Annotated in this window: 52 protein-coding genes and 3 tRNA genes (1 of these 55 running past the window's edge); 17 read left to right on the top strand and 38 right to left on the bottom strand. The window is 53.9% G+C overall.

Annotated elements, in window-relative coordinates:
* Positions 1–412, top strand: partial view of a LysM-like peptidoglycan-binding domain-containing protein gene (locus ACPUC8_RS11400; RefSeq protein WP_156138058.1) — the 3' portion only. The gene continues 245 nt to the left of window position 1, outside the view; the window shows 412 of its 657 coding nt (coding positions 246–657); the start codon falls outside the window, past its left edge; it ends in the stop codon at positions 410–412.
* Between the two features lie 63 nt (positions 413–475).
* Here ACPUC8_RS11400 and rplI read toward each other — a convergent pair whose 3' ends face one another.
* Genes rplI through rpsF form a run of 4 tightly spaced genes read right to left on the bottom strand, consistent with a single transcriptional unit; the run spans position 476 to position 1916 of the window.
* Positions 476–925 carry a 50S ribosomal protein L9 gene (rplI, locus tag ACPUC8_RS11395; protein ID WP_039331442.1) on the bottom strand — a complete coding sequence of 150 codons (450 nt, stop codon included), beginning with the start codon at positions 923–925 and terminating at the stop codon, positions 476–478.
* A gap of 39 nt (positions 926–964) precedes the next feature.
* The gene (rpsR, locus tag ACPUC8_RS11390; protein WP_002210155.1) at positions 965–1192 is read right to left on the bottom strand and encodes a 30S ribosomal protein S18; all 228 of its coding nucleotides are present in this window, start codon (positions 1190–1192) and stop codon (positions 965–967) included.
* A 4-nt stretch (positions 1193–1196) separates the two neighbouring features.
* Entirely contained in the window at positions 1197–1514 is a 318-nt protein-coding gene (priB, locus tag ACPUC8_RS11385) for a primosomal replication protein N (protein WP_071885715.1), read from the bottom strand.
* Between the two features lie 6 nt (positions 1515–1520).
* Complete coding sequence (rpsF, locus tag ACPUC8_RS11380; RefSeq protein WP_034829324.1) at positions 1521–1916, bottom strand: 30S ribosomal protein S6; 396 nt, start codon at positions 1914–1916, stop codon at positions 1521–1523.
* Positions 1917–2300: 384 nt separating this feature from the next.
* On the opposite strand from rpsF, the gene ACPUC8_RS11375 reads away from it, so the two are divergent.
* Positions 2301–2507, top strand: coding sequence for a hypothetical protein (locus ACPUC8_RS11375; protein WP_039331517.1), 207 nt, complete (start codon positions 2301–2303; stop codon positions 2505–2507).
* A gap of 48 nt (positions 2508–2555) precedes the next feature.
* Here ACPUC8_RS11375 and yjfP read toward each other — a convergent pair whose 3' ends face one another.
* Positions 2556–3305, bottom strand: coding sequence for an esterase (yjfP, locus tag ACPUC8_RS11370; RefSeq protein ID WP_039331518.1), 750 nt, complete (start codon positions 3303–3305; stop codon positions 2556–2558).
* A gap of 159 nt (positions 3306–3464) precedes the next feature.
* Here yjfP and ACPUC8_RS11365 point away from each other — a divergent pair, with 159 nt between their 5' ends.
* Both ACPUC8_RS11365 and bsmA read left to right on the top strand, forming a co-directional pair.
* Entirely contained in the window at positions 3465–5396 is a 1932-nt protein-coding gene (locus ACPUC8_RS11365) for a methyl-accepting chemotaxis protein (protein WP_494926327.1), read from the top strand.
* Between the two features lie 56 nt (positions 5397–5452).
* Entirely contained in the window at positions 5453–5779 is a 327-nt protein-coding gene (gene bsmA / locus ACPUC8_RS11360; RefSeq protein WP_058971262.1) for a biofilm peroxide resistance protein BsmA, read from the top strand.
* Here the strand turns inward: bsmA and ACPUC8_RS11355 are convergent.
* The 15 genes from ACPUC8_RS11355 to nnr all read right to left on the bottom strand — a co-directional run bounded on the left by ACPUC8_RS11355 (position 5753) and on the right by nnr (position 23768).
* Positions 5753–7381: an isovaleryl-CoA dehydrogenase gene (locus ACPUC8_RS11355; protein WP_494926326.1), complete on the bottom strand. Its 1629-nt coding sequence runs from the start codon at positions 7379–7381 to the stop codon at positions 5753–5755. The two genes, bsmA and ACPUC8_RS11355, sit on opposite strands and share 27 nt — an antisense overlap.
* Positions 7382–7470: 89 nt before the next feature.
* Positions 7471–8205, bottom strand: coding sequence for a 23S rRNA (guanosine(2251)-2'-O)-methyltransferase RlmB (gene rlmB, locus ACPUC8_RS11350; protein ID WP_039331523.1), 735 nt, complete (start codon positions 8203–8205; stop codon positions 7471–7473).
* Between the two features lie 112 nt (positions 8206–8317).
* Positions 8318–10765, bottom strand: coding sequence for a ribonuclease R (gene rnr / locus ACPUC8_RS11345; protein ID WP_058971256.1), 2448 nt, complete (start codon positions 10763–10765; stop codon positions 8318–8320).
* A gap of 16 nt (positions 10766–10781) precedes the next feature.
* Positions 10782–11225, bottom strand: a complete 444-nt coding sequence (gene nsrR / locus ACPUC8_RS11340) for a nitric oxide-sensing transcriptional repressor NsrR (protein WP_039331591.1) — start codon at positions 11223–11225, stop codon at positions 10782–10784.
* Positions 11226–11425: 200 nt separating this feature from the next.
* A complete protein-coding gene (locus ACPUC8_RS11335) occupies positions 11426–12724 on the bottom strand; it encodes an adenylosuccinate synthase (RefSeq protein ID WP_494926325.1) in 1299 nt (432 codons plus the stop codon).
* Positions 12725–12902: 178 nt separating this feature from the next.
* Entirely contained in the window at positions 12903–13103 is a 201-nt protein-coding gene (locus ACPUC8_RS11330) for a DUF2065 domain-containing protein (RefSeq protein ID WP_039331529.1), read from the bottom strand.
* 58 nt (positions 13104–13161) lie between these two features.
* Entirely contained in the window at positions 13162–14166 is a 1005-nt protein-coding gene (hflC, locus tag ACPUC8_RS11325; protein ID WP_039331532.1) for a protease modulator HflC, read from the bottom strand.
* A 3-nt stretch (positions 14167–14169) separates the two neighbouring features.
* Complete coding sequence (gene hflK / locus ACPUC8_RS11320) at positions 14170–15408, bottom strand: FtsH protease activity modulator HflK (protein WP_039331534.1); 1239 nt, start codon at positions 15406–15408, stop codon at positions 14170–14172.
* Positions 15409–15499: 91 nt separating this feature from the next.
* Positions 15500–16780, bottom strand: a complete 1281-nt coding sequence (gene hflX, locus ACPUC8_RS11315) for a ribosome rescue GTPase HflX (protein ID WP_039331536.1) — start codon at positions 16778–16780, stop codon at positions 15500–15502.
* Positions 16781–16860: 80 nt separating this feature from the next.
* Positions 16861–17178: an RNA chaperone Hfq gene (gene hfq, locus ACPUC8_RS11310; protein ID WP_494926324.1), complete on the bottom strand. Its 318-nt coding sequence runs from the start codon at positions 17176–17178 to the stop codon at positions 16861–16863.
* Between the two features lie 101 nt (positions 17179–17279).
* Positions 17280–18230: a tRNA (adenosine(37)-N6)-dimethylallyltransferase MiaA gene (gene miaA / locus ACPUC8_RS11305; protein WP_039331540.1), complete on the bottom strand. Its 951-nt coding sequence runs from the start codon at positions 18228–18230 to the stop codon at positions 17280–17282.
* The gene (gene mutL, locus ACPUC8_RS11300; RefSeq protein WP_494926323.1) at positions 18223–20073 is read right to left on the bottom strand and encodes a DNA mismatch repair endonuclease MutL; all 1851 of its coding nucleotides are present in this window, start codon (positions 20071–20073) and stop codon (positions 18223–18225) included. The genes miaA and mutL overlap by 8 nt, the downstream gene beginning before the upstream one ends.
* Before the next feature lie 42 nt (positions 20074–20115).
* Positions 20116–21774, bottom strand: a complete 1659-nt coding sequence (amiB, locus tag ACPUC8_RS11295) for an N-acetylmuramoyl-L-alanine amidase AmiB (protein WP_039331544.1) — start codon at positions 21772–21774, stop codon at positions 20116–20118.
* Positions 21771–22247 carry a tRNA (adenosine(37)-N6)-threonylcarbamoyltransferase complex ATPase subunit type 1 TsaE gene (gene tsaE / locus ACPUC8_RS11290; RefSeq protein WP_039331547.1) on the bottom strand — a complete coding sequence of 159 codons (477 nt, stop codon included), beginning with the start codon at positions 22245–22247 and terminating at the stop codon, positions 21771–21773. Before tsaE ends, amiB begins: the two co-directional genes overlap by 4 nt.
* Positions 22248–22253: 6 nt before the next feature.
* Entirely contained in the window at positions 22254–23768 is a 1515-nt protein-coding gene (gene nnr, locus ACPUC8_RS11285; RefSeq protein ID WP_494926322.1) for a bifunctional ADP-dependent NAD(P)H-hydrate dehydratase/NAD(P)H-hydrate epimerase, read from the bottom strand.
* Between nnr and queG the strand changes: the two genes are divergently transcribed.
* Complete coding sequence (gene queG, locus ACPUC8_RS11280) at positions 23767–24906, top strand: tRNA epoxyqueuosine(34) reductase QueG (protein WP_494926321.1); 1140 nt, start codon at positions 23767–23769, stop codon at positions 24904–24906. The two genes, nnr and queG, sit on opposite strands and share 2 nt — an antisense overlap.
* A gap of 435 nt (positions 24907–25341) precedes the next feature.
* Here the strand turns inward: queG and ACPUC8_RS11275 are convergent.
* The 4 genes from ACPUC8_RS11275 to orn all read right to left on the bottom strand — a co-directional run bounded on the left by ACPUC8_RS11275 (position 25342) and on the right by orn (position 26683).
* Positions 25342–25417: transfer RNA gene (locus tag ACPUC8_RS11275), tRNA-Gly, on the bottom strand.
* A gap of 197 nt (positions 25418–25614) precedes the next feature.
* Positions 25615–25690 (bottom strand) — tRNA-Gly (locus ACPUC8_RS11270).
* Between the two features lie 25 nt (positions 25691–25715).
* Positions 25716–25791, bottom strand: a tRNA-Gly gene (locus ACPUC8_RS11265).
* 343 nt (positions 25792–26134) lie between these two features.
* On the bottom strand, positions 26135–26683 hold the full coding sequence (gene orn / locus ACPUC8_RS11260; RefSeq protein ID WP_039331550.1) for an oligoribonuclease: 549 nt from the start codon (positions 26681–26683) through the stop codon (positions 26135–26137).
* A gap of 103 nt (positions 26684–26786) precedes the next feature.
* On the opposite strand from orn, the gene rsgA reads away from it, so the two are divergent.
* The 3 genes from rsgA to mscM all read left to right on the top strand — a co-directional run bounded on the left by rsgA (position 26787) and on the right by mscM (position 32543).
* Positions 26787–27833 (top strand): small ribosomal subunit biogenesis GTPase RsgA, encoded by a 1047-nt coding sequence (gene rsgA / locus ACPUC8_RS11255; RefSeq protein WP_039331552.1) that lies wholly within the window; start codon positions 26787–26789, stop codon positions 27831–27833.
* A 463-nt stretch (positions 27834–28296) separates the two neighbouring features.
* Complete coding sequence (gene asd, locus ACPUC8_RS11250) at positions 28297–29193, top strand: archaetidylserine decarboxylase (RefSeq protein ID WP_494926320.1); 897 nt, start codon at positions 28297–28299, stop codon at positions 29191–29193.
* Positions 29194–29207: 14 nt separating this feature from the next.
* Positions 29208–32543 (top strand): miniconductance mechanosensitive channel MscM, encoded by a 3336-nt coding sequence (mscM, locus tag ACPUC8_RS11245; RefSeq protein WP_039331554.1) that lies wholly within the window; start codon positions 29208–29210, stop codon positions 32541–32543.
* 46 nt (positions 32544–32589) lie between these two features.
* Here mscM and mdh read toward each other — a convergent pair whose 3' ends face one another.
* Positions 32590–33525, bottom strand: coding sequence for a malate dehydrogenase (mdh, locus tag ACPUC8_RS11240; RefSeq protein WP_039331555.1), 936 nt, complete (start codon positions 33523–33525; stop codon positions 32590–32592).
* A gap of 420 nt (positions 33526–33945) precedes the next feature.
* On the opposite strand from mdh, the gene argR reads away from it, so the two are divergent.
* From argR to yhcN (ACPUC8_RS11220), 4 genes are all read left to right on the top strand, one after another.
* On the top strand, positions 33946–34416 hold the full coding sequence (gene argR / locus ACPUC8_RS11235; protein WP_039331557.1) for a transcriptional regulator ArgR: 471 nt from the start codon (positions 33946–33948) through the stop codon (positions 34414–34416).
* 490 nt (positions 34417–34906) lie between these two features.
* Positions 34907–35170, top strand: coding sequence for a peroxide/acid stress response protein YhcN (yhcN, locus tag ACPUC8_RS11230; RefSeq protein WP_039331558.1), 264 nt, complete (start codon positions 34907–34909; stop codon positions 35168–35170).
* Between the two features lie 91 nt (positions 35171–35261).
* Entirely contained in the window at positions 35262–35528 is a 267-nt protein-coding gene (locus ACPUC8_RS11225) for a YdgH/BhsA/McbA-like domain containing protein (RefSeq protein WP_039331559.1), read from the top strand.
* Positions 35529–35632: 104 nt separating this feature from the next.
* Positions 35633–35899 carry a peroxide/acid stress response protein YhcN gene (gene yhcN / locus ACPUC8_RS11220; RefSeq protein ID WP_039331560.1) on the top strand — a complete coding sequence of 89 codons (267 nt, stop codon included), beginning with the start codon at positions 35633–35635 and terminating at the stop codon, positions 35897–35899.
* 58 nt (positions 35900–35957) lie between these two features.
* Here yhcN (ACPUC8_RS11220) and ACPUC8_RS11215 read toward each other — a convergent pair whose 3' ends face one another.
* The 5 genes from ACPUC8_RS11215 to aaeX all read right to left on the bottom strand — a co-directional run bounded on the left by ACPUC8_RS11215 (position 35958) and on the right by aaeX (position 40915).
* On the bottom strand, positions 35958–36227 hold the full coding sequence (locus tag ACPUC8_RS11215) for a barstar family protein (RefSeq protein ID WP_039331561.1): 270 nt from the start codon (positions 36225–36227) through the stop codon (positions 35958–35960).
* A gap of 14 nt (positions 36228–36241) precedes the next feature.
* Positions 36242–37696 carry an NAD-dependent succinate-semialdehyde dehydrogenase gene (locus ACPUC8_RS11210; RefSeq protein ID WP_494926319.1) on the bottom strand — a complete coding sequence of 485 codons (1455 nt, stop codon included), beginning with the start codon at positions 37694–37696 and terminating at the stop codon, positions 36242–36244.
* A 111-nt stretch (positions 37697–37807) separates the two neighbouring features.
* Complete coding sequence (gene aaeB, locus ACPUC8_RS11205) at positions 37808–39760, bottom strand: p-hydroxybenzoic acid efflux pump subunit AaeB (RefSeq protein WP_039331565.1); 1953 nt, start codon at positions 39758–39760, stop codon at positions 37808–37810.
* A gap of 11 nt (positions 39761–39771) precedes the next feature.
* Entirely contained in the window at positions 39772–40701 is a 930-nt protein-coding gene (gene aaeA / locus ACPUC8_RS11200) for a p-hydroxybenzoic acid efflux pump subunit AaeA (RefSeq protein ID WP_039331568.1), read from the bottom strand.
* Between the two features lie 10 nt (positions 40702–40711).
* On the bottom strand, positions 40712–40915 hold the full coding sequence (aaeX, locus tag ACPUC8_RS11195) for a p-hydroxybenzoic acid efflux pump operon protein AaeX (protein WP_021508145.1): 204 nt from the start codon (positions 40913–40915) through the stop codon (positions 40712–40714).
* Between the two features lie 258 nt (positions 40916–41173).
* On the opposite strand from aaeX, the gene aaeR reads away from it, so the two are divergent.
* Positions 41174–42091: an HTH-type transcriptional activator AaeR gene (aaeR, locus tag ACPUC8_RS11190; RefSeq protein ID WP_039331569.1), complete on the top strand. Its 918-nt coding sequence runs from the start codon at positions 41174–41176 to the stop codon at positions 42089–42091.
* Between the two features lie 162 nt (positions 42092–42253).
* Here aaeR and tldD read toward each other — a convergent pair whose 3' ends face one another.
* The 8 genes from tldD to csrD all read right to left on the bottom strand — a co-directional run bounded on the left by tldD (position 42254) and on the right by csrD (position 54653).
* On the bottom strand, positions 42254–43699 hold the full coding sequence (gene tldD, locus ACPUC8_RS11185) for a metalloprotease TldD (protein WP_039331571.1): 1446 nt from the start codon (positions 43697–43699) through the stop codon (positions 42254–42256).
* Between the two features lie 64 nt (positions 43700–43763).
* The gene (gene yhdP / locus ACPUC8_RS11180; RefSeq protein WP_494926318.1) at positions 43764–47579 is read right to left on the bottom strand and encodes an AsmA2 domain-containing protein YhdP; all 3816 of its coding nucleotides are present in this window, start codon (positions 47577–47579) and stop codon (positions 43764–43766) included.
* A 47-nt stretch (positions 47580–47626) separates the two neighbouring features.
* Complete coding sequence (rng, locus tag ACPUC8_RS11175; RefSeq protein WP_038644369.1) at positions 47627–49096, bottom strand: ribonuclease G; 1470 nt, start codon at positions 49094–49096, stop codon at positions 47627–47629.
* Positions 49086–49679, bottom strand: coding sequence for a Maf family protein (locus tag ACPUC8_RS11170; protein ID WP_494926317.1), 594 nt, complete (start codon positions 49677–49679; stop codon positions 49086–49088). Before ACPUC8_RS11170 ends, rng begins: the two co-directional genes overlap by 11 nt.
* Positions 49680–49687: 8 nt before the next feature.
* Entirely contained in the window at positions 49688–50176 is a 489-nt protein-coding gene (gene mreD / locus ACPUC8_RS11165) for a rod shape-determining protein MreD (RefSeq protein ID WP_039331577.1), read from the bottom strand.
* Positions 50173–51207 (bottom strand): rod shape-determining protein MreC, encoded by a 1035-nt coding sequence (gene mreC / locus ACPUC8_RS11160; RefSeq protein ID WP_039331579.1) that lies wholly within the window; start codon positions 51205–51207, stop codon positions 50173–50175. The genes mreD and mreC overlap by 4 nt, the downstream gene beginning before the upstream one ends.
* Positions 51208–51352: 145 nt before the next feature.
* A complete protein-coding gene (gene mreB / locus ACPUC8_RS11155) occupies positions 51353–52396 on the bottom strand; it encodes a rod shape-determining protein MreB (RefSeq protein ID WP_007891976.1) in 1044 nt (347 codons plus the stop codon).
* 310 nt (positions 52397–52706) lie between these two features.
* Positions 52707–54653, bottom strand: a complete 1947-nt coding sequence (csrD, locus tag ACPUC8_RS11150) for an RNase E specificity factor CsrD (RefSeq protein ID WP_039331584.1) — start codon at positions 54651–54653, stop codon at positions 52707–52709.
* 605 nt (positions 54654–55258) lie between these two features.
* Between csrD and msrP the strand changes: the two genes are divergently transcribed.
* From msrP to ACPUC8_RS11130, 4 genes are all read left to right on the top strand, one after another.
* Entirely contained in the window at positions 55259–56263 is a 1005-nt protein-coding gene (gene msrP / locus ACPUC8_RS11145) for a protein-methionine-sulfoxide reductase catalytic subunit MsrP (protein ID WP_039335889.1), read from the top strand.
* On the top strand, positions 56264–56866 hold the full coding sequence (gene msrQ, locus ACPUC8_RS11140) for a protein-methionine-sulfoxide reductase heme-binding subunit MsrQ (RefSeq protein ID WP_494926316.1): 603 nt from the start codon (positions 56264–56266) through the stop codon (positions 56864–56866).
* A gap of 232 nt (positions 56867–57098) precedes the next feature.
* Positions 57099–57551 (top strand): type II 3-dehydroquinate dehydratase, encoded by a 453-nt coding sequence (gene aroQ, locus ACPUC8_RS11135; protein WP_039335885.1) that lies wholly within the window; start codon positions 57099–57101, stop codon positions 57549–57551.
* Between the two features lie 21 nt (positions 57552–57572).
* On the top strand, positions 57573–57671 hold a 99-nt coding region (locus ACPUC8_RS11130; RefSeq protein ID WP_494926407.1), incomplete at its 3' end, for a DUF8684 domain-containing protein.

Raw genomic sequence — 57671 nt, 5'->3', positions numbered from 1 at the left:
GGTACTGTTACTGGCGTTTCTCTGGCCGAGCAGCACGCCACAATATCCGATTGAACACCCCGCAGATAACAGCAGCAAAGAGGTGCCGCTGCAGGCCGAGATTTATGACAACAAACAGCCGCAGAATGCCACGCCAAAAGCCGACTCCCAAGGCGAATGGCACAGTTATACCGTGACATCTGGTCAGACGCTGGCTCAACTATTCCGGGACAACAATTTACCGGTGAATGATGTGTTCGCGATGGCTCGCGTAGAGGGTAACGATCAGCCGCTCAGCGCGCTGAAAAATGGCCAGCAGGTGAAGATTCGTCAGAATGCACAAGGTGTGGTGACGGGATTGACGGTAGATAGCAGCAACGGTCCGGTGTTATTTACTCGCCAGCCGGACGGCAGTTTTATTCGCGCCCAGTAAACCGCAGAAACAAAAACGCCGGCAGAAGCCGGCGTTTTCGCATAACCAGTTACCAAGTAATAATTACTCAGCCACTACATTCACAACCAGTTTAGCGAACACTTCGCTATGAACCTGGAAGTCAATCTCGTGCTCACCGGTAGAACGCAGAACGCCGTTTGGCAGACGCACTTCGCTCTTAGACACTTCAACGCCAGCTGCAGTTACAGCGTCAGCGATGTCGCGGGTACCGATAGAACCGAACAGTTTACCTTCGTCGCCTGATTTAGACGCGATGGTAACGGTGCCCAGTGCATTGATTTTCTCTGCACGTGCGTTAGCAGCAGCCAGAACGTCAGCCAGTTTGGCTTCCAGTTCAGCGCGACGCGCTTCGAAGAACTCAACGTTTTTCTTGGTAGCAGGAACAGCTTTACCCTGTGGAACCAGGAAGTTACGAGCGTAGCCCGCTTTAACGTTAACCTGATCACCCAGGCTGCCCAGGTTTGCTACTTTATCAAGCAGAATAACTTGCATTACCTTATCCTCTTAAAGTCGTTAATGGACAACTACCAATTACTGATGACGATCAGTGTATGGCAGCAGGGACAGGTAGCGAGCGCGCTTGATGCAACGAGCGAGCTGACGCTGGTATTTTGCACGAGTACCGGTGATACGGCTCGGGACAATTTTACCGCTTTCGGTAATGTAGTTTTTCAGTGTAGCGATATCTTTGTAATCAATCTCTACAACGCCTTCCGCGGTGAAACGGCAGAATTTGCGACGACGGAAATAACGTGCCATTTGGCTAGTCTCCAGAATCTATCAATTCAATCTGCTCGGCATGTAACACGACTCTACTTTGACCATTGCGTGCCTGATGGCAGCTAATGAAACCTTCGAGAACGAGTTGCGTACCGACCGTTATATGTTGAGTAATCACCTGATGGGTGCTGCCGCTGATAATCACCGGCATCTGACACCAGGCTTGCCGGTGAAAACCGGCTTCCTCCTGCACAGAACGGTGCTCAAGCACGAACTGGCAGTGAGGAATCCCTGACGGACTGATTTTTCGAACTGGCGTCTTGCACACAGTGCCTGACAGGCGCAGTCGATTTGCCGTCATGTCGGATTACTCTTCAGAATCCCCAGCATCTGAGTCATCTGATGATTCGTTAGCGAAGTCTTCGCGACGGTCACGACGCTCATCTTTCGCTTTAACCATCGGAGATGCTTCAGTTACCGCGTGCTTAACGCGCATAACCATGCTGCGGATAACGGCGTCGTTGAAGCGGAAGTTAGTTTCCAGCTCGTCAATCACTTCCTGCGGAGCTTCTACGTTCAGCAGAACATAGTGTGCTTTGTGCAGTTTGTTGATTGGGTAAGCCAGCTGACGGCGGCCCCAGTCTTCCAGACGGTGAATCGTGCCCTGTGCACCGGTGATAGCACCAGTGTAACGCTCGATCATACCTGGAACCTGTTCGCTCTGGTCAGGATGGACCATAAATACGATTTCGTAATGACGCATCGATAGCTCCTTACGGATTATTCAGCCTCCTGTCAGGGTCAGCTGCGGCCCACGGAAGCAAGGAACGTTATAGGTTGTGAATCATTTAAAATGAAACACACCTCTGAATGCAGCTGAAAAATTGACGCGTAATCATACTGACGTTGCAGGGATAACTCAAGCGCACAATTCATCAAATCGCAGAGTGTGTGCCAGTCGAGAGCACCTTTTGTGCTATGGATTATGATTCAGCAGGTTAGCGAGGGGTTGTTCAAAATTGCTGATGGTGGCGTTCAATGGGACGATCTGGCATCAATGTGACAAACAACTAAACTATTTACAGGCGCAACGGTTTGGCTTATTCGCGGCGTCTGAGAGTGCAATCCCTGGAGTGAGGAGTCGAATATGAAAACCATCATTTTCGCCACTTTACTGGGTCTCTTCCTGTCTCCACCCGCTTTTGCCAGCTCCGCTGACTATGCGCAGCAGATGAGAAGTAACAGCAGCAATGCGGCTTCAGGCTATGTCTACGTCAACCGGTTGGATACGCCTGGCAGCAACCCGGTCAGTGCGAATACCAGTGCAGCAGAACGCCTGTCTTCACAGCTTTAAAATCGGACGACGTAACGGGCTGGCCTCTTGTGCCAGCCCGAGTTGTTTCTACAGATGATGTTTGAAAAAACTCACCAGCGCAGTCAGGGCTGATGGCGTAATTTTGTGGCCGATCTGCTTTTCGGAGAGATAAGTCATTTTCCCATCCAACTGGGCGTCGCGCAGCGCTTTCTCTAGCCTTACCGTCTCGGCGAATGGCACCACTTCATCGGCTTCACCGTGCCACAGCAATAGCGGACGGTGCGCCAGTTTCTCCAGTTGCTGACTGGGATCGTAAGGTGCCAGCGGCGCAAGACGCGCGGCAAAGGTCTCTTTCTGTTCCGGCGTACGGGCCACCAGCGGAGGGAATAGCGTGTGGCTCAGCTGCATAAAGTAACCCGACCCCATCATACAGGCGACGCTGTGGATCTGCGGATAACGTGCCATCGCGCCTAATGCAGTCATCCCTCCCATTGATGCGCCTGCAACGGCAAAGCGCTCATCGGCGACCCAATCGTTCTCACGCAATGCCGCTTCCAGTGTCGGCACTTCATCGATGTTCTGTTTAAGGATCTCCCAAAAATGCGTCATGCGCATTTCGGTATCCCCGTTATAGCGCGATCCGTGCATATCGGCATCCGGCATGATGACGCGAAAACCGGCCTGCGCCAGCGCCACCGCGAAGTAGCTGTACACTTCTTTAGATGAGGTAAAGCCGTGATAAAACAGGATGGTAGGTAAACGCGCATGCCGTTGCCCGGCCGGTGACGCGTGAATACACTCAATTCCTGCCAGGTTCTCCGTCGCCAACTCAATCATACCGCCTCCGTTGAGAATGATTATCACCCGTCACAGTGTAAGTGCTGAGCAGCAAAACGCGAGCAACTTCACATTTAATCAGAATAATTTCCGTACTAAACCTTTTGCCAGATTTGCCGTTGATCTTGTACCTCTCCATTATTCTTTAATAGGTACTTTATGAAGCGTCTCTCTCTCAGCGCCATGGGTCTCGGAATTAAGCTGTCTGTATTGACGTCTTTAAGCGTGGCGATTGTGCTGTTGACCTTGACCCTCACCCTGAGCCATAACGCCGCGCGTCAACTGGAGCAGCTGGCCACCGATGACATGCAAAATCAGGTGCTGGGCATTAATGAAATGGCCACCATGTTTAACGCCACACTGTCAGAGGAAGTGGCGAATTACACCAAACTGTTCCAGAGTTTCCTGCCCAAGCGCTTTAGCCGTGATGAAAACGAGCGTATTCAAGTGGGCGAGTTCAGCACCCCCACCCTGCGTGCTGGGTTGAAAACCCTCAATCTCGATCAAATTGCCGTGGATGATTTTCTGGAACGCACAGGCGCGGTGACGACCATTTTTGTGCGCGATGGCGAAGATTACATCCGTATCGCCACCTCTCTGAAAAAGGAGGATGGCAATCGTGCAGTGGGTACCAAGCTGGATCGCAGCAGTACCGCATGGCGCAGTATTAATCAGGGGCAGGTGTATCGTGGACTGGCGACATTGTTTGGTCATCGCTATATCACACAGTATCAACCGGTACAGGATGAGAGCGGTGCGGTGATCGCCATCCTGTTCGTTGGGGTGCAAATCGATGCGCAGTATGCGCTGATGCGCGACAAAGTGCTGGCACGCCATCTGGGCGACAGCGGCAGCTTCTTTGTGCTGAACGGTGCACCGGGCAGTGCGCAAGGGCAATATCTGTTTGACCGTCAGGCAGAGGGCAAATTACCGCGCTGGGATACATCAGTGCAGCAGCAGCTGTTAACCCAGCCAAAAGGGTTGCTGAGTATTGAACTGGAAGGTGAAACCAAACTGCTGGCGTGGCAACAGCTGCCAGGCTGGAACTGGATTATTGCCGGAGAGGTCAGTCGTGCCAGTTTGCTCGCGCCTATCACGCAAAGCCGCAACCTGTTCATTGTCATTGGTCTGGTGTTGGTGATCGCTTTCGCCGTCGGCTTTATGTGGTACAGCCGTCGTGCTATTACGCGTCCGCTACAGCAGGTGATTCATCTGGCCGAGCAATACGCTGCGGGTAATTTACAGGCGCATCTCGACTCCTCGCGCCGCGATGAAGTGGGCCAACTGGTGGCGGCGATTAATGGCATTGGCGACGGGCTGGAAAAAGTGGTCAGCCAGGTGCGCAGTGCCGCCCGCGATATCAGCCACGGCACCGATACCATCGCCGCCAGCAGTTCCAGCATCAGCGAGCAGATTGGTCGCCAGGCAAGCAGCGTAGAGGAAACCTCGGCCAGCATGGAGCAGTTTGGTGCGACCGTGGCGCAAACCGCGGCGAACGTGCGTCAGGCACTGGCACTGGTGGGTGAAGCAGCCAGCACTGTCGATCAGGGTGGGGCCACCGTGGCGCGTTCCGTGGAGACCATGTCTGAGATTCGTGTCGCATCACAAAGCATCGCAGATATCACGCACGTCATTGAATCCATAGCTTTCCAGACCAATATCCTGGCGCTCAACGCCGCTGTTGAAGCCGCACGCGCCGGAGAACATGGCAAAGGTTTTGCGGTGGTCGCCGCCGAAGTTCGGGCACTGGCCCAACGCAGCGCCACGGCCGCAAAAGAGATCGATACTTTGATTGCGACCTCCATCAACAAAGTCGCGGCGGGACACACGCTGTCAGAGCAAACACGTGACGCCATGCAGCACATCGTCAGCCATATTGAGCAGGTGAAAGCGTTGATGGGGGAAATCAATATTGCTGCACAAGAGCAGGCGGCGGGCATTGGTCAGGTCAATCTGGCGATGAACCATATTGGTCAAGCCACGCACCAGAGCAGCGATATGATCACCCAATCCGAGACCACTGCGCATACGCTGAATCAACAAGGTCACCATCTGACACAGTTGGTGAGTCTTTTTCATTTGAAGGACTGATATGAAAAGGGAAGATGGCATAAACTTGAGCCATCTTCCTCTTTCTGGAGTGTGTTATGCGTCGCCTTTTACTGGCAGTGTGTCTGGTGCTGAGTGGCTGTTCCGCTTTCAAAACCACACCCAAAGCACCGCCGCCGCCCACCAGCCACGCGCAGGAAATCACCCGCGCACAAAGTTACGGCTTGCGTAAGCTCGGCAATATCACCGTCACTACACGTGGCTCGCCAGATGATGCCCAACGAGCACTGGCCGCGCGCGCCAATCAGGCTGGAGCGGTGTACTACCAAATCCTGATGCTTGATGAAACCACCGTGCCTGGTTTTTGGTACGGTACTGCGATTCTCTTTGGCGCCCCATCAACGGGCACTGGCTCGCAGCAGTAAGCGGCTGCAGAGATCGTCACTCAGTCCGCGTCGGCCACGCATATCCAGATGCTGGCCGCACCAACTATCGGCAAGTGGGGGTTCTGCCACTTTGAGCAAAATGGCTGCGCTCGCGAGCTGCAATAGCGTTTGGGTCACTTCGCGCGCAACCCCCTCCCGGGCATGGGGTAGCTGCAACCGAAGTTGACGCCAGCGGCGATCAAAATGACGGTTGATCCCTTTCACTGCATCGAACTCATCATCCAGCATGGTTAACACATCCGCATGCCGCCCCAGCACACGCATCACATCCAGGCACATCACATTGCCTGAGCCCTCCCAAATGCTGTTCACCGGCATTTCACGGTAGAGACGCGGCAGTTCGCTCTCTTCGCAATAGCCGATGCCTCCCAACACCTCCATGGCTTCCGCCACAAAGGGGATGCCCGCCTTGCAGATGCCAAATTTGGCGGCAGGAGTAAACAGCCGTGCATATAAACGTTCATGCTCACTGGCGGGGGTTGACCAGGCGCGTGCCAGACGCAGCAGCAGTGCAGTTTGCCCTTCCAATTGCAGCGCCTGCTGCGCCAGCACGCTGCGCATCAACGGTTGGTCACTGAGGTTTTTACCCATCACCTGGCGCTGCTGTGCGTGGTACAAGGCAATGGATAAGGCGCGGCGCATCTGCCCATGGCTGCCCAGCGCACAGTCAAATCGCGTCATGCCGCCCATTTTCAGGATCAGCCGCACCCCCTCACCCTCTTCGCCCATCAACCAGCCAATGGCATCCTGAAACTCGACTTCGGCGCTGGCGTTGGAACGGTTTCCCAGCTTCTCTTTTAATCGCTCGATGCGGATCGCATTTCGCATGCCATCCGGCAGCAGTCGTGGCAAAAAGAAACAGCTCAGCCCTTGCGCTGTCTGCGCCAGGATCAGGTGTGCATCACTTTGTGGCACCGAGAAGAACCATTTATGCCCGGTGATACGATAAGGCTCGCCAGGCCCACGCACACCAAGCGGTTCAGCACGTGTCGTGTTGCTCAACACATCGGTGCCGCCCTGTTTTTCTGTCATCCCCATACCGATCAACAGACCGCGCTTTTTATTGCCCGCCACGTGATGGGCGTCATAGCGATCGCTGAGCAGGGCGTCGTGCCAGTCGGCATAGGGCTGCGGCAAATAATTTTGTAGTAGCGGGATGGCGGCATGCGTCATGGTGACCGGACAAAGCGATCCGGCTTCAACCTGAGCATGCAAAATGAAGCGAGCCGCGCGCGCCACCATGGCATTGGGCTGTACGTCAGGTTGCCAGCTGAGATTGTGCAGGCGGCTGGCGCAAAGTCCTTGCATCAGCAAATGCCAGGCGGGATGAAAACGCACTTCATCAAGCCGCTCACCACGGGCATCGTAACGGAGCAGTTCGGGCGGGTACGAATTAGCCAGTCGGCCTAATTCGAGAGATTCAGCGCTGCCAAGTTGCAGCCCAACGGAGGCGAGCCATTCGCGATCCCAGCCTGCGCCTTCGCGGGTTACGGCCTCACAGAGCGCAATATCATGGGTAAACAGGTTACTGTTACTTAGTGGCGGTGGTTGATTGAAAACGTTGTGGGTGGTCCAAGGCATAATATTGCATCCCCCTCATTGAACGCATGGTTCAAGTATGAGGGTGATGCACAGTTATGCCTGGTACAAAAACACTTTTGCGGCGAGGATCACGCCAGGCGCTGACGCACCGCTTCGAACAAGCACACGCCAGTGGCAACAGATACGTTCAATGATGAGACGCTGCCTGCCATAGGAATGCTGATCAGTTCATCGCAGTGTTCACGCGTCAGACGGCGCATCCCTTCCCCTTCCGCGCCCATCACCAGCGCCATGGGGCCGGTCATTTTGCTTTGATACACCGTATGATCGGCTTCACCTGCCGTACCGACCACCCAAATGTTGTATTCCTGCAGCAAGCGCAGGGTACGTGCCAGATTGGTGACACGAATCAACGGCACGTTTTCTGCCGCGCCGCTGGCCACTTTTTTCGCCGTCGCGTTCAGCGGTGCAGCACGGTCTTTCGGAACGATGACGGCGTGTACGCCAGCCGCGTCTGCGCTACGCAGACACGCACCGAGGTTGTGTGGATCGGTAACGCCGTCCAGCACCAGTAAAAACGGTTTATCAAGACTTTGCAGCAGATCCGGCAGATCGCCTTCCTGATAGTTTTTCCCCTGCTTCACCCGCGCCACAATCCCCTGGTGGACACCGCCTTCAACCTGGCTGTCCAGCCATTGGCGGTTAGCGACCTGAATCACGATCCCCTGAGCTTCCAGTGCGGCAATCAGCGGCTGCAGGCGACGATCGTCACGGCCTTTGAGAATAAAGACTTCCTGGAAACGCTGAGGATCACGTTCCAGCAGTGCCTGCACGGAATGAATACCAAAAATTATTTCGCTCATTACTTTGCTCAAGGTTGGATGTATATCGTTGAATAATCGTGTGTAGCGGCGCGAATCATTGCGCAATAAATTGCGCCGCTACGAATATGAGCTGCCGTTAATGGCAGCTTCATCAGGCTTCGCTGGATTTTTTCGTCGCACGCTTTGCCTTAGTGGCGGCGGCGATTTTACGGGTTTTCTCTGAGACTTTTTTGCCTTTTTTCTCGGTTTTAGCCGGTTTTTCAGCTGTCACAGACTTTTTCTTCTCGCCCCGGAATGCAGCATCAGGCTCAAAAGTGCCCTTCTTGCCCGCATCACGACGGCGCTTAGCCGGCGGCTTACCGCCACGCTTCTCACGCTCACGTTCGGTTTTACCTTCGCCGCGCGGCACGCGCTTGCTGGAGATCAGCGCGAAATCAATTTTACGCTCATCCATATGCACCGCATCCACGCGAACTTCCACCGCATCGCCAAGGCGATAAGTGCGGCCACCCGATTCGCCAATCAGGCGCTGGCCGATAGGATCGAAGCGGTAGTAATCGTTATCCAGCGTAGACACATGCACCAGACCATCGATAAACAGATCGTTGAGGCGGACGAAGAAGCCAAAACCGGTGACACTGGAGATCACACCGTTAAAGACATTGCCTACCTGATCCTGCATGAAGTCACATTTCAGCCAGTCAGCAACATCGCGCGTGGCTTCATCGGCACGACGTTCGGTCATTGAACAGTGCTGGCCGAGTTGCAACATCTGCTGCATATCGTAGTGATAACCACCGGTCGGCGTGGTGTTCCCGGTCAGGGTACCCTGCTCTTTCGCCAGCAGGTACTTAATGGCGCGATGCAGTAACAAGTCCGGATAACGACGAATCGGCGAGGTGAAGTGCGCATAAGACTGCAGTGCCAGACCAAAGTGGCCACGGTTTTCCGGATCGTACACCGCTTGCTTCATCGAACGCAGCAGCATGGTTTGCAGCATTTCCGCATCAGGGCGATCGGCCACCTGCTTCAGCAAATCGGCATAATCGATAGGCTGGGGTTTTGCACCACCAGGCAGGCTCAAGCCCAGCTCATTCAACACGGTACGGAAGCTTTTGATGCTGTCTTCGGTTGGACGATCGTGATCGCGGAACAGCGAAGGTTCCTGGTTCTTTTCAACGAAGCGTGCAGACGCGATATTCGCGAGGATCATGCACTCTTCGATCAGCTTATGGGCATCATTGCGCACGGTGCGTTCAACACGCTCAATACGACGTTCCGCATTGAAAATAAACTTGGCTTCTTCGGTTTCGAAGGAGATACCACCACGTTGCTCACGTGCCGTTTCCAGCACTTCATACATGTCATGCAGTTCTTCCAGGTGCTTAACCTGAGAAGCATACTGCTCACGCAGCTCCTGATTACCCTGCAGAATGCTCCACACTTTGTTGTAGGTCAGACGCGCGTGGGAGTTCATCACCGCTTCGTAGTGCTTGTAACCGGTCAGTTTGCCGCTGGAAGAGATGGTCATCTCACACACCATGCACAACCGATCCACCTGTGGGTTCAATGAGCAAAGGCCGTTTGAGAGGATCTCTGGCAGCATCGGTACCACCTGCGATGGGAAGTACACGGAGGTACCACGCTGATGCGCTTCGGTATCCAGTGCCGTGCCCGGACGCACGTAATAACTCACATCTGCAATCGCGACCCAGAGACGCCAGCCGCCACCGCGTTTTTTCTCGCAATATACTGCATCATCAAAGTCACGTGCGTCTTCACCATCGATAGTAACCAACGGCAGTTCACGCAGGTCCACGCGGCCTTTTTTGGCGGCTTCCGGTACCTCTTCCTTCAGCTTCGAAATCTCTTTCTCTACTTCTTCTGGCCAGGTGTGCGGAATTTCATGGGTGCGCAGCGCCATATCCACGGCCAGCCCGGTTCCCATGTTATCACCGAGAATTTCGGTAACCTTACCGATAGCCTTGCTGCGGCGGGTTGAGCGCTGGACGATCTCGACCACCACCACCGAACCCATGCGCGCATTGAGGGTGTCTTCTTGTGGAATAAGGATGTCAAAGCTCAGACGGCTATCATCCGGCACCACAAAGCCTGTACCGGCATCGGTGAAGTAGCGGCCAACAATCTGGCTGTTACGCGGTTCCAGCACGCGCACGACGCGCGCCTCACGACGCCCTTTACGATCGGCACTTCCCGGCTGCGCCAGGATCACATCACCGTGCAGGCAGAACTTCATCTGCTCAGCCGACAGGTAGAAATCATCTTTTTGGCCTTCAACCCGCAAGAAACCATAGCCATCACGATGACCAATGACTTTCCCACGCAGTAAATCAAGGCGTTCTGGCAGGGCGTAACACTGACGACGGGTAAACACCAACTGGCCATCGCGCTCCATGGCGCGCAGACGACGACGCAGCGCTTCGAGCTGCTCTTCGCTGGTGATCTTCAATTCCTGAGCGATTTCATCGCGGTTAGCCGGCTTTTCGCGCTTCTCTAACAGCGCCAGAATGAATTCGCGGCTGGGAATGGGGTTGTCGTACTTTTCTGCTTCTCTATCCTGAAAAGGATCTTTTGACATTACGGTTCCTCCGATGTCATTTAATTTGGATTGCCACCGGCGGTTCGGACAATAAAATTTGGTACAGGCCGTCGTTGTCTCTGACAAGATCGGCCAGGGTATAGTTATCCAGTTCCTTAAGGAATAACTGGACCGCGTCATACAACGCCTTACGTAGGCGACAGGCTGGTGTGATGGCACACTCCTCACAGTTTACCAGCTGCAAAGGCTCCATTTTTCTCACCACCTGACCAATCACGATCTTTTCCGGGTCCATGCCTAAACGAATTCCGCCGTTTTTGCCGCGCGTCGCAGCAACGTAGCCGGCCCGGCTCAGTTGGTTGATGATTTTAACCATATGGTTACGCGACACCCCGTAGGTATCGGTGACTTCAGTAATGTTGGTCTGCTTACCTTCGGGTAGCGTCGCCATGTAAATCAGCGCACGCAGACCATAATCAGTGAAACTCGTTAGCTGCACATACACCTCAGTGAATCATCGATTGTTATGGTTATGCGCCGGTCGGCGTGGTGTTTAAGTATGATGATAAACCAGAGCGTGGAGGCCGGTGCGTTTTTTTCAGGCAAGTGTCGATATTTGCACGAAAAAGAGAGTGAGCGGAGTCAAAGAACGGATGAAGTAAGGCCGGACAATGTCCGGCCTGAGGAGAACCTGAAGGATTATGCGTCGAACGGGTCGCGCAGAATCATGGTCTCGCTGCGGTCCGGGCCAGTTGAAATAATATCAATCGGTACACCGGTCACTTCTTCTACACGCTTGATGTAGTCACGTGCTGCCTGTGGCAGGCCTTCCAGCGTTTTCACACCAAAGGTGGTTTCGCTCCAGCCTGGCATGGTTTCGTAGATTGGCTCGATACCTTCCCAGCCTTCAGCAGCCAGTGGTGTGGTAGTCATTTCGCGGCCATCTGGCATACGATACGCCACGCAGATTTTCACTTCTTTCAAGCCATCCAGCACGTCCAGTTTGGTCATGCAGAAACCTGAAAGGGAATTGATCTGCACTGCGCGACGCACGGCAACCGCATCCAACCAACCAGTGCGACGACGACGACCCGTGGTGGCGCCAAACTCGTGGCCCTGTGCACACAGGAATTCACCAGTTTCATCAAACAGCTCGGTTGGGAATGGACCCGCACCGACGCGCGTTGAGTAAGCTTTAACAATACCCAGCACGTAATCAACGTAACGCGGACCGATACCCGAACCCGTCGCCACGCCACCTGCAGTGGTGTTAGACGAAGTCACGTACGGATAGGTACCGTGGTCAATATCCAGCAGCGTACCCTGCGCACCTTCGAACATGATCAGGTCGCCACGCTTGCGCGCACCGTCCAGCAGTTCAGAGACGTCAACCACCATGCTGGTCAGAACGTCGGCCACGGCCAACGTATCGCTCTGCACTTTCTCGTAGTCTACTGCGTCAGTTTTGTAGTAGTTAACCAGCTGGAAGTTGTAGAAATCGACGATTTCTTTCAGCTTAACGGCGAAGGTTTCTTTGTTGAAGAGATCGCTGACACGCAGACCGCGGCGAGCCACTTTGTCTTCATAAGCTGGGCCGATACCACGACCGGTTGTACCGATAGCTTTAGCACCACGCGCTTTTTCGCGCGCAACGTCCATCGCGACATGGTATTGCAGAATCAGTGGACATGCTTCAGAGATCAGCAGACGTTCACGTACCGGCACACCGCGCTCTTCCAGACCTTTCATCTCTTTCATCAGCGCTTCAGGTGACAGCACAACACCATTACCAATGATGCTGGTCACGTTATCACGCAGAATGCCAGAGGGAATTAAGTGGAGGACGGTTTTTTCACCGTTGATGACAAGTGTATGGCCTGCATTGTGGCCACCCTGGTAACGCACAACGTAATTCGCGCGTTCAGTCAGAAGGTCTACGATCTTACCTTTACCTTCGTCACCCCATTGGGTGCCCAGTACGACGACGTTCTTACCCATTTTTTCAAAACCACCGATTGCTTAAAAATGGATTCTACCATCGGTTTTTGTCTCTTTCAGCACTTTTAGCATACGATTGCGCTGTTTTTTGCCTGCGTTTTGATCAACTCACAAGATGTTGGGTAAACAACGCGGGACAGACACCATTTAGCTGTGAAATAGCGCACAAATTTACTTATCAGGCACTCGCGTGGGCGCTCAGCATGTAGTAGATCACCACCCCCGCAACCACCAGGCCGCCGCCAAAACGATGCAGGATACGATCGGGCAATTGTGCCATGGACAGAATCATACGGCGCCAGATTCGCGGCAAAAACATCGGCCCCAGCCCTTCCAGCACCAAAACTAACGCCAGCGCCATCCAGATGGTTGTGTTCATTCTATTTTTCCAAAAAAAAAGGCCGACAACATTGTCGGCCTCAAGGTTATATCAGTTCTTAACGCGTGGCGTTAGTGGGCGCCTTCATATAACGGAAGAAATCGCTATCTGGGCTTAACACCATTACATCCTGATTGTCAGAGAAGCTGTTCTCGTAAGCACGTAAGCTACGGATAAAGGCGTAGAAATCAGGATCCTGACCAAATGCATCCGCAAACAGCTTCGCCGCCTGCGCATCACCTTCACCGCGAGAGATCAAAGCCTGACGCTGCGCTTCAGCCAGAGTACGAGTCACCTGGTAATCGGCCTGGGCACGCAGTTTCTCCGCTTCTTCCTGACCCTGTGAACGCTGGCTACGCGCCACTGCTTCACGTTCAGCACGCATACGGTTGTAGATCGCATCCGAGACTTCTGCTGGCAGGTTGATCTGCTTGATGCGCACATCCACCACCTGAATACCCAGTGCCGCCATACTGTTTGGATTTGGCGCTGGCTCGCTGCTGTTGGTTTCACGCTCTACACGGGCTGCTGCATTGGCGATGGCATCATCCGCTGCTGGCGTCTGAACTTCATCGTCATTGCCTGCAGTACCGGTATTCAGCGCATCACGTACATCTGTAGTCAGTCGGCCACGTGAATCAGTAACAATATCCTTCACATCCAGACGACCCATTTCAGAACGCAGACGGTCACTGAACTTACGTTTCAGCAGGACTTCCGCCTGAGAAACATCACCACCACCGGTTGCCAGGTAGTAACGACTGAAGTCACTGATGCGCCATTTGATATACGAATCAACGATCAGGTCTTTCTTCTCTTTGGTGACAAAGCGATCGGCTTGGTTATCCATGGTCTGGATACGTGCATCAAGAGATTTCACGGTTTCGATGAAAGGAATCTTGAAGTGCAGACCCGGCGCATACACCTGCGGTTTGTTCTCGCTATCACGCAGAACTTTACCGAAGCGCAGCACGATACCGCGCTCGCCTTCCTGCACTACAAACAGTGAGGCATACAGCGCCACCAGTACGACAATAATTACAGCAATAATTGGCTTACGCATCGATTACTCCCTCCCTGCGCGCTGGGTATCGTTGCGTAACGCATTGGCGCGACGCTGGTCCATGATGCTGCTCGGACTGTATGAAGAAGTCTCTTCGTTGCTGGCTGAACTGTCAGACGACGGGAACTTCATCAAATTGGTGGTCTTCTGACCGCCCTGGTTGCCAGACGTCTGGCCACCACGCATCAGTTGATCCAGTGGCAGAACCATCAGGCTGTTACCACGATCGTTAACCAACACTTTGCGAGTATGGCTCAGCACGCGCTCCATGCTCTCGATGTACAGGCGCTCTTTAGTGATTTGCGGAGCAGCCTTGTATTCAGGCAGCAACAACGCAAAGCGCGCCACTTCACCCTGTGCTTCTAACACAGTACGCTCTTTGTAAGCGCGGGCTTCTTCAAGAATACGCTGTGCCTGACCGTTCGCACGTGGCTGCACTTCATTCGAATAGGCTTCGGCTTCACGCACGTACTGCTCACGGTTTTCACGTGCAGCGATGGCATCGTCAAACGACGCTTTGACTTCTTCCGGTGGACGAGCCGCCTGGAAGTTGACGTCGAGTAACGTAATACCCATGTTGTAAGGACGAATGGTTTCGTCCAGTTCACGCTGGGTCTCGCTACGCACCACGGTACGGCCTTCGGTTAAGATGCGGTCCATGGTTGAACGGCCAATGACGCCGCGCAATGCGCTGTCGGTGGCCTGACGCAGACTGTCGTCGGCGCTGGTCACGGCATACAGATAACGCTCAGGATCGGTGACGCGGTACTGTACGTTCATTTCAACGCGCACCACGTTTTCGTCAGAGGTCAACATCACGCCAGAGGCTGCCAGTTCACGCACCGCTTCAACGTTCACGGCACGGACCTGATCGATAAAGGTGGGCTTCCAGTTGAGGCCCGGCTCAACCAGATGGCTGAATTTGCCGAAGCGCGTGACGACGCCACGTTCCGCTTCTTTAATGGTGTAGAAACCGCTGGCAGCCCAGATGACCACAGCTGCGACGGCTACAATGCCAACCAGTTTGCCACCGCTACCGCCGCCACGTTGGCCATTGTTGTCACTCTGTTTGCCACCGCCCAGTCCGCCGAGTTTTTTACTCAGCTTACGGAAGATATCATCCAGATCAGGGGGCCCCTGATCGCGCCCTCCCTTATTTCCCCCAGAGTTGCCGCCTTGATTATTGCTGCTTCCCCACGGGTCGCGGTCCTGTCCGTTATTTCCGGGCTGATTCCACGCCATGTCTCTACTCCATTTATGATAATAACGTTTTACCCTACTGCGTGTACCCAAAGAAAACACACGTGATTCAGGTAAATTCGATTGGGCAATATCAAACAATATAGCTGGCGAGCGATGGCTCTTGTTTGCATAAACGACGCCAGTCAACAATTGGCATTCGCACATGCAACCCTACACAACCATCATCTTCATTCCATTCTTTCTCAATCGCCTGCAACTGATAGAAGCGGCTGCGCAAACGGCCTGCTTCCGGCGGCAGACGTAAATCATACTGCGCGATTTCACCGGCTAAACGCTCAGAAAGCGCCTGCCAGAGTAAGGGCAGCCCTTCTCCGCTCTGCGCAGAGAGCCAAACACGCGTTGGTTTATTCTCTTCGTCGCGATCAATACGCGGGACAAATCCCTCTAGCATATCGATCTTATTCATCACCAGCAGTGTGGGGATTTCATCGGATTCGATTTCTGCCAGCACTTCATTTACGGCTTCAATATTATCGTTAACGCGTAAATCTGCCGCGTCGATCACATGCAGTAACAGCGTCGCCTGACGCGTCTCTTGCAGAGTGGCTTTAAAGGCCGCCACTAAATCATGCGGCAGGTGACGAATAAATCCGACCGTATCCGCTAATACCACTTCACCCACGTCCGCCACGTTCAGACGACGTAACGTCGGATCGAGTGTGGCAAACAGCTGGTCCGCCGCGTAGACATTGGCAGAGGTGACTGCGTTAAACAGAGTAGATTTGCCGGCGTTGGTATACCCCACCAGCGAGACAGTCGGCACATCCGCTTTGGCACGCGCTTGTCGGCCCTGCTCGCGCTGCTTCTCTACACGCTCAAGGCGGGAAAGGATGAGGCTGATGCGGTTACGTAACAAACGGCGGTCCGTTTCCAGCTGAGTTTCACCTGGACCACGCAGACCAATACCGCCTTTCTGGCGCTCAAGGTGCGTCCATCCACGCACCAAACGGGTTGCCATATGGCGTAGTTGTGCCAGCTCGACCTGTAACTTACCCTCGTGGGTACGGGCGCGCTGAGCAAAAATATCAAGAATTAAGCCGGTGCGATCTACAACACGACATTCGCACACACGCTCGAGATTACGTTCTTGGGCAGGCGATAAGGCATGATCGAATAAAACGACCGATGCTCCACTCGCTTTCACCGCATCGGCAATTTCAACTGCCTTTCCTTCACCGACAAAATATTTGGGATGTGGCGCTTTGCGACTGCCAGTAATCACTTGCAGCGCTTCGACGCCCGCAGAAGAGACAAGAGTTTCAAACTCCTGCAAATCTTCCAGCTCTTTGTCTTGGGAGAACCAGATGTGTACCAGTACGGCCTGCTCACCGGCATCATAACGGTCAAACAAGCTATAACCTCGCTAAAATAAAATAACCAGGACGGGAAAACGTTATCGCTCCCCAGCCCTGGCTTTACGGCAGCGCAAAATTATTCTGCGTTATCGCCGTCTTGTGGTGGCTGCGACTGAGCGCCCTGGTTGCTTCCGCTATGGTGGTAATTACTGCTACCACCGCCACCGCCCGGGGTGTTGCTATGGTGCGAAACCGGACGAGAAGGAACCACTGTAGAGATGGCGTGCTTATACACCATCTGGCTAACCGTGTTTTTCAACAGAATGACGAACTGATCAAAGGATTCAATTTGCCCTTGCAGCTTAATACCATTCACCAAATAGATCGAAACCGGTACACGTTCACGACGCAAAGCGTTCAAAAACGGGTCTTGTAATGATTGCCCCTTAGCCATTCTATCTTTTCCTTATATGCTTGTTGTTTGTTACTTTAAGAACCGTGGTTCAGAAAAACTGCGTAAAAATTTGCGCACGATAACGGACCAATTGTACACAATCATCCCTGCTTCGCACTAACAACCTGAAGCACCGCATTACGCGCTAATTCTGGCTCGTCACTGTCTAACCAGTGGACTTCAGGCCAGCCACGTAACCAGGTCATCTGGCGTTTCGCGAGCTGCCGGGTCGCGCAAATTCCCCGATAAACCATTTCGTCGTAATCGATTTCACCAGAAAGATAAGACCACATCTGGCGATAACCCACACAACGAATGGAAGGCATGTCCGTATGCAAATCACCTCGTGCAAACAGTTCACGAGCCTCCGCTTCAAATCCTGACGCTAGCATCTGGTCGTAACGCAACGCAATGCGTTGATGTAGCAGTTCACGACTCGCCGGAGCGATAGCAAACTGGTACACGTCGTAGGGTAACGCTTCGCCGGACGTTTTTGTCAGTTCCGTTAAAGTTTTACCCGAAATAAAAAAAACTTCCAGTGCTCGCGAAAGTCTCTGCGGATCATTCGGATGAATACGACTACCGGCGACCGGATCGATTTCACACAGCTGGCGGTGCAGGGCATCCCACCCTTTCTCCGCCGCCATTTGCTCTATCCGCTGACGTACGTCTGGATCGGCCGAGGGCAACGGCGACAATCCTTCAAGCAACGCCTTGAAGTAGAGCATGGTTCCACCAACAAGCAGCGGAATCTTACCTTTTTGGGTAATCTCCGCCATTTCTGCCAGCGCATCGCGACGAAACTCAGCAGCAGAATAAGCTTCTGCCGGGTCGCGAATGTCCAGCAAACGATGGGGCGCCAGTGCTAACTCCTCTGCCGACGGTTTCGCCGTGCCAATATCCATCCCACGATAGATTAAGGCAGAGTCAACGCTGATAAGTTCCACTGGAAGTTGCTGACGCAGCGAAATCGCTAACGCCGTCTTTCCGGAAGCGGTGGGCCCCATCAAAAAAATAGCCTTTGGCCGGCCAGCCTGGTTTAGTTCACTCATGCTTCAACGCGTTAATCGCGCTCTCAATCTCAATGGCCTGTAACAGACCTGAAGGCGGCGACTTAAGCAGTTGCGGGCAAAGCCGTTCAAGCTCAGCCAGCAGTGCAATCGCCTGCGAGTGATTCCAGTGAGCCGTTTCGGCATCGTCACGTCTTGCCAGCCATTGGGCCAGCGAGGATGCAGAAACCTCTTGCTGCCGGGCGAGATAGCCTAACAGGTCTGGAATCAAGATTTGTAAATTTTGTGTGCGTAACGGTAAAGGGACGGCGCGCAGGGTCACATGCTGACCTTCCCGTTGTAAATCAATGCCCATCAGGGTTAATAACGCGGCTTGGGCATCAATGACGGGTAACTCTTCTTTGGCAATTTTCAGCCTCACTGGGATCAATAGTGGCTGAGGTTTCAGCCCTTGCTCTCCAGGTTGTAACTGGGCCTGTTTTAGCCAGCATGAGGCAACGCTCAAGGACAGTAACTGTAACTGGTTACCCCGCTCCAGCAGCGCATAGCGCTCCTGCATTACGCTCAATACACGGCCAAAACTTTGCGTATGAGCAGCCAGTGGCGCTTCCGACACTTCAGGCTGGCGTGCCGGTGCCGGTTGAGGTACAGAAACACGTGGCGTTTCCACCACCGGGGTTTTCATCAGCTGTTGATACGCAGCCCCTTCACGTGCGCGATAAACCGGCTCTTTATTCTGCCAGTTGGCGACGCTTGCTGCGGCACCACCACTCTGACGTGGCGTGCGGGCAGGCTGTGCAAAATGATTCGCACCAGCCGACTGCCGATTCTCTGGCTGCCACTGTGGTGCGGGTTCTTCAGCCTGAGCAATTGGTAGCTCCGCCGTGCGGCTCGCCTGCAGTGCGCTCATCACCCCTTGCCAGATAAAATCATGGACCAGGCGCGACTGGTGAAAGCGCACTTCATGCTTGGCAGGATGGACATTCACATCCACCTGGTGAGGATCAATTTCCAGATACAGTACGTAAGCGGGCTGCTGATCGTCACCGAGTTGCGTTTGATAGGCCTGGCGAATCGCGTGATTAATCAGTTTATCCCGCATCATACGGCCATTGACGTAGCAATACTGTAAATCGGTGACCTGGCGCGACCCCGCGGGATCGGCAACCCATCCTCGTAGGGCTAAATCGTCATGCTGCCACTCAATACGCAGTGCATGCTGAATAAAGGTGGTGCCACAGATTGCCCCCAACCGACGCTCTCGCTGCGCATCCTGATCCACCGCGCGATACTGGCGCACCAGCTTGCCGTTGTGCGTCAGGGAAATCGCCACGTCAAAACGAGCCAGCGCAATGCGACGTATCACTTCATCAATATGCGTAAACTCGGTTTTTTCCGTACGCATAAACTTGCGCCGGGCCGGCGTGTTGTAGAACAAATCGAGGACTTCAAGCGAGGTGCCCACCGGATGCGCCGCCGGTTTGACCGTGACATCCATATCGCGTCCTTCAGCATAGGCTTGCCATGCTTCGTTTTGCTCGGCGGTACGCGAGGTGAGTGTTAATCGTGAAACTGAGCTGATACTGGCGAGGGCTTCTCCGCGAAAACCGAGGCTGATAATTGCCTCAAGGTCATCGAGTGAGGATATTTTACTGGTGGCGTGACGCGCCAGCGCCATCGCCAACTCGGCTTTCGCAATACCGCAGCCGTTGTCACGAATACGAATCAGCTTCGCACCGCCTTTTTCGATATCCACGTCGATGCGCGTCGCACCGGCATCAAGGCTGTTTTCCACCAGCTCTTTTACAACCGATGCAGGACGCTCAACCACTTCGCCTGCGGCAATCTGGTTCGCGAGTTGCGGTGGTAAAATCTGTATTGGCATGGTGGTGATCCTTGTAGCGGGCTGGCTCCTCAGAGCCAGCAATCAGGATTGCGGAATCTTTAAGTTTTGCCCCAGCATCACATTGCTCGACTTCATATTATTGGCCTGCATGATAGCTTTCGGGCTAACGCCATAATGGGCGGCGATCCCCGTGAGCGAATCACCGCGAACCACTTTGTGTCGCGTTGGGCGGCTGGCGGCGGTAACGCTGACGCCAGACTTGGCCGGTACTTTAAGACGCTGACCCACCCAAACCACATCGCGTTTAAGATTGTTGAGATCGCGCAGTGTCGCCATGCTGACACCATACTTGGCTGCAATGCCAGAAAGCGTTTCGCCACGTGTCACCGTATGGCGCTGTGTTGCGCCCGTGTATTGCACCGTGCCGGTTGCCGGGTTGCTGGCGACGCTAACCGCTGGTGCGCTGTCCAGCGGCCGGTTTTCCTCCTTTGGGACCGATTGCAGCGGATGCGCGAGGAAATAGTTGCGCAGTCCTTTATAAATCGACTGAGCAATCTTTTCCTGATATGCGCTACTGCCGAGCAGCCGCTCCTCCGCTGCGTTACTGATAAAGCCAGTCTCAACCAGTAAAGAAGGGATGTCAGGGGAACGCAACACACCAAGGCTGGCATGTTCCGGTAAACGTTTATGCAATGGTGTCACACCGCGCAGCTGCTGTAACACTTTCACTGCGACGTCATATCCTACGCGCTGAGAATGACCAAATTGCAGATCCAGCACCGCCTGGCTCAGGTAAGGATCGGCCTGGCTATTCGCCAGTAAATCACCGGCACCACCCAGCAATTCAGACTGCTTCTCTTTCTGTTCCAGCCAGTTGGCCATTTCGTTGTTGGCACGACGGTTGGACAGCACCCAAACGGATGCGCCCGTGGCGGAATGGTTTGGCGCAGCATCAGCGTGAATAGAAACCAACAGGTTGGCATTCTCTTTACGCGCCACCTCGGAACGACCCATCACGGAAATAAAATAGTCGCCGTTACGCGTCAGAACCGGCTTAAACATCGGGTCCTGATCCATCAGCGCTTTCAGTTTGCGCGCAATGGCAATGGTGACGTTTTTCTCATGCAAGCCGTGTTGGCCCGACGCACCCGGATCCTGTCCGCCGTGACCGGCATCAATCGCTACGATGACCTGATCGTTGCGCGTCACCGCACCACCAGGGCGTACCGTGGTATTGCTGTTCGAGACCGTCGTCACCGGATTGGCATTAAACGGATTGCCCTGGCTGCTACTGTTTTCACTCTGACGGGCGGTTGTCACTGGCGCAGCCGCCGCGCTGCGACGTGCAGGCTGTGTGCCATTGATGGTGAAAACCACGCGATATTGATTGCCGTCGCGCTGAGTTGTCGCACGTGTTTTTGCCGCCTGGGTTAGTTCAAACACCAGACGAATACTCTGTTTGTCTTTTGGCTGGCTGTTGCGAATGCGCTGGACGATGTTTTCACCGCTGAAATTGAGCGGCAATCCTTTAATCGAACCGCTCTGGCGAATATCCAACACCACGCGATTTGGATTGTGCAGAGGGAAAAAACCATACACCGGCTGGCCGTTAAAGCTCAGTGTTACCGTCGCCTGGCTGTCACCGTTCTCAACTTTAATATCAGACAGTGTGGCCGACAGCGCTGAAGCAGAAAACAGACAGATCGCGGCCAGTAAGATGCCTTTCATCCGTGAAATCATGCCTGTTCCCTGCCGTGCTGAAACTGCTGTAACAGCGTCTCACCCAGCGCAGAAACGGCACTCAGTTCCGCTTCACGCGCCGTATCCACATAGCGTAGCGTCAGCGCCAAATCAGGTTCTGGCAACACACCGGTTCCCTGTTGTGGCCACTCCACCAGACATAGCGCATCGCCGCCGAAATAGTCGCGGATGCCCATAAATTCCAGTTCTTCAGGATCGGCAAGACGATAAAGGTCGAAATGATAGAGCGTACGGTCACCCAGTTCATAAGGTTCGACGAGTGTGTAAGTCGGACTTTTAACGTTGCCCTGATGGCCCAGCGCCTGCAAAAAGCCACGGCTAAAGGTGGTCTTTCCCGCACCCAAATCGCCATAGAGATAGATGACCACCGCGCTGCTGCAAACGCGAGCCAGTTGCGCACCCAGATTTAGGGTTGCCGCCTCATCGGGCAAAGGAATAACACAGGTCTTCATGCTTTATTATTGAATCATCTCTGGATTAACAAACTGCCACAGCAGTTCGAACAAATCAGTGGCTAACATGCCTCGCGTTCCGCGCTGCAGGGCAACCGCATCTGCCGTTGCACCGTGCGCGACACAGCCCGCGCAGGCTGCCTCTAGTAAAGTCAGTTTCTGGCCCAGCAGGGCCGTGATGATGCCGCTCAGCACATCGCCCATGCCGCCTGACGCCATTCCCGCATTGCCCACATCCGCGATAGCCATGTCACCATCCGTGCTGGCAATAATCGTTCCCGCACCTTTTAGCACCACCACGCCACCATAGCGTTTCGCCAGGGTCTGCGCGGCGTGCAGGCGGTCGCGCTCAATTTCGCTGGTTTTCACCCCCAGTAAACGCGCCGCTTCGCCGGGATGCGGTGTAATGATGCGATTCTGACGGTAATCCTGATTGATTGCCAGCAGGTTAAGCGCATCTGCATCCCAAAGCATCGGCTTTTCACTGGCCGCAACCTTCATCAGCGCCTTCTGGGCCCAGTCACGCTGTCCAAGGCCTGGGCCTATCGCGATGGCGTCCGCCCACTCCAGGGCCTGCTCCAGCGCTTCCTCGCAAAGGGTATCGACCATCAACTCGGGTCGAGCGGTGAGAATCGGGCCGATATTATCTTCATGGGTCAGTACGCGCACAAGCCCTGCCCCACTGCGCAGCGCGGCTTCGCCCGTCATGCGGATAGCGCCGGCCGTGCCTTTATCACCGCCAATCACCAACAGCCGACCATGGTCGCCTTTGTGCGAAGTGGCACGGCGCGGCTTGAACCAGCGGACCAGGTCATGCGCATCGTAGCGGAGGACAGGAGGCGTCTCGCCAGCCAGAAAGGCGCCTAAGCCCAGATTGTCACAGTGCAGTCGCCCCACCACATCGCGCGCTTTACCAGTCAACTGACCGGGTTTAAGGGCAATCATGCTGAGAGTATGATCGGCAACGATGGCACTTCCGGGCGTTGCGCCGGTAGCAGCATCCAGACCAGATGGAACATCCAGCGCCAGCACCGGTGCGCCATGGGCATTGGTCAAATCGATCAGGCCAGCATAGGGCGCGGCCGGCGGGCGATTGATTCCGGTACCCAGTAACGCATCTACGATCAAATCAACCGTTTCCGGCCACGCAGCGGTTGCGGCATGAATGACGCCACCCGCCTCTAGCCAGGCTTGCTGAGCGAGTTGCGCTTCTTCCGGTAAGGGATGGTTACCCTCGCAGGCCAGCAGCGTAATGTTGATCCCCGCTGCCTGCGCCAGTCGAGCCACCACATACCCATCGCCGCCGTTATTGCCGTGGCCGCAAAGGATCAACCAGTGCTGCGTTTGCGGCCACTGTGCACGCGCCAGTTCATAACTCGCTTGTCCGGCACGGTGCATCAATTCATATAGCGTTAAGCCCAGGCTATCCGCGGCATCACGTTCCAATTGCCTCATCGCCTGCGCAGGCCAGACAGAGTGTGTTAAACTGCGCGCGTTTGCTTCAATTGCCTGGTTTCTCATGTCATACCCTCTCGATCTTCATCAGCTTGCCCAACAGATAAAACTGTGGGGGCGCGAACTCGGCTTTCAGCAGGTTGGTATTTGCGATACCGATCTCAGCGCAGAAGAGCCCAAACTACAGGAATGGCTGGAGAAGCAGTATCATGGAGAGATGGACTGGATGGCGCGTCATGGCATGATGCGCGCGCGTCCCCATGAACTGCTGCCCGGCACACTGCGGGTGATCAGCGTCCGCATGAACTATCTGCCTGCCAAAGCCGCTTTTGCAACAACACTGAAAAATCCACAGCTGGGCTATGTCAGCCGCTATGCGCTGGGCCGCGATTATCACAAAGTATTACGCAATCGCCTGAAAAAGCTTGGAGAAATGATCCAGGCGCACTGTGGTGAACTTAACTTTCGGCCGTTTGTTGATTCAGCCCCCATCCTCGAACGCCCGATCGCCGCAAAAGCAGGTTTGGGTTGGACCGGCAAACACTCATTGATTCTCAACCGTGAGGCGGGCTCTTGGTTCTTTCTTGGCGAACTGTTGATTGACCTACCGTTGCCGGTCGATCAGCCCCAGGAAGAGCAGTGCGGCCGCTGCGTGGCCTGCATCACCATCTGCCCGACAGCCGCTATCGTTGAACCCTATGTGGTGGATGCCCGGCGCTGTATCTCTTATCTCACCATTGAATTGGAAGGCGCGATCCCTGAAGAGTTCCGCCCGCTGATTGGCAACCGCATCTACGGTTGTGACGATTGCCAGTTGATCTGCCCGTGGAATCGTTATGGTCAGTTGACAGATGAGGATGATTTTTCACCCCGTGCCGTATTACACGCGCCGCCGTTGGTGGAACTCTTTGCCTGGGATGAGGCGAAATTCCTGCGCATCACTGAAGGCTCCGCCATTCGCCGTATCGGCCATTTACGCTGGCTGCGTAATATCGCGGTGGCGCTGGGCAATGCGCCATGGGCAGACGAAAATCTGGCCGTGTTGCAAATGCGCAAAGGCGAACACCCGCTGCTTGACGAGCATATTGACTGGGCTATCGCGCAGCAGTTACAAAAGCGGGCCGCAGAGGCCGTGGATGTGCAGCCTGCGAAGAAACTGCGACTGGTGCGTGCGGTCGAGAAAGGCTTACCCCGTGATGCGTGATTAACCAAACGCGCAGGATAAAATCCTTTTCCACATGCTGTGAATAAAATTATAAAGCCGATTAGTGATGGGGATGGTTATATCTTCTGGTAAGACTATTCACAGGCTGAAATACCTATAATCCATTTAAAAACAAAAGGTTATCTGATTACTGTAAACAATTACGTAGAGAATAGCGCGCAGGGGCTTGTCCAGAGCTTGTGGATAACTCTGTTCAAAACAGTTTTGCAGATAGGGTAAAACGCCGTCAGTACGTTGCAGGCGCATTGTGGATAACCTGTAAGATAACTGCAACAGACTACAGGCATCGTTGGTGCTAAAGCGGTGCGCAAAATTTCCAGAAACAAAACCACGCCGCATAAGATCGATGAAGACTGCAGCAGTTTTATGTCTGATGACGCCCGAGAGCAAATAACATTAATGAATATGAAAATTTGGAGCGGGAAACGAGACTCGAACTCGCGACCCCGACCTTGGCAAGGTCGTGCTCTACCAACTGAGCTATTCCCGCATAATCTTCGTATTTTAGTTCGCACCTGCGTTGGCTGCCTTTACTCACCCAGGTCACTTACTGATGTAAGCTCCCAGGGATTCGTTCAGTTGCCGCCTTGCTGCAAACTCAAATACTTGATTCTGGAACCTGGTATTCTTGTCACAACAATCGCGATAGCGACTAAATCCGTGATTTGGATGGTTTACTGCAAACTCTGGAGCGGGAAACGAGACTCGAACTCGCGACCCCGACCTTGGCAAGGTCGTGCTCTACCAACTGAGCTATTCCCGCATTAGAGGTTCTTGCTTACGAAGTTTGGAGCGGGAAACGAGACTCGAACTCGCGACCCCGACCTTGGCAAGGTCGTGCTCTACCAACTGAGCTATTCCCGCATAATCTTCGTCTTTCAGTCTGCTACTGCGTTGGCTGCCTTCGCTCAACCACGTCACTTACTGATGTAAGCTCCATGGTACTCGCTCAGTTGCCGCCTTGTTGCAAACTGAAATACTCGATTCTGAATTTTTCTTTCTATTTGCTGCTTGGCTGCAAACTGAAATACTCGATTCTGTGCTTCGTATTACTGCCTCGCACCGATTCAAATTCTTCACCGGTACGGGGTGCGCATTATACGAGAAATCCTTTCAGCCGCAAGAGTCTAAAAGCAATATTTTGCGCTTTCTGCGCGTTTGCTGCTTTAATCGACAACCTGATGATTTCCTGCGCACCCTTTGCAGATTAAAGCTGCAAGAAGTGCTCGCGGTAATAAGCCAGCTCGGCAACGGACTCGCGGATATCGTCCAATGCCTGGTGACTTCCGGATTTTTTAAAGCCCGGCAGAATCTCTGGCTTCCAACGACGCGCTAACTCTTTCAGCGTGCTGACGTCCAGATAACGATAGTGGAAGTAGGCTTCCAGCTCAGGCATGTACTTGAATAAGAAGCGACGATCCTGACCAATGCTATTACCGCAAATCGGTGAGGTATTCGCTGGCACCCACTGCTTCAAGAACTCAATGGTCGCCAGCTCAGCTTCACGATCGCCATACTGGCTAGCCTTAACACGTTCCACCAGCCCGCTATTGGTGTGTGTGCGCACGTTCCAATCATCCATCAGCGCCAGCTGCGCGTCTGATTGATGCACGGCTAGCACCGGCCCTTCCGCCAGGATGTTCAGGTTGGCATCTGTGACGATCGTGGCGATCTCAATAATGCGATCTTGCTCAGGATCGAGTCCGGTCATTTCGAGGTCGATCCAAATCAGATTGTGTTCATTTCCAGCTGTCATGCTTTTCCCGCCCGTTGCCAATGTCGTCATTACACTCAATTCAGGTGTATCATAGACGTTTTGCCCAGCGGGGCGAAGCCTGGCGAAAGCCGTGAGAGGATGCGTGAGTAAAAACAAACTGTCGAAAGGCCAACAACGTCGCGTAAGCGCCAACCATCAGCGTCGTCTGCAGCAACGGAGCGAGAAGCCCGAACCGGATGATAGCCTGTTTGGAGAAGCGTCCGAAGGCGTGGTGATCAGCCGATTCGGCATGCACGCAGACGTGGAAGATAGCGCGGGCGAAGTCCATCGCTGCAATATCCGTCGCACCATTCGGTCGCTGGTCACCGGCGATCGTGTCGTGTGGCGCGCAGCGATTGGCGGCGGTAAAGGGATCGTAGAAGCGGTGCACGAACGTAAAACCGTGCTTACTCGTCCGGATTTCTACGATGGCGTCAAACCGATCGCCGCGAACATCGATCAGATCAACATCGTATCGGCGATCCTCCCCGAGCTGTCACTCAATATTATCGATCGCTATCTGGTAGCCAGTGAAACACTCGGCGTAGAGCCTTTACTGGTGCTGAATAAAATCGACCTGCTGGATGAAAAGGCCCGTGAACAGGTTGATAAGCAGATGGATATCTATCGCCATATTGGATATCGCGTGTTGATGGTTTCCAGCCACGCTAAAAATGGTCTGGCGGAACTGGAAGCTGCATTGACCGGACGCGTGAGCATTTTTGCCGGCCAGTCTGGTGTGGGTAAATCCAGTCTGTTGAACAACCTCTTAGGGCTGGATGTGGCGGGCGATGAAATTCTGACTAACGATGTTTCCGATGTCTCGGGTTTGGGTCAGCACACCACCACCGCCTCCCGTTTATACCATTTCCCGCACGGCGGCGACGTGATTGATTCCCCTGGCGTCCGCGAATTTGGTTTGTGGCATCTGGAACCGGAACAAATCACGCGCGGATTTGTCGAATTTCGTGAGTTTCTCGGTACTTGCCGTTTCCGCGACTGTAAGCACGACACCGATCCCGGCTGCGCCCTGCGCGAAGCGGTGAACAACGGGGTTATTGCCAGGTCGCGCTTCGTTAACTACCACCGAATTCTGGAGAGTATGGCGCAGGTAAAAACGCGTAAAAACTTTCCCGATAACGATATTTAACGTTTATACCCAATATAATTCGAGCTTCAGCAAGGCGGCAAGTGCATGAACCCTCAGGAGCCTACTGAAGTCAGTGACTGAGGTGAATGCACGTAGCCAACGCACCTGCAATTTGAGGTATGAAGGGTATACCCAAAATAATTCGAGTTTCAGGAAGGCGGCAAGTGCATGAATCCTCAGGAGCTTACTAAAGTAAGTGACTGAGGTGAATGCACGTAGCCAACGCACCTGCAATTTGAGGTATGAAGGGTATACCCAAAATAATTCGAGTTTCAGGAAGGCGGCAAGTGCATGAATCCTCAGGAGCTTACTAAAGTAAGTGACTGAGGTGAATGCACGTAGCCAACGCACCTGCAACTTGAAGTATGAAGGGTATACAACAGCACATTCGCCAACAGACCGGGGCGCTGCTACAATCCGCCCCCTTTTGTAAAACCAAGCGTAATTAAGCCAGGAGGCAACGGTGTTTGATCGTTTTAAACTCGGCCTGAATCATATTCTGCCCAAAAAAGGGCTTACCGAACTTGCTGGCTGGGGCGCCAGTCGCCGTGGTGGCTGGCTGACCAAAGCGGTCATCGACATTTTCGTCTGGTACTACAAAGTGGATATGGCGGAAGCCAGCAAACCGCACACGGGTAGCTACCGCACCTTCAACGACTTTTTCGTTCGTCCCTTAAAAGAGGGCGCGCGTCCTGTCGATCCAGACGCGACGTTACTGGCGCTGCCAGCCGATGGCGCAGTGAGCCAGTTAGGCCGCATTGAAGGCGATCAAATTTTCCAGGCAAAAGGACACTACTACACGCTGCAAGCCCTGCTGGCGGGTAATGACGACCTGGCAGAAAAGTTTATCGATGGTGAGTTCGTCACGACTTACCTCGCACCACGCGATTATCACCGCGTGCATATGCCGTGTAATGGCATCCTGCGTGAGATGATCTACGTGCCTGGCGATCTCTACTCTGTGAATCCGCTGACGGCACGTAACATCCCCAATCTGTTCGCCCGTAATGAGCGCGTGATCTGCGTATTTGATACCGATCACGGCCCCATGGTGCAGATTCTGGTCGGCGCCACCATCGTTGGTAGCATCGAAACCGTTTGGGCCGGCACCATTACGCCACCACGTGAAGGGGTCATTAAACGCTGGCGCTATCCGGCTGCCGATCATGACGGCGCAGTCGTGTTGTTGAAAGGCCAGGAAATGGGCCGCTTCAAACTGGGCTCAACGGTCATTAACCTGTTCGCGCCAGGTCGCGTGAAACTGGCGGAGAGCCTGGAAGCTGAAAGCAAAACCCGCCTTGGTCAGCCGCTGGCCATCGCCCTGCCGCAGCCCGGCGATAGCGCCCCGCTCGCCGACTAACCGGAACCTCTCCCGTGCGTGTTTTCCTCTCCCTACTGCTGAGCCTGGTGCTCAGCAGTTCTGTATTTGCCGCTACCGTTCCACCCGCCAATCAGCTGAAACAAGAGCTGGATGCAGCCAAATCCGCCAAAGCCACACCGACTCAAGCCGAGCAGGTGCAGGCGCTGGAAGCGGCGATTAATTTCCTGTCTGAGCGCGATGAATCACTGGAGCGTGCCAAACAATATCAACAGGTGATTGATGATTTTCCGCGCCTGGCGCGTGAATTACGCCAGCAGATCGCCACGCTAACGGACGGCAGTAAAACGGTGCGTAGCAACATGAGCAGCGCCGAGCTGGATCAAGAGATCTTGCAAATCAGCAGCCAGTTGCTGGAGGAAGGTCGTCAGGCGCAGCAGGAGCAGGATCGCGCTCGTGAGATCAGTGATTCGCTTTCGCAGCTGCCGCAGCAGCAAACCGATGCACGACGCGCGATGACCGAAAGCGATCGCCGAGTGCAAGGTTTTTCAGCCGCCGCTACACCGCTGGCACAGGCGCAGATCTATGCACGTCAGGCGGAGAATGCCGCCAACAAAGCGCGGGTTGACGAGTTAGAGCTGGCGCAGCTGTCAGCCAATAATCGCCAGGAACTGGCGCGCATGCGGGCTGAAGTGCATCAGCGCAAAGCCACCCAGCTTGATAACTATCTGCAGGATCTGCGTAATCAACTTAACAACCAACGCCAACGCGAAGCGGAACTGGCGCTGGAGCGCACCGAGCAGCTGGCAGAAAACAGCGGAGATTTACCCGCATCCATCAGCGACCAGTTCCGCGTTAACCGCGAATTATCTGCTGACCTGAATGCACAAGCCCAGCGCATGGATCTGGTCGCCTCGCAGCAGCGCCTGGCCACCAATCAAACCTTGCAAGTACGCCAGGCACTTAGCACGCTGCGTGAGCAATCACAGTGGCTGGGAGCCTCAAATCTGCTCGGTGAAGCGTTGCGCGCCCAGGTTGCGCGGCTGCCGGATATGCCAAAATCGCAGCAAATTGACAGCGAAATGGGCCAGTTGCGCGTTCAGCGCCTGCACTATGAAGATTTGCTTGAGCGGCAGAAAGATCTGCGTAAAGAGAAACAGGACGATGGCACACCCTTTACCAGCGAGCAACGCCGCATCCTTGATGCGCAGCTGAAAACGCAACGTGAACTGCTCAACTCGCTGATCTCTGGCTGCGATACGCTGATTCTTGAAATCACCAAACTCAAAGTCTCCAATACGCAGCTTCAGGATGCGCTGGGGGAAGTGAGAGAAGCCACGCATCGCTATCTTTTCTGGACCGCCGATGTCAGCGCCATTGACCTAAAATACCCGATTGAGGTGGCGCGCGATTTAACACGTCTACTGTCGCTGGATACCTTAGGGCAACTTGGCAAAGCGATGGCCATGATGTTTACCAGTAAAGAAACGGTGATGCCAATCATCTGCGCCGTGTTACTGGTCGGCTTTAGTATCAGCTCTCGCCGTCATTACAATGACTTTATGGCGCGTTCTGCCATCCGCGTGGGCAAGGTGACGCAAGACCGCTTTAGCCTGACGTTACGCACGGTGTTCTGGTCAATCCTGGTTGCCGTGCCGGTTCCGGTGCTGTGGGCCGCGCTGGGCTTTGGTTTACAGCATGCATGGCCTTACCCGTTTGCGGTGGCGATTGGTGATGGAATTACCGCCACCCTGCCCCTGCTGTGGGCCTTTATGATCAGTAAGGCTTTCGCCCGCCACGATGGGCTGTTTGTGGTGCATTTCCGCTGGCCACAAGCGCGTGTCGCACGAGCAATGCGCTACTACTCACTTACCGTTGGTTTGATCGTGCCGCTAATCATGCTGCTGATTGCCTTCGCCAATCTCGATGATCCGCAGTTCTCCGCGACGCTCGGCCGCCTGTGCTTTATCCTGATATGCGGTGCCTTGAGTATTGTCACGGTCAGCCTTAAACGCTCAGGTATTCCGCTTTATCTGGATAAAGAGGGCAACGGCGACAACTTCATCAACCGTATTTTATGGAACCTGATGATCGCCATTCCTCTGGTGGCGGCACTGGCTTCCTGCATTGGCTATCTGGCGACCGCGCAGGCGCTGCTGGCGCGTCTTGAAACCTCGGTGGGTATCTGGTTCTTCCTGCTGGTGATTTATCACATCATTCGCCGCTGGATGCTGATTCAGCGTCGCCGCATCGCCTTTGATCGTGCGCGTCAACGCCGTGCTGACATGCTGGCCAATCGCGCGCGCAGCGAAGAAGAGAAAGAGCAGCAGGCACCGGCTAATGCTGACACCATTGAGATAGATGAACCCAGTCTGGATTTGGATGAGATCAGCGCGCAGTCTCTGCGCCTGGTGCGATCGATCCTTACTTTAATTGCGCTGGTGTCCGTGATTGTGCTGTGGTCGGAAATCCATTCCGCCTTTAGCTTCCTCGACAACATTCCGCTGTGGGATGTGAGCACCACCATACAAGGCGTGGAGAGCGTTCAGCCGATCACACTGGGCTCCGTGTTGATTGCCATTTTGATATTCATCATCACGACGCAGCTGGTACGCAATATGCCCGCGCTGCTGGAGCTGGCGCTGTTACAGCATCTCAGCCTGACGCCTGGCACCGGTTATGCGATAACCACGCTCACCAAGTATGCGCTGATGCTGATTGGCGGCTTAATTGGTTTCTCCATCATTGGCGTGGAGTGGGCGAAGCTACAGTGGTTGGTGGCGGCCTTAGGTCTGGGGTTAGGTTTTGGTATGCAGGAAATCTTCGCCAACTTTATCTCCGGCTTGATCATCCTGTTTGAAAAACCGATCCGTATTGGTGATACCGTGACGATTCGCGATTTAACCGGCAGCATTACCCGCATTAATACGCGCGCCACCACCATCACCGACTGGGATCGTAAAGAGATTATTGTGCCGAATAAGGCCTTCATCACGGAGCAGTTCGTCAACTGGTCGCTGTCAGACTCCGTGACACGTGTGGTGCTGACCATCCCTGCCCCGGCTCACGTCAACAGTGATGAAGTCACCAATATCCTCAAGCAGGCCGCCGAACGCTGTACCTACGTACTGGATATGCCCGCGCCAGATGTGTTCCTGGTTGACCTACAGCAGGGTATTCAGCTGTTCGAACTGCGTGTGCACGCGGCCGAAATGGGGCACCGTATGCCGCTGCGCCATGAGTTGCACCAGCTGATTCTGCGCGGTTTTGAGGAGCATGGTATCGAGATGCCGTTCCCACCATTCCAGGTACGCATGGAGACGCTGGGGCGCAAAACGCCTGCCAGTAATGGCTCGCCTTCAAGCCAGACTTTCAAATCAGGTGGCTTATAAATGAAAACGCCCGGCAAGTGCCGGGCGTTGTTTTATCGACTGAACGTCACTTCACAAATTCTACGCCTTGCGCGATATCTTTCTTCAACGTCTCCAGCATCCCATTGAGCGCCTGTTGCTCAAACGCACTTAATGGCCCCAGCGGACGACGCTCAACAATGCCGTTTTTCCCCAACAGCAGCGGCTGTGAGAAGAAGCGCGCGTACTCGCCATCACCCTCAACATAGGCGCACTCGACCACGTTAGCTTCGCCCTGCAGGGCGCGAATCAATGAAAGACCAAAGCGCGCTGCCGCTTGCCCCATCGACAAGGTTGCCGATCCGCCACCGGCTTTGGCTTCGACCACTTCAGTACCCGCATTCTGAATGCGTTTGGTCAGGTCAGCCACTTCCTGGTCGCTGAAGCTGATACCTTTAACTTGCGACAGCAGTGGCAGAATGGTGACGCCAGAATGCCCCCCCACTACCGGCACTTCGATCTCGGTTGGCTGTTTGCCTTTCAACGCAGCAACAAATGTATTAGCGCGGATGATGTCGAGCGTCGACACGCCAAACAAGCGGTTCTTGTCATATACGCCAGCTTTTTTCAACACCTCAGCGGCAATTGCCACGGTGGTGTTCACCGGGTTGGTGATCACGCCAATCAGCGCTTTCGGTGCGGTACTGGCCACCTGCTCGATCAGATTGCGTACGATCCCGGCGTTGACGTTAAACAAATCAGCGCGATCCATACCGGGTTTACGTGCCACGCCAGCAGAAATCAGCACCACATCGGCACCATGCAGCGCGGGCGTCGCATCTTCGCCACTGAACCCTTCTACTTTTACCGCCGTCGGAATATGGCTGAGATCCACCGCGACACCCGGCGTCACCGGAGCGATGTCGTAAAGTGAGAGAGAGGAACCTGCGGGTAATTGAGTTTTGAGCAGCAGCGCTAGCGCCTGGCCGATACCACCAGCTGCACCGAGAACGGCAACTTTCATCCTGAACTCCTTATTAAGGTGGGGCAGAGATATGCCGAAAATCCATCAGGTTACGAGTTTAATCAACTTCTCAGGCGATAGCGACACACCTGTCGCGCATTAACCTACGCCGCAATCGGCTCCCGAGACATCTCCACTTCAGAAGTCGCCTGAATGATACAATCGCAGCCAGAAAACTATGGACGGCAATGATCATCGATATTGTTGTTACCACTTCAATACTATAACAACATTGCAACCTTCGCTTTGCGCGTCACCCCGCGATTTTGGCGCAACACAAATCTCTGGTATGATGCCGCTCCCGCAGAATTATGCGGCGATTCTCTCATCACGCTTATTGCATAAAAATTCATCTAAATGCATAATAATTTATCTGCTGTAGGCCTGTTGCCTGCCGCACCCCTCTTTTATTGGTAGCTTATGCGAAATCCATCAAAACAAGACGACCTGATCAAAGCCTTCAAGGCCTTATTAAAGGAAGAGAAATTTAGTTCTCAAGGTGAGATCGTACAGGCGCTGCAGGAAGACGGCTTCGAAAATATCAATCAGTCAAAAGTTTCTCGTATGCTGACTAAGTTTGGCGCAGTGCGCACCCGCAATGCCAAAATGGAAATGGTATATTGCCTGCCCGCTGAACTGGGCGTGCCGACCACCACCAGCCCACTGAAGAATTTGGTGCTGGATATCGATTACAACGATGCGCTGGTGGTGATCCACACCAGCCCGGGTGCTGCGCAGCTAATAGCGCGTCTGCTGGATTCACTCGGCAAAGCGGAAGGGATCCTCGGGACTATCGCCGGTGATGACACCATCTTTATTACCCCCGCACGCGCTTTCTCCGTAAAACAGTTGCACGACGCTGTGCTGGTTTTATTCGAACAAGAGTTATAAAACCCTGCTGTAGACCGGCAGCTCACCTGCTGGTCATCCCCCTTTGTTTTCCCCCTGTCCCGCCCCGCTTGTTACAAATCCTTTTGTAAATAATGAGTTAACCTTAGATCCTCGTGTTCTGTAGCCAGAGTAATATTGGTACGACCTTTTCCCCTGCTTAACTATATGCGCTATTTTACACTGCTTTACATATCGTGCTCAGCCGTTATAGCTCCTTAATTCGTACCAGCCAGCGATATCAACCACGTTCTTTCGCACAAAAAGATAATTTGATGCAGATCATTGTTTTTACGAATAAATAACCGTCAATGGTTAAGATCCAGGCGTTTTTTATAACCATGAGTTCTAAAAAAGCGTCATAAGGATAAAGAATAACAACCAAACATTATTAGCCAGATATTAATTTCATGAGTGATTAGATCTATACTTCTTTTCGTGATGCAAATCACACGAAAGAAAAAGATAAAAATAGACGACGAGGAAAAATATCATGAACGTTAAAACTACTATCGCAACCCTGAGCATTCTATCTGCCCTGTCATTTGGTGCTTTTGCAGCGGATTCTATCAATGCTCAACAAGCGGCTAACCTGCAACCCGCTGGCACCATTAGCGTAAGCGGCGTGGGTGGTTCTCCGATGGACATCCATGAGCAACTGAACGCTAAAGCCGATCAGGAAGGCGCAAAAGCCTACCGCGTGATCGAAGCGAATACTGGCGACAGCTATCACGCCACCGCTGAGCTTTACAAATAAGTTTGCTGAATCAAGACGCAGTGTGAACGGCGACCCGTTTGAGACGCATTTGCCTCTCAGGTTGCCAAACCAAATTTCAGGAGAGTGAATCATGAAAACCAAATTAGCTATCGCAGTTCTGGGTCTGGCTTCTGTTCTGTCTTTCGGTGCCAGTGCCGCCAGTCTGGTTTCTAACGAACAAGCTGAACAGCTGCAATCGTTAAACCAAACCATCAGTGTTAGCGGTGTTGACGGCGACCAGGCGAATGTTCGCCAGGAACTGTCACAAAAAGCCGATGCTCAGGGTGCCAGCCACTATCGCATCATTGAGAGCAACCGTGGTGACACCTACCACGTCACTGCTGAACTGTATAAATAAGTATTAATCGAACGTCAGGCGCCTTCGCGGCGCCAGACAATTGATCGACGACCCGCCACACCCACTTTTGCCGCAGGTTGTTGATTGACACGAGGAGAAAAATTATGAAAATCAAAACAACCATCGCAGCCGCTAGCCTTCTTTCCCTGTTTGCCTTTGGTGCTTCTGCAGCACAACTGGTGACCGATGAGCAGGCGCAAAATCTGCAACCTACCGGCAGCACCGTGACCATCAGTGGTACAGGTGGATCACCTATGGATTACCGTGCCCAGCTTTCACAGAAAGCCGATGAGCAAGGTGCCAGCGCTTACAAAGTGATTGAAGCGAAAACCGGCGACAGCTATCACCTGACCGCTGAGCTGTATAAATAATTCCTCGTCAATTCTGACGAACCCTTTGGCCCCGCTCGCCGGGGCCCTTTTTAGTTGATCACGTCACATTAAAGCGGAGCTGGCCCTCCAGCTCCTCTTCTGCTTCATCGAACAATAGAATCAATGCGCCATATCGGCGTTTCTGCCCTTTTCCCAGATTCACAAACTCAATCTCCAGTGGCAATGGCATATGCTCACCCATGATCGCATCCCAAAGATCGTCAAGATCGCTGACGGCACGATCGACCAGCGCGAAGCGATCGCTGAACTGGCGATAGAAATGGGCTTGATCGACGATTTCGTCGAAATCAAAACGCTCGGTTCTCATTGTGTTGCCCTCTTCTAGGCAAGCCCGCCAAGGTGCAGCGCTTTCACCTCAAGGTACTCCTCCATCCCCAGTACGGACCCTTCACGACCTAATCCAGACGCTTTCACGCCGCCAAAGGGAGCCAGTTCGGTGGACACGGCACATTCGTTAATCCCAATCATCCCGGCTTCCAACGCCGCCGACACGCGAAATACCCGCTGCAGGTTTTGCGTATAGAAATAGGCTGCCAGTCCATAATCGGTATGATTGGCGCGTTGAATCACATCGGCTTCATCGTCGAAACGGAAACAGGCCGCCACCGGGCCAAACGTCTCTTCCTGTGCCAGCTTCATGCCTTCGTGAGCATCGCCTATCACCGTGGGCTGCCAGAAATTACCGCCCAGAGGATGGCGCTCGCCTCCGGTGAGTAAGGTGCCGCCTTTGCTCAGTGCATCTTTGACATGCTCTTCCACTTTTTCCAGCGCCGACGGTTCAATCAGCGGCCCGACAATGACGCCCTCTTCTGTACCGATGCCGACTTTGAGTTGGCTTACCGCAGCAGCCAGTTGATTGACGAAACGATCGTAGATGGCATTGTGCACATAGAAGCGATTCACGCTGACGCATACCTGGCCCGCATTACGGAATTTATTCGCTATCGCGCCCTGCACAGCGGCATCAATATCCGCATCTTCAAACACGATGTAAGGCGCATTGCCTCCCAGCTCCATGGAAACTTTTTTCATGGTTTCAGCCGCATTGCGCATCAAGGTTTTGCCGACCGCGGTTGATCCGGTGAAGGAGATTTTGCGCACCGCTTTGCTCGCCATTATCGCGTCGCTGATGGCGTGGGTATCACCCGCTACGGCGTTCAACACACCCTCGGGCACTCCCGCTTGTTGTGCCAGCGCCAGTAAGGCAAACGCACACAGCGGCGTGTTATTGGCGGGTTTAATAATGCCGGTGCATCCGGCGGCCAGCGCCGGGCCGAGCTTGCGTGTCAGCATCGCCATGGGGAAGTTCCACGGTGTAATAGCCGCAACCACGCCGATTGGCTCACGCGTGGCCAGAATACGTGAGCCTGGTTTTGCCGGAGGGATGATTTCACCGTTGGCGCGCTTGGCCTGCTCAGCAAACCATTGAATGAAACTGGCGGCGTACTCGACTTCGCCTTCTGCTTCTTTTAAGGGTTTGCCTTGTTCGGCGGTCATCAACTGCCCGAGCCAGCTTTTGTTCTCAATCATCAGCTGATACCAGCGATTCAGAATTTCTGCGCGTTGTTTCGCGGTTTTATCGCGCCAGGCCGGGAAAGCCTGTTCGGCGGCGGCAATCGCCTGTTCGGTTTCACGCTTACCGGCCTTAGCCACTTTTGCCAGCACCTCACCCGTGGCCGGGTTGGTGACGTCAAAGGTGGTACTGCCGCTGTGCCATTGACCCGCCACAAAGTAGCCGGTTTTGAAGAGCGGATGTGATTGCAGAGAAGTGGACATCGTTATGCTCCTGTCAGTGTGTATCCTGTCAGAAAAGTATAGATGCCAAAATCATTGGGTTTTGTGTCAACGTGGGATCAAAAAGGCCGCTGCGGGTGGCAGCGGCCTTATTCAGATTTGGATGAGGGTGTTCTGATACTTCTCCAGCATCAGCGACAGGCGCTTCACCGGTTCGGTCACACTCTCAGGTGCCGCGTAATGCTGAAGTTTTTCCTGATAGACCTCCAGCTCCTTCAATAACCGCTCAAAGTAGTGACGGCGTTTATCATCACTGCTCGCCGAGATCACCCGATCGGCGGTATAACGCAGTTGACGATGGTAGGCCGAAAGTTCCGGATTGATCGGCACTTCGGCATTGCGCAGACGTTGGTGGCCAATAATCAGCGTTAAGGCAATGCGGTATTTATCGATATCACCCGGAAACAGGTTCAGCAGCAGAAACAGCTGTTGATACAATGCAGGGAGGTGGTTTTCCCGGCGACGCGCCTGATTGGTGGTCAACGCCGCTACGGCTGCGTACATAAAGCGGTTGAGCAGCTTACGGCCGGTACGCGCTTTAGACTTATCGCGGATCAACAAAATCACCATCATCGCGACAAAGCAGCCAATCCACTGCCCCAGCGCATTGTCGAGGAAGACGTTGAACTCGAATTTCATCGGGTTATCCAACACCAGCACGTTGATGGTGCCGATCAGCGCCCCTAGTGTACCAATCTGACGACGCTGGACAAAGATACCGCCGACAAACCCCAAAGTACCTATGGCAATACACAGCAGTAAGGCACTTTGCTGCGTCGCCGGCAAAATGTAGACGAAGTACAGCAGACCAAGTGGGATCGCGAAGGTCATGCCGTAGAGAAAATCTTTTGCCAGCATCAACGGGTTTGGCATACGCATCGCCAACGCGGTGATCACCGCCAGCATCACCATGCAACCGCTGCCGGACGTCCAGCCGGTATACAGCCAGAACAGTGAGCCGAGCGCAGTGGCGACAAAAGTACGCACGCCATTGATCATCGCGTGGTGGGTTTCGGCAGAACGTGCCTGAATCACCACCTCACGCTGCAAAATACTCTCTTCCAGCGTGGTGATACGACCATTGCTGCGAATACCGTTGATCAGCAGCAGATATTCCGTGGCAGCACCGACCCAGCTTGCGACCGTCATCGGCACCGTTTTGCTGGTGAGGCCAATCAAGCGGCGCATGACCTTCATACGTTTGTGCACATCGTTAACGTTGCTGACCTCTTTCTCAATCAGCAGACGATACTGAGGCGGGACGTATTCCGGGCGTGAATTCTGAATCAGGAAGGTTTCTGCTGCCTGGGTAATCAACGTCAATGACAGCGTATTCAGCATCTGCAAACGGCGGCTGGTGTTCTTCCAGCGCGAGGATTCCATCAGCAGCTGGCTGCGCATGCCATTAAGTGCCGTGGTGCGACGCACCAGCGCGCTCCAGGCTTTATCGACTTCCTCTTTATCACCGTGCGCGACGCACAGTTGCAGCAGTTTGTAGTGGGCCACCAGCAGCGCATCCACTTCCGCATCGATCACTTTCTTGATCGAACGCGGCGAGAACAGCATATCAGCAAGAATCGCACACAAAATGCCGAGGACGATTTCGCTACAGCGCTCGACAGCAAACTGCGGTGCCAGCGTTAAGGCACCACTGGCATCGGCGGTGATGACGATGATCAGCGCGGTGTATCCGGCCAGGCCCAGCGCGTAGGAGTTTTCGACTTTGATTAAAGACGAAAGCCAGACACACATGCCCGCCCATAAACAGCACAGCAGCAGCATCACCACCGGTGCCCGGATGGTGGCAATCATGATGGTGAGTGCGGCAATGCTGCCGATAAACGTACCAATGATGCGCAAGATGCCGCGATAGCGCAGTGCGCCAGAATAGGGATCGCCCCCTGCAGCAAAGGCGGTACCACCGGCCACAATGCCGGCGGTCATGACCGCCCAACGCGGCGTTTCCAGATTAAAGTGAAAGCCAATCATCAGCGCGGCAACCAGCGCGAACGTCAGCTTCACCGGGAAACGCAAAAACTCAATCATAACAGCCTCGTTTAACCAAACTCGCGCAGGCGGTTAAAGAACTGCGCCATCGGTGAGACTTTGGTTTGACGATCTTTATCCCCGGTGATCACCACGGTCGCTGTAGTCCCTGCTGGGAAACGGTTACCTGGTTGATCATCCAGACGAATACGCACCGGCACACGCTGCGCCAGACGTACCCATTCAAGGTTGGAGTCGATGGTGGCCATGCCTTTGCTGTCAACGCTGCTGCTGCTGTTGGTCACACCGGCGGCGATGCTGTCGACAGTGCCACGTAGTACGGTATTGCTACCCAGCGGGGTAATTTCTGCACGGAAGCCTGGACGTACACCATCCAGCTTGGTCTCTTCCATATAGGCCAGCACGTAGAATGAATGCTGTTGTACCAACGCCACGGCCACAGAACCGCGTGTGATGAACTCACCCTGATAGACGTTAAGGTTAGTGACCCAGCCGTCGGACGGTGCCTTGATCGTGGTGCGATCGAGGTCAATCACCGCCAAATCGCGCGTGGCAATAGACTTAGCCAACTGATGTTCGCTGGTTTGCAAATCGTTGTTCGCCTGATCGATAGCTTCGCGCGACATCGCGCTGGTGCCAAGCTGGTTACGGCGCGCCGCTTCACGACGTTTTTCGTTGACCAGCGCCTGGTAATATTCGACATCGGCCTGGGCCTCATCCAGCGCTTTTTGGTAGCGTGGACGATCGACCACAAACAGGGTGTCGCCTTTTTTAACCAGTTGGTTGTCGTGGACCGGCACATCAGTGATCAGACCCGTCACATCCGGGGAGATCGCCACTACGTCGGCGGAGAATTTGGCGTCACGCGTCCAGGGCGACTCGGTGTAGAACACCCAGGCGCGGAAGATGATCACGATAGCGATGATGACCAGCAGGATCGTAATCGCGTAACGCGCGATTTTTCTTATTAGCGCTTTCACTTAAAAAACCTCAGACGAATAAACGGGATACAAGGTAAAACACACAGCAATACAGCGCTGTGTTAAAAAGTGCCGGATGCCACACCAGATCGTAAATTCCGCTGGGCGTCAGCACGCGTTTCACCAGCCAGAACAGCGCCAGCGAAACCAGTAGTTCGATGAAGATGGGCGGAAAAGACAGCCCGAATACGACAAATACCGGAAGCACACTCATTTCGGATCCTTAGTTCGACCTTGCCGGATCGCACCGATACCTGCCCTCATGCCACGGAGCACGTTGGGTTGATTATCAGGGGATGATTGGGAGACTGATGGCAACATTCAGGCCGCGTTGAGCTAATGATAGCGTATCATCGAGTAAACACAGCCGTGTTAAGGTGCGGTGAACAGACCCAGCGTGCGTATAGTAACGCGCTTGACTATACGTTTTCTACATATTGTGAGCTAAATCACTTTTTAGCCAGAGTAAACAATGGAACGACTTAAAGGCATGTCCATCTTCGCCAAAGTGGTTGAATTAGGTTCATTTACCGCCGCGGCACGTCAGCTCCATCTCAGCGTTTCGTCAATCAGCCAGATTGTCGCCAAACTGGAAGATGAACTGCAGGTCAAATTACTCAATCGCAGCACCCGCAGCATTGGCCTGACCGAAGCGGGCAAGATCTACTATCAGGGCTGCCGCCGCATGCTGGCTGAGGCGTCTCAGGTACATGAACAGCTGTATGCCTTTAATAATACGCCGATTGGCATCCTGCGCATCGGTTGTTCATCCACCATGGCGCAAAATGTCCTGTCCGCCATGACCAGCGAGATGTTACACGAATATCCGGGGTTGAGTGTGAATTTAGTGACGGGTATTCCAGCACCTGACCTCATCGCCAATGGGCTGGATATTGTGGTGCGCGTGGGCGCGCTGCAGGACTCGAACTTGTTTTCACGCCGCCTGGGTGCCATGCCGATGGTGGTATGCGCGGCGAAAAGTTATCTGGCACAAAACGGCACGCCGGACAAACCGGGTGAGATTGATAACTTTTCATGGCTGGAGTACAGCGTGCGTCCGGACAACACCTTTGAGTTGGTGGCACCGGAAGGGCTGGTAACCAAACTCACCCCGCAAGGGCGCTTTGTGACCAATGATTCGCAAACGCTGATTCGCTGGCTGAAAGCCGGCTGCGGCATCGCTTACGTGCCACTGATGTGGGTGATTGATGAAATTAACGCGGGCGAGATCGATATTCTGTTCCCGCAATACCATTCTGAACCCCGTCCGGTGTATGCGCTGTATACCGAAAAGGACAAAATGCCGTTAAAGGTGCAGGTGTGTATTGATTATCTGACCGAGTATTTTAAGCAGGTGGCAAGGCAGTATCAGCAGCATCGAAAGAGCTGACCGTTCTGGTCGCCATGAATGGCGACCCTACAATCTACCGTGTCATATTTCGGAGGATGTGAATTAAAGCGCACCAAGGCCATGATTGATGCGCAAGGTGCCATATTTCGTAGGGTGCGCATTAATACGCACCTGGAACATGATTAATGCGCACCCGGTTTATTACGCCGTACCACCTACGGTGATTTTATCCAGCTTCAGCGTTGGCTGCCCCACGCCCACTGGCACGCTTTGTCCTTCTTTACCGCACACGCCCACGCCTTTATCCAGCGCCAGGTCGTTACCCACCATTGAGATCTGCTGCATCGCTTCAATACCGGAACCGATCAGCGTGGCACCTTTCACCGGTTTGGTCACTTTGCCGTTCTCAATCAGATAGGCTTCTGACGTGGAGAACACAAATTTGCCCGAGGTAATATCCACCTGACCACCGCCAAAGTTCGGGGCGTACAAGCCGTACTCCACGCTCTCGATAATATCCTGCGGCGTGGATTTGCCTGCCAGCATGTAGGTGTTGGTCATACGCGGCATCGGCAGATGAGCATAGGATTCGCGGCGACCGTTTCCGGTTGGCGGCACACCCATCAGGCGCGCATTCAGTTTATCCTGCATGTAGCCTTTCAGAATGCCATTCTCGATCAGCACGTTGTACTGACCTGGCACACCTTCATCATCCACAGCCAGGGAGCCGCGCAGCCCTTCGATGGTGCCATCATCCACCACGGTACACAGCTCAGACGCGACCAGTTGCCCCATCTTGCCGCTGAACACGGAGGTTTCACGGCGGTTGAAATCGCCTTCCAGCCCATGTCCCACCGCTTCGTGCAACAGAACACCTGGCCAGCCTGCACCCAACACCACTGGCAGGGTGCCAGCCGGCGCGGCAACCGCAGACAGGTTAACCAACGCTAAGCGCACCGCTTCACGTGCCCAGGCATCAGCGCGCACATCGCCACTTTCATCGGCGAGGAAGAATTCATAACCCGTACGCGCACCGCCGCCACTTGAACCGCGTTCGCGTTTGCCTTGGTCTTCCACTTGCACGCTGATCGATAAACGCACCAGCGGGCGAATATCCGCCGCCAGCGTGCCATCTGTTGCGGCCACCAGCACTTGCTCATAGACACCGCTCAGGCTGGCATTCACTTCCTGCACACGCGGATCGGTGGCACGGGCCACTTTATCGACACGGTGAAGCAAGGCAATCTTGTCTTCGCGCGTTAAGCTGTCCAGCGGATTGATCGGTGCATACAAAGAACGATTAACCACAGCAGAGAGCGTGTGCGCTTTGCCGTTGCCCTGTTCCCGCACGATGCTGCGCGCGGCTTCTGACGACTGACGTAACGCGTTCAGCGTGATTTGGTCAGCGTAGGCGAATCCGGTTTTTTCACCGCTAACCGCACGTACGCCCACACCCTGATCGATATGATAAGAGCCATCTTTGATGATTTTGTCTTCCAGCACCCAGGACTCATGGAAGCTGGACTGGAAATAGAGATCGGCATAATCCAGACGACGTTCTGAAAGCTGCCCTAACAGGGAATAAAGGTCCTGCTGATTAATGCCGTTAGCAGCTAGTAACTGCTCACTTACCAGATTCAGAGTCATCGTTTCTCACTCATTATGTGCTCAGATAGTCATAGCCTGCGGCAATTCCCCGATGGCGTCAAATTCACTTCTTGTCATCTTCGCGCGGTTTACGCAGCACTTCATTGATTTCCGGTTTATCCAGCGGCCCGCTGATGTGATATCGCAGCAGCGAAATCTTATTCCACAACGGCCCCAATACCTTGCTGGCAGCAAACACCGCCGCACCTATCACCGGGTTGACCACAAACGCGGTCGCCACGCCGACAGAAGCAGAGATTTCAGGTGCGACCACCGCTTCCATATCAATCTGACGTTTCACCAAATCGATTTTGCCCTGCATCGCGATATCCGCTTCCAGGCCATCCACCAGCAGGTTATCCGTGCGCATGACGCCGTTTTCAATCCACGCCGTACCGTTAATCGAGTCGAAGTAGAAACCTTCGCTGAAGGTGTCACTGAAATCAAAACGCAGCTTGCGCAGCAGGGCATCGAAACTGAACAGGCGCAGCAGCTGACCGGCACGCCCGGTGTTCACGTCGGCAATCTGACCTTTACCAAAGTGCGTTTTCAGCGTGCCACTTAACGTCTCTTCCGACGGCTGCCAAGGCGCGGAGCGCCAGTGCAGGTCATAATCCAGTTTGAAAGGGGCATCCCGCAGCGGGGTGTTCATACCAAACCAGTTGGTCGCGTCATTGATGCTCTTGCCACTCAGTGTGCCTTTCAGTGAGGTACGCTGGTCGCCCGGTTTGTTAACCCATTCACCGTTGATCAACAACTTCGAACTGCCGGTATCCACGCTGCCGTTAGTGAGTGCTAACGTATCTCCCTGCGGCTGCAATCTGGCCTGCATATGGCCAAACTTCTGGCCTCGCAGCCAGCATTCGTCGCAGTTCAGTTGCATGGCAGGCCAGTTGCTGAAGTTAACACTGCTGCTGTTGCCAAATGGGGAAGCAGCGCTGCTGTTTTCGCTCGCCCATTCAGGATTGTAGTAAAGATAGCTGAGGTCGATTTGCCACGGGGCGTGCTGTGCCGTCGTCACGCTGCCGCGCGCCTCACGGCTTTCCAGCTGCAACTGCGTGTTGCCGGTAGGGCCTTGCGTCACAGTGGCGTTGACGTCGTGCCACTGCTGTCCGCCCAGTGTTAACGCCGGTGTACGCAGAATCACATCACCGGGCAGAAGCGCACCGCCGACTTCGGTTTCACCCTGCGCATTACGCGAATTACCCGAGCCAGCCAGTAAGCCCATCCAGGCTTCACCATCCATCGCCGGCAGATTCAGCTCCATACCGCGGTTTTCAGGCAGTTTAGGCGTGCTTTTCGCGTCGTTAAGCCAGATGCCCCGATCGACGCGCAACTGCGGTTCCAGAATCCAGCGGCTGTTAAAGCGATGGTGCTCACGCACGCTGCCGCTTAAGGTGAAACCGTGGAGATCGCCTGTCGCGTTAATTGCAATCGGCATCGCTTCACCAGCCTGCTTATCCAGTGGTGCAGGTAAGTGACTACTTACTGTTTTGCCATCGCCTTTCAAATCAACCTTGTAAGTCGCGCCACCTTTGTGTGGCAAGGTGATATCCACATTCCCCTGCCAGGGCAAACTGCCGCTCAGCTGACTGCTGACATTTTGCGGCAGCACTTTTAGTTTGGCGGGCTGCCAGTCTCCCAGCAGTTTGACGTTCACGCCGAAGTCATTCGGGTTTTCCGTGGTGGTAAAGCTGACTCCGGTGGGTTGGCCGAACCAGTTGGCCTGCATCTCTTCACTTTCCAGGTTACCGTTGTTGTAACGGAAGCGCCCGCTGAGATTGTTTAGCGTGGTATTTAACGGTTTGATATGCAGGCTATTGTTATTCAGCACCACGTTGCCACTGGCATGCACCAGCTCGCCATCCAACGGAATGTCGAGGTTAAGCGAACCGCGTACGTTGCCGCCAATTTGTAGCTGCTGCAGCGCTGCACCTAACGTGGGTTTCAGCGGTGTCTGTTCAAAGTAATCGGCGATCTGCTGGCCACCACCGCTCAGGTCACCATCAATGATCAGCTTCTCTTTGAGGTAATCAGGGATCACCGCGCTGACGTTGCGCGCATCAACCTCGCCCAGCCTGGTTTTCTCCGCCTTCATCCATAGCCCATTGTTGAGGAAGTCGAGATTGATATCGAGGTTCTGCAGCGCTGGCCAGCCGGGCTGGAACTGGAAGGTGGAATTCTTTAATGGAACCCAGACCTCAAACATGCCGTCGTTGTGTTTGAACGGGAACAACTGCGGATCGCCCGCAAACAGCAAGGTGGCATTATCCACCTGCCCGCCCTTGATCGACTCGCTGAGGTAATGGGTTAAATCATGCCCCATCAGCGGTTCCGGGAAGTAGCGCCAGGCATCGCCTGCATCGGTGACGCGAATCCCAGCCAGAATATCGAGGCGTGGAGATTTACCGAGGTTCTGCTGATAGCGGAAATCACCGCGCGCCCACAGCGAACGCGCTTGCACATCGAGGTTCTGCCCATCCAGCGTCAGGCCATTAGCATCACGCAACCAGTTCAGCTTGCCGGTGATTTGCTTGATCTGCAGCGGTGCCTGGAACATATCGCCGTACGGCACTTCGGCCTGCCCCATCGCCACATCCAGTTGGCCGTTGTTCAGGCTGCCGCTGGCCGTGCCGCTCAGGTTACTGATGCCAGGCAAGAGTTCCCAATGCTGCCACGCCAAATCGCGCCATTTAGCCTGCAAGCGAGTGTTTTCGGGTTGATTGAGCGGGATATCCAGCGCCAGCGCATCAAGGTAGCCGCGCGGTTGCAACGCCCGCCAGTTGTCGAGCAACGCTGGTGATAAGGGTTTGAACAGCGGCACCAGCGGGGCTAAACGTTCCAGATCAAGCTGGGTGGCACGCACGCGCACTTCAGGGGAGCTATTGGCCCCAAGCATTTGTTGATCTTCTGGCTTCCACAGAATCGCGAAGTGGCCAGGCGCCCAGGCAATCCCATCGGTGCTGAGACGGGTTTGCGGGACGGACAGGCTCCAGCCATTTTGGAAACGCGACAGATGGGCGGTTAAACCATCCACTTGCAGTTGATGATCGCCCTGCTCACCACGCCAGCGTGCGCCGCCTTTGCTCAGCAGTAAATCACCGGCATACACGTCGCCGTCACGCAGATTCACCCAGGCTGCCAGGCTGAAACGCGCGCTCTCCAGGCTGGTGTTGTCACGTAACCAAGGACCGATCCACGGACGGACATCCACATCATCCGCTTGCATCCAGATACGGCCATCGTTAAGCAAGCCATCTGTGTCATTCAGATCGAGTCGCACCTGCACTACACCATGTTGGCCGGTAAAGCTGGAGAGACTCACTTCGCCTTCCGCACGGTGGCGCGTACTTTCGTTGAGCCAGGTCAGGCGCGGGATAGCCAGTTCAGCATGTTGGCCTGAGGGCGTGAGAAAACGGATGCTGCTGTCGCGCAGATCAAAGTGGTCAAACTGGCGCAGAAAGAGATCATTGATTTGCGTCGGTTTGAAACTGTTGCGTTGTTGATCATTGGTGAGCAATGGACGATTGAGATCCGCCCGTAATTGCCAGAAGGTGAGATCGCGGAACTGCCAGCGCCAGTGCAGCAGAGATTGCCAGATGTTTAACGCCAGGTTCACGCGGCCAATGGTGAGTTTGCCATCATCCGGCATCATCACGTTGAGATTGCGCACCTGCAAGGTGGGACCAAAGTTCTCCCATTTACCCTGTAGTTCGCTGGCGTCCACCGTCACGCCGCTGACGCGTGAAATCGTCTGCAGTATGTCGCTGCGATAGCTGTTGAGATGCGGCATCACGAGGCGCAACCCGCTGACCAGCAGCGCCACAATAACGATGATTGCGGCGAGCAGCAGTAACAATATCCTCGGCAACCGCCTCACACACCTCTCCTTGCTTTCCGTTGAATAACGGCGTTTAACCTCACGACTTACATCATCACGACGTCAAACTGCTCCTGTGTATAGAGCGGCTCAACATGGACTTTAACCTGCTTGCCGACAAAGATTTCCACTTCAGCCAGCGCATGGGACTCTTCACTTTTCAGCGCTTCGCCCACCGCCGGGGAAACGTACACCAGGAAGCGGTCGGAGTCGTAGGCGTGATGCACGCGTACAATTTCACGCATGATCTCATAACACACGGTCTCAACCGTTTTCAGCGTGCCACGCCCTTTGCACACCGGGCAATCCGCACAGAGTACATGCTCAATACTTTCACGCGTGCGCTTACGCGTCATTTCCACCAAGCCCAGCGCTGAAAAGCCGTTAATACCGGTTTTCACCCGATCTTTGCTCAACGCACTTTCCAGCGAATGCAGCACGCGACGGCGGTGATCATCATTACTCATATCAATGAAATCAATGATGATGATGCCGCCCAGGTTGCGCAGTCGCAGCTGGCGGGCAATCGCCTGTGTGGCTTCAATGTTGGTGTTGAAGATGGTTTCGTCAAGATTACGGTGCCCCACAAAAGCACCGGTGTTGATATCCACCGTGGTCATGGCTTCGGTTTGATCGATGATCAAATAGCCACCCGACTTCAACTCCACCTTACGCTCTAACGAGCGCTGAATTTCATTCTCGACATCAAACAGATCAAAGATCGGTTGTTTGCCGCTGTACAGCTCCAGCTTGCTGGCCATTTCCGGGATGTATTCGCCGGTAAACTCCACCAGCAGATCGCAAGTCAGACGGGAATCAACACGGATGCGATCAAGCGCTGCGCCAGCAAAATCACGCAGCACTCGCTGCGCTAAGGCTAACTCACCGTACAGCAAGCAGCGCGTCTGGTTGCGCTTCTTGCGCTCGCTGACTTTGGTCCACAGCCGTTTGAGGAATGCGGCATCCTGTGCCAGATCTTCCTCGCAAATGCCTTCCGCTGCAGTGCGAATAATAAAGCCGCCCAAATCGTCGCAGTAAGCCGACACCACCGCTTTCAGGCGATCGCGCTCTGCTTCACTTTCAATACGTTGAGAAACGCCGACGTGTGAGGCTCCCGGCATAAACACCAGGTAGCGTGAGGGCAGCGTAATATCGGTGGTGAGGCGCGCGCCTTTGGTGCCGAGCGGATCTTTCACCACTTGCACCACTAAATCCTGGCCGGGGCGCACCAGTTCGCTGATGTCACGCACCACGAAGTTTTTCTTTTCATCACCCGCTACGCACTCGGTATGCGGCATGATATCGGAAGCATGCAGGAAGGCGGCTTTATCCATGCCGATATCGACAAAGGCAGCCTGCATGCCCGGTAGGACGCGGCTGATGCGTCCTTTATAGATGTTACCCACAATACCGCGCCGTGCTTCGCGCTCGATGTGGATCTCTTGCAAAATGCCGCCATCAATATAGGCGACACGGGTTTCAGAAGGTGTAACGTTTACCAGCAGTTCAGCCGTCATCTTGTCCCCTTAACGCACGCAGCGACTGAAAGTGGCTCAGCAGCTCATTGGTCTCAACCAGCGGTAATCCCACTACGGCGTGATAGCTTCCATTAATCTTGCGGACAAAATTGCCGCCCAGACCCTGTATTCCGTACGCGCCGGCTTTATCCATCGGCTCGCCGCTGGCGATATAGTGCGAAATTTCCGCTGCGGTGATATTGCGAAATGTCACGTCAGTGGTCACAAGGCAATCCAGTTCACGCTGCGCATCCGCTAATACTACGGCGGTCATCACCTGATGCGTTTGCCCAGAGAGTTTACTCAGCATTTCAGCCGCGTGCTCAGCATCGCGCGGTTTTTCCAGCACTTCGCTATTGAGCACAACGATAGTATCTGCACCTAACACCGGCAAATCCTGCGGTGCCACCGCCACCCCTGCACGCGCTTTATCAGAAGCCAGACGTCGCACATAGGCTTCAGCGGCTTCATCGGGCTTGCGCTGCTCTTCAACCTGCGTGATTAGGCGCTCAAACTGCAGGCCAAGTTGCGTGAGCAGTTCACGGCGACGCGGTGAACCGGAGGCGAGATACAGGGTTATCATAGTCTTCCTTACTGAACAGCGAACTGACGGCGAATCTTTCTCATTAATAAGAATAGCCAAGGCCACAGAATGCCGTCGACCACACTGCTCCAGAAGATTTCCGGGCGGAATGAGACGTTGATCACCAAAAATTCAGCCCAGAAAACAATCACATCCACCGCAAGCGACAGCACCATAACCATTAATGCTTGCTGCCACAACGCCAGATTACGGAATAGCTGAAATTTGAAGGCCACCAAATACGCGATGATGCTGAATGCCAGCGCACGCACACCCAGCGTAGAACCGGCCACCAGATCCATCACGGCACCTAAAAAGAAGCCAGTTCCTACATTCACCCGGTGCGGTAAGGCCAGAACCCAGTAAATCAGGATCAACAAAAGCCATGAAGGCCGGAACATGTAAATTTGTTCCGGCCAAGGCATGATTTGCAGAATGAGGGCAATCAGGAAGGACAGCCAGATAACCCATCGGCCCTGGCTGCGATATCGACTCAAGGCTGGCCTCCGCGTGTGTTCGCAGGAATCCCTTGCGAACGGCTGCCATTAGCGGGTGCCGGCGGCCCCATTTGTTGCGTCGGTTGCATCATGTCCGGTGCCGGAGGGCCCATTTCACCGGCTGGCGGCAGAACCTGTGGCATCATCTGCATCAGACGTTCATTAGCCACACGATGCACTTCGTCCGGTGCCATTGGCATGTCACCGTTCTTATCCGAGCCCCATAACAGCAGCAGGTAACGCAGACGTTGCAGGCCAGCTGTTGGGTGTGCCTGAATCACGGTGTAAGCGCGTTGGGTATCCACTTTCACGGACGAGACCACGCCAACCGGATAACCTTCCGGGAAACGACCACCGAGACCGGATGTCACCAGCACATCGCCCACACGAATATCCGTGTTACCCGGCAGATGCTCCAGCTGCAGATCTTCGCTACAACCGTTACCGGCCGCAATGACGCGAATATCGTTACGTAATACCTGAATCGGCAATGCGTGCGAGGCATCGCAAATCAGCAGAACGCGGCTGGTTACCTGGCCAACAGCCACCACCTGACCGACCACACCTTTATCGCTGATCACCGGCTGGCCTTCGTAAACACCGTTTACGCTGCCTTTATCGATGACCACCTGATCGGTGTAAGGATCGGTACCCGTGGAGATCACCTGGGTCACCATTTTATGCTCATCCTGACGCAGCGGCGAGCCGAGCAGTTCACGCAGACGTGCGTTTTCCTGCTTGTATTGCCCCAGCATCAGCAGGTCACTGTTTTTCAGGAAGAGCTCGCGGCGCAACGCTTTATTTTCCAGTTCGAGCTGCTGGCGTGAGGCCAGCGTTTCCGATACGCCGTCCAGAAGCTGTCGCGGGCCATTGGCCAGAAAATAAAATGGACTCACCGACGTGTCCAGGTAGTTGCGGATCTGGGAAAAGGAGCTCACGCGACTGTCGGCAATAATAATCGCGATAGCCACAATGACTGCCAGAAAGAGGCGCAACTGCAGGGATGGCCCCCTGCTAAAAATCGGCTTCATAAAATCTGCGTGTTCCTCGACATCAGGGAAGAAGCGTTAGTCACATGACCAACGCCTCCAGGGCTGGACGCATCACGCCGTCGTGCGCAGCGTCGATTAGCGCGACTCCCTGCGCAATTTGACCACGGTCTCAGCCGATGAGGAATTACTCCTCGCTGAACAAATCGCCGCCATGCATGTCGATCATTTCCAACGCTTTACCACCGCCACGCGCGACGCAGGTCAACGGATCTTCTGCTACGACAACCGGAATACCGGTCTCTTCCATCAGCAGGCGATCGAGGTTACGCAGCAACGCGCCACCACCGGTCAGCACCATACCGCGCTCGGAGATGTCGGAAGCCAGTTCCGGCGGACACTGCTCCAGCGCTACCATCACTGCACTGACAATACCGGTCAACGGTTCTTGCAGCGCTTCAAGGATCTCATTGGAGTTCAGTGTAAAGCCACGTGGCACACCTTCTGCCAGGTTACGGCCACGCACTTCAATTTCGTGTACTTCATCACCCGGATAAGCAGAACCAATCCCGTGTTTAATACGTTCCGCAGTGGCTTCACCGATCAGTGAACCGTAATTGCGGCGTACGTAATTAATGATAGCTTCATCGAAGCGGTCACCACCAATACGTACAGATGAAGAGTAGACCACGCCGTTCAATGAAATCACGGCGACTTCAGTGGTACCACCACCGATATCCACCACCATTGAACCCGTTGCTTCTGATACCGGCAAACCGGCACCAATTGCCGCAGCCATTGGCTCTTCAATCAGGAAGACTTCACGTGCGCCTGCACCCTGTGCAGATTCACGAATCGCACGGCGCTCAACTTGAGTGGCGCCTACTGGCACACAGACCAGCACGCGTGGGCTTGGACGCATGAAGCTGTTGCTGTGCACTTGTTTAATAAAGTGCTGCAGCATTTTCTCGGTCACGAAGAAGTCGGCAATCACACCGTCTTTCATTGGACGGATAGCCGCGATGTTGCCAGGCGTACGGCCAAGCATCTGCTTCGCGTCATGGCCTACTGCCGCTACGCTCTTTGGAGAGCCAGCACGGTCCTGACGGATAGCAACTACGGAAGGCTCGTTCAGCACGATGCCCTGTCCTTTTACGTAAATCAGGGTATTCGCGGTACCCAGGTCAATGGACAAGTCATTGGAAAACATGCCACGAAATTTTTTAAACATACTAAGGGATAATCCTGCAAGCTGGGGGCGGAAAATAAAATCCGCCTACTTTACCAACCACGCGAAGCCGCCACAAGGCGCAAAAACGTTCTGCTCCGGTGAAAAAACACGCTGAATAATTTTTTGGGCCGATTCGCTTATCCCTGGCCACCGTTAAATAGCGCTAAGTCGCCCTATCAAACGCCAATTTCCCCACCTGTTGTGGGCAAATCTCGACATAAAATCTAACATTTCCAGCCAGCAGAATTCAGCCGACTGAAATGAATAAGGCAGAAAAAACGCTGTTAGTGCGTCATCACGCGCCGAAGCACTAAATTCGATAACGTTGTGAGTGTTTTTTCACATTACTGTTTACCGGTAAGGAAGGTGCAAAGAAGTCACCCTGCCCACCTGAAACCCCTAATCCTGCCAGCGTTTGCCACTCGGCACGGGTACGTACCCCGGCAGCGAACACTTGCGTCTGCGTCGACTTACAGACTTCGAGTAAGCTTTGCACAAACAGCTGATTCTCAGTACGGCGTTCGATATTGCGTACTAAACCAGGATCAAGCTTGATCACTTCAATGGGGAATTGCTTGATGTACGCACTACTCACCACCGTTAAGCCCGCCTGATCCACCGCAACGCGACAGCCAAATGCCGTCAGCATACGGAAAACAGGCACTAAACGATTGATGTGTTGACAAACATCCGCCTCAGCAAGTTCAAATAAAAAACGATTTCTTTGCGATTTCGTACACTGCAACAGTAAATTTTGCAGCCAACGCTGGAACGGGCGCTGCAATAATGAATCAATATTCACGGGTAACGCCAGCGTTTCATCTGGCCAGACTTCAGAAAGTGCGGCAATACGCGTCACGAGTTGGCGATCCCAGCTATCGGTGAGACCGAGTTGCAACACCAGCGGCATAAATTCGGCCGAAACCACTTCTTTATCGCCATCAAATACGCGAGCCAGCATCTCACGGTGATGAACTTTGCCGTCTAATAACACCGCGGGTTTCTGGTAAAGGCGTGGCCCGCCACGGTTGAGGGTATTTTCCAGTAGGGTCCGCCAGCGCACGCTGCCACGCCCCATGTCTAAGGTATTGCCCTCACCCACTGACCAGCTGTTTCCTCCCTGCAGTGCTGCACGGCGCGTGGCCATCTCCACATTTTCCATCACCTGAGGCACGCTCTGGCCGCTACGCCAGGCGCTGATACCGATGTGAATGAGATCATCACGGTCCACCATGCGCATCGGCGGCAGCGAATCGACCGCGTTGATTAACTGATCGGCGATGCTGTTGGCCTCTTTCAGAGTGCGATGCGGCAACAACACGGCGAAATCACTGCGGAAATAGCGCGCCAGCAATGCGCCTGGATAGCGCAAGACAAATGTCGACAGCATGTTGATCAGATCAAACAGATACTCATCCACCAGCGTGGGGCCTAGTGTTTCGTGCAATACATCGAGATCCGGCAGGCGTACCATCATCACCACACCGTGGGTGCCAACGTCTTCCTGATCTTCCAAAAGGGTAGCCAGTTGGTTATCAAAGAACAGTCGGTTGTTGAGGCCAGTACGTGAATCCTGCGCGGCAAAGGTGCGAATCAAAGTATCAATACGCAGACGCTGCTCGCCAGCTTCCTGCAGATCGTTGAGTAAGGTGTCGATGGCACGGCTGGCTTTGGGCGGCCACTCGCTATAATGCTCAACATGAGGAGCCCGCTCACCTGCCAAAATACGATCAGAACGATCTTCCAGGCGTTCCATGTTCTGCCAGCGACGGTTGATCCAGCGATGCGTCATGATCAGCAGCGCTGACATAATGGCGACCACAGAAAACAATGCAATCAGCGTGTAGGCTCCCGTAAAGGATCGAAACCAGGTTTTTGCAGGATCGAGTACCACCACGCGCAGCTCAAGGCCAGGAGAGTGCAATAAAGGAATATCAAACTGGATGAAGCGATTGGGCTCATCTTCCAGCATCGGATTTTCATGTCGATTAAGCTGAAAGACCACGGTGTTACCGTTATGCATCTCGATTTGCTCGGCATTGATAACCGGCATCAAGCGCGTTAGCCACTGTGTGAGTTCTTGCGGTGATTGCGCCGCGAGTGCTTTGTCGACTTCGGTTGCCAACGTATTCACCCGCGTTTCCACACGTTGTTGTGACAGCCAGATAAAACTAAAAGCGCAGCCGACCAGCATCAGTAACATCGCCAGTAAGCTTAATAATGTAATAAACGCAGAAAACTTTGTTGTTAATCGCATCCCTGTGCCTGTATCACTGCGGTTATGAACGGTCGCTATCCGTTAGCGCCAGCCTGCTCACCTGCTCATTGGCGCAAACCTGAGCAAAATATCACAAATCATTGCCTGAATCAGCGGCAGCTATACCCAAAATAATTCGCGTCCCCTCATGGGGCCTACCCTTGGTTCAGGAAGGCGGCAAGTGCATGAATCCTCAGGAGCTTACTGAAGTCAGTGACTGAGGTGAATGTTCGTAGCCAACGCATCTGCAACTCGCAGTATGAAGGGTATACCCAAAATAATTCGAGTTTTAGGAAGGCGGCAAGTGCATGAATCCTCAGGAGCTTACTGAAGTCAGTGACTGAGGTGAATGCACGTAGCCAACGCACCTGCAACTCGAAGTATGAAGGGTATACGCATCAAAATCATGCGGTGCGCTATGCTAATTTACCCTGCGGCGCGAGTATAGCGCCAAAGTGTGATGGCCTGCGTTTTCTGCGGCCTTTTTCGTCCTATTCTCAACAGAATCCTCCCGCCAGGAAATTTCATATTTTTCTGGGTAAATTGGCGTGATAGCTGGCCTTTACGCATGCTAAGTGCAAGTTACTTTTTCGCTGGAGAAAGCCATGAAGCTGAAGCAATCACTGACCGAAGCCGACATCACACCAGAAAGCATCTTTAATATGCGTCGCCGTCAGGTTTTGAAAGCACTGGGACTGGGCGCTGCAGCAGCCAGTTTACCCGGGGTGGCACAGGCTGATGTGCTGAGTTGGTTCAAGGGGAACGATCGCCCGCCTGCGCCTGCGGGCCGCGATCTGCAATTCACCAAGCCAGCCGAGTGGCAGGCGAATTTGCCGCTGACGCCGTTTGATAAGGTCTCCGGTTACAATAATTTTTATGAATTTGGCCTGGATAAAGCCGATCCCGCAGCCAACGCAGGAACGTTGAAAACCGAGCCGTGGCAGTTGCGCATTGAAGGTGAAGTCGCAAAACCGGTGACGCTGGATATGGACGACATCTTTAAACGGTTTGCCATGGAGCAGCGCATTTATCGTATGCGATGCGTGGAAGCCTGGTCGATGGTGATCCCTTGGGTCGGTTTTGAGCTTAATAAACTGCTCAAACTGGCGGAACCTACCAGCAATGCGCGTTTTGTCGCTTTCCAGACGCTCTATGCACCGGATCAAATGCCTGGCCAAAAAGACCGCTTTATCGGCGGCGGGCTGGATTACCCCTATGTAGAAGGGTTGCGCCTGGATGAAGCGATGCATCCCCTCACGCTGCTCAGTACCGGTGTTTATGGCAAAGCGCTGCCACCGCAGAATGGCGCGCCGATTCGTCTGACGGTGCCATGGAAATACGGTTTCAAAGGCATTAAATCTATCGTCAAGATCACCCTGACGCGCGATCAGCCCCCTACGACCTGGAGTCAAATCGCCGCCAATGAATACGGCTTTTATGCCAATGTGAACCCGCACGTCGATCATCCACGCTGGTCGCAGGCCACTGAACGCTTTATTGGTTCCGGCGGTATTCTTAACGTGGAACGTCAGCCTACACTTTTGTTTAACGGCTACGCTAAAGAGGTGGCATCGCTCTATCGTGGGCTCGATTTACGGGAGAACTACTGAGTGCGACTGACGTTACGGCAAATCACCCTACTGAAAGTGGTGCTGCACCTGGCGGCCTTTCTGCCGTTTATTTATCTGTTTATGGCCGCTAGCCAGGGTTGGCTGAGTGCCGATCCGGCAAAAGATATTCAGCATTTTACCGGCAGAATGGCGCTCAAGTTACTGCTCGCCACGCTACTTGTCAGCCCTTTGACGCGCTACCTGAAGCAACCGCTGCTCATTCGTACCCGACGCCTGTTGGGCGTATGGTGTTTTGTTTGGGCCTGTTTGCATTTAACCAGCTATTACCTACTGGAACTGGGGTACAACCATCTGCAGTTGCTGGGCAAAGAAATCGTTTCTCGCCCATATCTGTTACTGGGTATGATCTGTTGGTTGATGCTGTTTGCCCTGGCAATCACCTCATTTCAACGTGCGCAGCGCAAACTCGGTCGCCGCTGGCAAACCCTGCACAATGGCATCTATCTTGTCGCGATCCTCGCACCTATCCACTATCTTTGGTCAGTAAAGGTCTTCTCACCACAGCCTTGGATTTACGCACTGCTGGCTTTGGTGTTGTTAGGCTGGCGTTACAATAAGTTGCGTAATCTTCTTCGCCGATAATCCCCGCAAGGTTGTTTTCCTGTCACGAGATCTGTTAAAAGGTGTGGCCTCTGGGCCGCATCCGATCAACTTCGCAGATAAGACCAGTATTTTGCTGCGAATTGCGACGAAACGGATATAATGCCCGGCTTTATTGCAAGCGAAGTCGTCTTTTTCACTCTCAGGAGTGACAAACGGCAGATGTCGCGGTATTTTACGCGATGCCTCACTGATTGCAGGAGATAGCAGCAAGATGGCGCACAAATTTCACATACTGCTTTTGAACGGTCCCAATTTGAATTTGCTGGGAACGCGCGAGCCTGAGAAGTATGGTCATACCACGCTGGCACAAATCGTCGGCGATCTGACACAACAGGCTGACCAGCACCATGTGAAATTGAGTCATTTGCAATCGAACGCTGAGTTTCAGTTGATCGATCGTATTCACGAGGCCCGTGGCAATGTGGATTACATCATCATCAACCCGGCGGCGTTCACGCACACCAGCGTTGCACTGCGTGATGCGCTGTTGGCGGTAAGCATTCCTTTTATTGAGGTGCATCTCTCAAACGTGCATGCACGCGAACCGTTCCGGCATCACTCCTATCTTTCCGATGTATCTGCCGGCGTCATCTGTGGACTTGGCGCTGATGGATACTCGTGGGCTTTACAAACGGCAGTAAAACGCCTGTCACATTCCAATTAAACAGAGTACGGAACCACACTCATGGATATTCGTAAAATTAAGAAACTGATCGAACTGGTTGAAGAGTCTGGCATCTCCGAGCTGGAAATCTCCGAGGGCGAAGAGTCCGTTCGTATCAGC

This window comes from Pantoea sp. CFCC18177, from assembly GCF_059412425.1.
Note: the sequence above shows the minus strand (reverse complement) of the source record. Positions and strands in the feature narration are given on the sequence as shown.

Coding starts and splice junctions, on each gene's coding strand:
- aaeX (WP_021508145.1), bottom strand. CDS start 40,915: ATGAGTGTGCTTCCGGTATTTGTCGTATTCGGGCTGTCTTTTCCGCCC.
- nnr (WP_494926322.1), bottom strand. CDS start 23,768: ATGAGAAACCAGGCAATTGAAGCAAACGCGCGCAGTTTAACACACTCT.
- rplI (WP_039331442.1), bottom strand. CDS start 925: ATGCAAGTTATTCTGCTTGATAAAGTAGCAAACCTGGGCAGCCTGGGT.
- rpsR (WP_002210155.1), bottom strand. CDS start 1,192: ATGGCACGTTATTTCCGTCGTCGCAAATTCTGCCGTTTCACCGCGGAA.
- yhcN (WP_039331560.1), top strand. CDS start 35,633: ATGAAAATCAAAACAACCATCGCAGCCGCTAGCCTTCTTTCCCTGTTT.
- aroQ (WP_039335885.1), top strand. CDS start 57,099: ATGGCGCACAAATTTCACATACTGCTTTTGAACGGTCCCAATTTGAAT.
- aaeB (WP_039331565.1), bottom strand. CDS start 39,760: ATGATTGAGTTTTTGCGTTTCCCGGTGAAGCTGACGTTCGCGCTGGTT.
- bsmA (WP_058971262.1), top strand. CDS start 5,453: ATGCGTCGCCTTTTACTGGCAGTGTGTCTGGTGCTGAGTGGCTGTTCC.
- ACPUC8_RS11365 (WP_494926327.1), top strand. CDS start 3,465: ATGAAGCGTCTCTCTCTCAGCGCCATGGGTCTCGGAATTAAGCTGTCT.
- miaA (WP_039331540.1), bottom strand. CDS start 18,230: ATGAGTGAACTAAACCAGGCTGGCCGGCCAAAGGCTATTTTTTTGATG.
- aaeR (WP_039331569.1), top strand. CDS start 41,174: ATGGAACGACTTAAAGGCATGTCCATCTTCGCCAAAGTGGTTGAATTA.
- hfq (WP_494926324.1), bottom strand. CDS start 17,178: ATGGCTAAGGGGCAATCATTACAAGACCCGTTTTTGAACGCTTTGCGT.
- rng (WP_038644369.1), bottom strand. CDS start 49,096: ATGACGGCTGAACTGCTGGTAAACGTTACACCTTCTGAAACCCGTGTC.
- mreC (WP_039331579.1), bottom strand. CDS start 51,207: ATGAAGCCGATTTTTAGCAGGGGGCCATCCCTGCAGTTGCGCCTCTTT.
- ACPUC8_RS11330 (WP_039331529.1), bottom strand. CDS start 13,103: ATGAACACAACCATCTGGATGGCGCTGGCGTTAGTTTTGGTGCTGGAA.
- csrD (WP_039331584.1), bottom strand. CDS start 54,653: ATGCGATTAACAACAAAGTTTTCTGCGTTTATTACATTATTAAGCTTA.
- msrP (WP_039335889.1), top strand. CDS start 55,259: ATGAAGCTGAAGCAATCACTGACCGAAGCCGACATCACACCAGAAAGC.
- mreB (WP_007891976.1), bottom strand. CDS start 52,396: ATGTTTAAAAAATTTCGTGGCATGTTTTCCAATGACTTGTCCATTGAC.
- priB (WP_071885715.1), bottom strand. CDS start 1,514: ATGACGGCAAATCGACTGCGCCTGTCAGGCACTGTGTGCAAGACGCCA.
- hflK (WP_039331534.1), bottom strand. CDS start 15,408: ATGGCGTGGAATCAGCCCGGAAATAACGGACAGGACCGCGACCCGTGG.
- yjfP (WP_039331518.1), bottom strand. CDS start 3,305: ATGATTGAGTTGGCGACGGAGAACCTGGCAGGAATTGAGTGTATTCAC.
- hflC (WP_039331532.1), bottom strand. CDS start 14,166: ATGCGTAAGCCAATTATTGCTGTAATTATTGTCGTACTGGTGGCGCTG.
- mutL (WP_494926323.1), bottom strand. CDS start 20,073: ATGCCAATACAGATTTTACCACCGCAACTCGCGAACCAGATTGCCGCA.
- tldD (WP_039331571.1), bottom strand. CDS start 43,699: ATGACTCTGAATCTGGTAAGTGAGCAGTTACTAGCTGCTAACGGCATT.
- rlmB (WP_039331523.1), bottom strand. CDS start 8,205: ATGAGCGAAATAATTTTTGGTATTCATTCCGTGCAGGCACTGCTGGAA.
- mdh (WP_039331555.1), bottom strand. CDS start 33,525: ATGAAAGTTGCCGTTCTCGGTGCAGCTGGTGGTATCGGCCAGGCGCTA.
- ACPUC8_RS11335 (WP_494926325.1), bottom strand. CDS start 12,724: ATGGGTAAGAACGTCGTCGTACTGGGCACCCAATGGGGTGACGAAGGT.
- ACPUC8_RS11170 (WP_494926317.1), bottom strand. CDS start 49,679: ATGATAACCCTGTATCTCGCCTCCGGTTCACCGCGTCGCCGTGAACTG.
- ACPUC8_RS11355 (WP_494926326.1), bottom strand. CDS start 7,381: ATGCCTTGGACCACCCACAACGTTTTCAATCAACCACCGCCACTAAGT.
- ACPUC8_RS11215 (WP_039331561.1), bottom strand. CDS start 36,227: ATGAGAACCGAGCGTTTTGATTTCGACGAAATCGTCGATCAAGCCCAT.
- yhcN (WP_039331558.1), top strand. CDS start 34,907: ATGAACGTTAAAACTACTATCGCAACCCTGAGCATTCTATCTGCCCTG.
- orn (WP_039331550.1), bottom strand. CDS start 26,683: ATGACAGCTGGAAATGAACACAATCTGATTTGGATCGACCTCGAAATG.
- tsaE (WP_039331547.1), bottom strand. CDS start 22,247: ATGAAGACCTGTGTTATTCCTTTGCCCGATGAGGCGGCAACCCTAAAT.
- rpsF (WP_034829324.1), bottom strand. CDS start 1,916: ATGCGTCATTACGAAATCGTATTTATGGTCCATCCTGACCAGAGCGAA.
- ACPUC8_RS11225 (WP_039331559.1), top strand. CDS start 35,262: ATGAAAACCAAATTAGCTATCGCAGTTCTGGGTCTGGCTTCTGTTCTG.
- argR (WP_039331557.1), top strand. CDS start 33,946: ATGCGAAATCCATCAAAACAAGACGACCTGATCAAAGCCTTCAAGGCC.
- ACPUC8_RS11375 (WP_039331517.1), top strand. CDS start 2,301: ATGAAAACCATCATTTTCGCCACTTTACTGGGTCTCTTCCTGTCTCCA.
- ACPUC8_RS11210 (WP_494926319.1), bottom strand. CDS start 37,696: ATGTCCACTTCTCTGCAATCACATCCGCTCTTCAAAACCGGCTACTTT.
- rnr (WP_058971256.1), bottom strand. CDS start 10,765: ATGTCAAAAGATCCTTTTCAGGATAGAGAAGCAGAAAAGTACGACAAC.
- amiB (WP_039331544.1), bottom strand. CDS start 21,774: ATGATTTCACGGATGAAAGGCATCTTACTGGCCGCGATCTGTCTGTTT.
- queG (WP_494926321.1), top strand. CDS start 23,767: ATGTCATACCCTCTCGATCTTCATCAGCTTGCCCAACAGATAAAACTG.